The sequence below is a fragment of the Mycobacterium sp. pUA109 genome (genome assembly GCF_041287095.1).
Classification (GTDB): domain Bacteria; phylum Actinomycetota; class Actinomycetes; order Mycobacteriales; family Mycobacteriaceae; genus Mycobacterium.
The window spans coordinates 172,330-230,000 of the sequence record NZ_JBGGKS010000008.1 but is presented as its reverse complement, the minus strand read 5'-3'; the positions used below and the strand labels follow the sequence as shown (position 1 = coordinate 230,000).

Annotated in this window: 50 protein-coding genes and 2 tRNA genes (2 of these 52 only partly in view); 16 read left to right on the top strand and 36 right to left on the bottom strand. The window is 69.4% G+C overall.

Translation table 11 applies throughout. From position 1 onward, the window contains the following. The 3 genes in view from ACAG26_RS11915 to ACAG26_RS11905 are tightly spaced (at most 19 nt apart) and all read right to left on the bottom strand, a layout consistent with a single transcriptional unit that may run on beyond the window. On the bottom strand, positions 1–963 hold the 5' portion of the coding sequence (locus tag ACAG26_RS11915) for a VWA domain-containing protein (RefSeq protein ID WP_370482398.1). The gene continues 483 nt to the left of window position 1, outside the view; the window shows 963 of its 1,446 coding nt (coding positions 1–963); it begins with the start codon at positions 961–963; its stop codon lies beyond the left edge, outside the window. Then, positions 963–1,838: an AAA family ATPase gene (locus ACAG26_RS11910; RefSeq protein ID WP_370482396.1), complete on the bottom strand. Its 876-nt coding sequence runs from the start codon at positions 1,836–1,838 to the stop codon at positions 963–965. The genes ACAG26_RS11915 and ACAG26_RS11910 overlap by 1 nt, the downstream gene beginning before the upstream one ends. A 19-nt stretch (positions 1,839–1,857) precedes the next feature. After that, positions 1,858–3,129: a glutamate-5-semialdehyde dehydrogenase gene (locus ACAG26_RS11905; protein WP_370482395.1), complete on the bottom strand. Its 1,272-nt coding sequence runs from the start codon at positions 3,127–3,129 to the stop codon at positions 1,858–1,860. A gap of 89 nt (positions 3,130–3,218) precedes the next feature. Here ACAG26_RS11905 and ACAG26_RS11900 point away from each other — a divergent pair, with 89 nt between their 5' ends. Together ACAG26_RS11900 and ACAG26_RS11895 are read left to right on the top strand one after the other, a co-directional pair. Continuing rightward, the gene (locus ACAG26_RS11900; protein WP_370482394.1) at positions 3,219–3,440 is read left to right on the top strand and encodes a DUF2191 domain-containing protein; all 222 of its coding nucleotides are present in this window, start codon (positions 3,219–3,221) and stop codon (positions 3,438–3,440) included. Next, positions 3,431–3,859 (top strand): PIN domain-containing protein, encoded by a 429-nt coding sequence (locus ACAG26_RS11895; RefSeq protein ID WP_370482393.1) that lies wholly within the window; start codon positions 3,431–3,433, stop codon positions 3,857–3,859. The genes ACAG26_RS11900 and ACAG26_RS11895 overlap by 10 nt, the downstream gene beginning before the upstream one ends. Before the next feature lie 68 nt (positions 3,860–3,927). Here the strand turns inward: ACAG26_RS11895 and ACAG26_RS11890 are convergent, their stop codons facing one another. Next, positions 3,928–5,079, bottom strand: a complete 1,152-nt coding sequence (locus ACAG26_RS11890; RefSeq protein WP_370482392.1) for a YeiH family protein — start codon at positions 5,077–5,079, stop codon at positions 3,928–3,930. Continuing rightward, positions 5,054–5,209, bottom strand: a complete 156-nt coding sequence (locus ACAG26_RS11885; RefSeq protein ID WP_370482391.1) for a hypothetical protein — start codon at positions 5,207–5,209, stop codon at positions 5,054–5,056. Before ACAG26_RS11885 ends, ACAG26_RS11890 begins: the two co-directional genes overlap by 26 nt. A 160-nt stretch (positions 5,210–5,369) precedes the next feature. Between ACAG26_RS11885 and ACAG26_RS11880 the strand changes: the two genes are divergently transcribed. The 4 genes from ACAG26_RS11880 (at position 5,370) to ACAG26_RS11865 (ending at position 8,066) form a co-directional block, all read left to right on the top strand. Further along, positions 5,370–6,221: a PfkB family carbohydrate kinase gene (locus ACAG26_RS11880; protein WP_370482390.1), complete on the top strand. Its 852-nt coding sequence runs from the start codon at positions 5,370–5,372 to the stop codon at positions 6,219–6,221. A 35-nt stretch (positions 6,222–6,256) separates the two neighbouring features. After that, the gene (locus ACAG26_RS11875) at positions 6,257–6,409 is read left to right on the top strand and encodes an amidohydrolase family protein (protein WP_370482388.1); all 153 of its coding nucleotides are present in this window, start codon (positions 6,257–6,259) and stop codon (positions 6,407–6,409) included. Positions 6,410–6,430: 21 nt separating this feature from the next. Then, positions 6,431–7,306: an aldo/keto reductase family oxidoreductase gene (locus tag ACAG26_RS11870; RefSeq protein WP_370482386.1), complete on the top strand. Its 876-nt coding sequence runs from the start codon at positions 6,431–6,433 to the stop codon at positions 7,304–7,306. Between the two features lie 67 nt (positions 7,307–7,373). Then, the gene (locus tag ACAG26_RS11865; protein ID WP_370482385.1) at positions 7,374–8,066 is read left to right on the top strand and encodes a sensor domain-containing protein; all 693 of its coding nucleotides are present in this window, start codon (positions 7,374–7,376) and stop codon (positions 8,064–8,066) included. A gap of 10 nt (positions 8,067–8,076) precedes the next feature. Here ACAG26_RS11865 and ACAG26_RS11860 read toward each other — a convergent pair whose 3' ends face one another. Then, positions 8,077–8,901, bottom strand: coding sequence for a GntR family transcriptional regulator (locus ACAG26_RS11860; RefSeq protein WP_370482383.1), 825 nt, complete (start codon positions 8,899–8,901; stop codon positions 8,077–8,079). A 79-nt stretch (positions 8,902–8,980) separates the two neighbouring features. On the opposite strand from ACAG26_RS11860, the gene ACAG26_RS11855 reads away from it, so the two are divergent. The 5 genes from ACAG26_RS11855 to ACAG26_RS11835 are packed head-to-tail and all read left to right on the top strand — an operon-like array spanning position 8,981 to position 13,650. Further along, positions 8,981–10,414: an MmgE/PrpD family protein gene (locus tag ACAG26_RS11855; RefSeq protein WP_370482381.1), complete on the top strand. Its 1,434-nt coding sequence runs from the start codon at positions 8,981–8,983 to the stop codon at positions 10,412–10,414. Between the two features lie 11 nt (positions 10,415–10,425). Continuing rightward, entirely contained in the window at positions 10,426–11,313 is an 888-nt protein-coding gene (locus ACAG26_RS11850; RefSeq protein ID WP_370482379.1) for an oxaloacetate decarboxylase, read from the top strand. Next, the gene (locus ACAG26_RS11845) at positions 11,304–12,551 is read left to right on the top strand and encodes an aconitase/3-isopropylmalate dehydratase large subunit family protein (RefSeq protein ID WP_370482378.1); all 1,248 of its coding nucleotides are present in this window, start codon (positions 11,304–11,306) and stop codon (positions 12,549–12,551) included. Before ACAG26_RS11850 ends, ACAG26_RS11845 begins: the two co-directional genes overlap by 10 nt. 8 nt (positions 12,552–12,559) lie before the next feature. Then, on the top strand, positions 12,560–13,108 hold the full coding sequence (locus tag ACAG26_RS11840) for a 3-isopropylmalate dehydratase (RefSeq protein ID WP_370482415.1): 549 nt from the start codon (positions 12,560–12,562) through the stop codon (positions 13,106–13,108). Beyond that, complete coding sequence (locus tag ACAG26_RS11835; protein ID WP_370482376.1) at positions 13,105–13,650, top strand: YbhB/YbcL family Raf kinase inhibitor-like protein; 546 nt, start codon at positions 13,105–13,107, stop codon at positions 13,648–13,650. Before ACAG26_RS11840 ends, ACAG26_RS11835 begins: the two co-directional genes overlap by 4 nt. A 24-nt stretch (positions 13,651–13,674) precedes the next feature. Here the strand turns inward: ACAG26_RS11835 and ACAG26_RS11830 are convergent, their stop codons facing one another. Continuing rightward, entirely contained in the window at positions 13,675–15,729 is a 2,055-nt protein-coding gene (locus ACAG26_RS11830; protein WP_370482375.1) for an NAD(+) synthase, read from the bottom strand. A 58-nt stretch (positions 15,730–15,787) separates the two neighbouring features. Here ACAG26_RS11830 and ACAG26_RS11825 point away from each other — a divergent pair, with 58 nt between their 5' ends. Both ACAG26_RS11825 and ACAG26_RS11820 read left to right on the top strand, forming a co-directional pair. Then, complete coding sequence (locus ACAG26_RS11825) at positions 15,788–16,327, top strand: cysteine hydrolase family protein (protein WP_370482374.1); 540 nt, start codon at positions 15,788–15,790, stop codon at positions 16,325–16,327. Between the two features lie 118 nt (positions 16,328–16,445). Beyond that, a complete protein-coding gene (locus ACAG26_RS11820) occupies positions 16,446–17,276 on the top strand; it encodes an NAD-dependent protein deacetylase (RefSeq protein WP_370482372.1) in 831 nt (276 codons plus the stop codon). Here ACAG26_RS11820 and ACAG26_RS11815 read toward each other — a convergent pair whose 3' ends face one another. The 22 genes from ACAG26_RS11815 to clpX all read right to left on the bottom strand — a co-directional run bounded on the left by ACAG26_RS11815 (position 17,277) and on the right by clpX (position 50,635). After that, entirely contained in the window at positions 17,277–20,150 is a 2,874-nt protein-coding gene (locus ACAG26_RS11815; RefSeq protein ID WP_370482370.1) for an RND family transporter, read from the bottom strand. Beyond that, the gene (locus tag ACAG26_RS11810; RefSeq protein ID WP_370482368.1) at positions 20,147–20,587 is read right to left on the bottom strand and encodes an MmpS family transport accessory protein; all 441 of its coding nucleotides are present in this window, start codon (positions 20,585–20,587) and stop codon (positions 20,147–20,149) included. Before ACAG26_RS11810 ends, ACAG26_RS11815 begins: the two co-directional genes overlap by 4 nt. 10 nt (positions 20,588–20,597) lie before the next feature. Then, positions 20,598–22,307: a fatty acyl-AMP ligase gene (locus ACAG26_RS11805; RefSeq protein WP_370482367.1), complete on the bottom strand. Its 1,710-nt coding sequence runs from the start codon at positions 22,305–22,307 to the stop codon at positions 20,598–20,600. A 12-nt stretch (positions 22,308–22,319) separates the two neighbouring features. Beyond that, complete coding sequence (locus ACAG26_RS11800; protein WP_370482366.1) at positions 22,320–26,783, bottom strand: type I polyketide synthase; 4,464 nt, start codon at positions 26,781–26,783, stop codon at positions 22,320–22,322. Between the two features lie 18 nt (positions 26,784–26,801). After that, a complete protein-coding gene (locus tag ACAG26_RS11795; RefSeq protein ID WP_370482365.1) occupies positions 26,802–27,074 on the bottom strand; it encodes an acyl carrier protein in 273 nt (90 codons plus the stop codon). 1,141 nt (positions 27,075–28,215) lie between these two features. Further along, positions 28,216–29,316 carry a glutamate 5-kinase gene (gene proB, locus ACAG26_RS11790; RefSeq protein WP_370482364.1) on the bottom strand — a complete coding sequence of 367 codons (1,101 nt, stop codon included), beginning with the start codon at positions 29,314–29,316 and terminating at the stop codon, positions 28,216–28,218. Between the two features lie 45 nt (positions 29,317–29,361). Further along, the gene (gene obgE / locus ACAG26_RS11785) at positions 29,362–30,798 is read right to left on the bottom strand and encodes a GTPase ObgE (protein WP_370482362.1); all 1,437 of its coding nucleotides are present in this window, start codon (positions 30,796–30,798) and stop codon (positions 29,362–29,364) included. A gap of 94 nt (positions 30,799–30,892) precedes the next feature. After that, a complete protein-coding gene (rpmA, locus tag ACAG26_RS11780) occupies positions 30,893–31,147 on the bottom strand; it encodes a 50S ribosomal protein L27 (protein WP_370482360.1) in 255 nt (84 codons plus the stop codon). Between the two features lie 18 nt (positions 31,148–31,165). Further along, positions 31,166–31,477 (bottom strand): 50S ribosomal protein L21, encoded by a 312-nt coding sequence (gene rplU, locus ACAG26_RS11775; RefSeq protein WP_370482359.1) that lies wholly within the window; start codon positions 31,475–31,477, stop codon positions 31,166–31,168. Between the two features lie 173 nt (positions 31,478–31,650). Beyond that, positions 31,651–34,422 carry an Rne/Rng family ribonuclease gene (locus tag ACAG26_RS11770; RefSeq protein ID WP_370482357.1) on the bottom strand — a complete coding sequence of 924 codons (2,772 nt, stop codon included), beginning with the start codon at positions 34,420–34,422 and terminating at the stop codon, positions 31,651–31,653. Between the two features lie 374 nt (positions 34,423–34,796). Continuing rightward, complete coding sequence (ndk, locus tag ACAG26_RS11765; protein ID WP_370482355.1) at positions 34,797–35,210, bottom strand: nucleoside-diphosphate kinase; 414 nt, start codon at positions 35,208–35,210, stop codon at positions 34,797–34,799. A 90-nt stretch (positions 35,211–35,300) separates the two neighbouring features. Then, complete coding sequence (locus tag ACAG26_RS11760) at positions 35,301–35,687, bottom strand: DUF4233 domain-containing protein (RefSeq protein WP_370482353.1); 387 nt, start codon at positions 35,685–35,687, stop codon at positions 35,301–35,303. Further along, entirely contained in the window at positions 35,684–37,075 is a 1,392-nt protein-coding gene (locus ACAG26_RS11755; RefSeq protein ID WP_370482352.1) for a folylpolyglutamate synthase/dihydrofolate synthase family protein, read from the bottom strand. The genes ACAG26_RS11760 and ACAG26_RS11755 overlap by 4 nt, the downstream gene beginning before the upstream one ends. Next, positions 37,072–39,723, bottom strand: a complete 2,652-nt coding sequence (locus ACAG26_RS11750; RefSeq protein ID WP_370482351.1) for a valine--tRNA ligase — start codon at positions 39,721–39,723, stop codon at positions 37,072–37,074. The genes ACAG26_RS11755 and ACAG26_RS11750 overlap by 4 nt, the downstream gene beginning before the upstream one ends. A 164-nt stretch (positions 39,724–39,887) precedes the next feature. After that, positions 39,888–40,475 carry a DUF937 domain-containing protein gene (locus ACAG26_RS11745; protein ID WP_370482349.1) on the bottom strand — a complete coding sequence of 196 codons (588 nt, stop codon included), beginning with the start codon at positions 40,473–40,475 and terminating at the stop codon, positions 39,888–39,890. Between the two features lie 100 nt (positions 40,476–40,575). After that, on the bottom strand, positions 40,576–41,832 hold the full coding sequence (locus tag ACAG26_RS11740; RefSeq protein WP_370482348.1) for a trans-acting enoyl reductase family protein: 1,257 nt from the start codon (positions 41,830–41,832) through the stop codon (positions 40,576–40,578). 10 nt (positions 41,833–41,842) lie between these two features. After that, positions 41,843–43,819 (bottom strand): alpha/beta fold hydrolase, encoded by a 1,977-nt coding sequence (locus ACAG26_RS11735; RefSeq protein ID WP_370482347.1) that lies wholly within the window; start codon positions 43,817–43,819, stop codon positions 41,843–41,845. Positions 43,820–43,889: 70 nt separating this feature from the next. Next, the gene (locus ACAG26_RS11730) at positions 43,890–44,447 is read right to left on the bottom strand and encodes a transglycosylase family protein (protein WP_370482345.1); all 558 of its coding nucleotides are present in this window, start codon (positions 44,445–44,447) and stop codon (positions 43,890–43,892) included. Between the two features lie 958 nt (positions 44,448–45,405). Further along, positions 45,406–46,005 (bottom strand): molybdenum cofactor guanylyltransferase, encoded by a 600-nt coding sequence (gene mobA / locus ACAG26_RS11725; protein WP_370482344.1) that lies wholly within the window; start codon positions 46,003–46,005, stop codon positions 45,406–45,408. 1 nt (position 46,006) lies between these two features. Next, positions 46,007–47,098 carry a 2-oxoacid:ferredoxin oxidoreductase subunit beta gene (locus ACAG26_RS11720; RefSeq protein ID WP_370482343.1) on the bottom strand — a complete coding sequence of 364 codons (1,092 nt, stop codon included), beginning with the start codon at positions 47,096–47,098 and terminating at the stop codon, positions 46,007–46,009. Beyond that, complete coding sequence (locus ACAG26_RS11715; RefSeq protein WP_370482342.1) at positions 47,095–49,041, bottom strand: 2-oxoacid:acceptor oxidoreductase subunit alpha; 1,947 nt, start codon at positions 49,039–49,041, stop codon at positions 47,095–47,097. The genes ACAG26_RS11720 and ACAG26_RS11715 overlap by 4 nt, the downstream gene beginning before the upstream one ends. 310 nt (positions 49,042–49,351) lie before the next feature. Next, positions 49,352–50,635 carry an ATP-dependent Clp protease ATP-binding subunit ClpX gene (clpX, locus tag ACAG26_RS11710; protein ID WP_071029097.1) on the bottom strand — a complete coding sequence of 428 codons (1,284 nt, stop codon included), beginning with the start codon at positions 50,633–50,635 and terminating at the stop codon, positions 49,352–49,354. A 236-nt stretch (positions 50,636–50,871) separates the two neighbouring features. Here clpX and mmuM point away from each other — a divergent pair, with 236 nt between their 5' ends. Further along, positions 50,872–51,777: a homocysteine S-methyltransferase gene (gene mmuM / locus ACAG26_RS11705; RefSeq protein ID WP_370482340.1), complete on the top strand. Its 906-nt coding sequence runs from the start codon at positions 50,872–50,874 to the stop codon at positions 51,775–51,777. A gap of 21 nt (positions 51,778–51,798) precedes the next feature. Here the strand turns inward: mmuM and clpP2 are convergent, their stop codons facing one another. The 4 genes from clpP2 to ACAG26_RS11685 all read right to left on the bottom strand — a co-directional run bounded on the left by clpP2 (position 51,799) and on the right by ACAG26_RS11685 (position 54,619). Then, complete coding sequence (gene clpP2, locus ACAG26_RS11700) at positions 51,799–52,434, bottom strand: ATP-dependent CLP protease proteolytic subunit ClpP2 (protein WP_370482338.1); 636 nt, start codon at positions 52,432–52,434, stop codon at positions 51,799–51,801. Continuing rightward, positions 52,431–53,015 (bottom strand): ATP-dependent CLP protease proteolytic subunit ClpP1, encoded by a 585-nt coding sequence (clpP1, locus tag ACAG26_RS11695; RefSeq protein ID WP_370482336.1) that lies wholly within the window; start codon positions 53,013–53,015, stop codon positions 52,431–52,433. Before clpP1 ends, clpP2 begins: the two co-directional genes overlap by 4 nt. A 105-nt stretch (positions 53,016–53,120) precedes the next feature. Further along, positions 53,121–54,497 (bottom strand): trigger factor, encoded by a 1,377-nt coding sequence (gene tig, locus ACAG26_RS11690; protein WP_370482335.1) that lies wholly within the window; start codon positions 54,495–54,497, stop codon positions 53,121–53,123. 45 nt (positions 54,498–54,542) lie between these two features. Further along, positions 54,543–54,619: transfer RNA gene (locus ACAG26_RS11685), tRNA-Pro, on the bottom strand. 108 nt (positions 54,620–54,727) lie between these two features. Between ACAG26_RS11685 and ACAG26_RS11680 the strand changes: the two genes are divergently transcribed. Further along, positions 54,728–54,798: transfer RNA gene (locus ACAG26_RS11680), tRNA-Gly, on the top strand. A 35-nt stretch (positions 54,799–54,833) separates the two neighbouring features. Then, entirely contained in the window at positions 54,834–56,021 is a 1,188-nt protein-coding gene (locus ACAG26_RS11675; RefSeq protein ID WP_370482333.1) for a serine hydrolase domain-containing protein, read from the top strand. 63 nt (positions 56,022–56,084) lie between these two features. On the opposite strand, the gene ACAG26_RS11670 is transcribed toward ACAG26_RS11675, so the two are convergent. The 3 genes from ACAG26_RS11670 to ACAG26_RS11660 all read right to left on the bottom strand — a co-directional run. Continuing rightward, positions 56,085–56,480 carry a hypothetical protein gene (locus ACAG26_RS11670; RefSeq protein WP_370482331.1) on the bottom strand — a complete coding sequence of 132 codons (396 nt, stop codon included), beginning with the start codon at positions 56,478–56,480 and terminating at the stop codon, positions 56,085–56,087. A 99-nt stretch (positions 56,481–56,579) separates the two neighbouring features. Next, on the bottom strand, positions 56,580–57,374 hold the full coding sequence (locus ACAG26_RS11665) for an Fpg/Nei family DNA glycosylase (RefSeq protein ID WP_370482329.1): 795 nt from the start codon (positions 57,372–57,374) through the stop codon (positions 56,580–56,582). A gap of 2 nt (positions 57,375–57,376) precedes the next feature. Then, positions 57,377–57,671 carry the 3' portion of a ribose-5-phosphate isomerase gene (locus ACAG26_RS11660; RefSeq protein WP_370482328.1) on the bottom strand. The gene runs 185 nt beyond the window's last position, so 295 of the gene's 480 nt are visible here — the last part of the coding sequence; the start codon falls outside the window, past its right edge; its stop codon occupies positions 57,377–57,379.

Here is a 57,671-nt window from a genome sequence, read left to right as displayed (position 1 = left end):
CACCGATCCGGACACGTCGCACAGCACCACCAGCTCCGGGCGCGCCGGTCGCGGTTTGCGCAGCACCAGGTCGATCGGCACCCCGCCGGTGGACATCGAGCGACGCAACGTCTTGCGCAGGTCGATCGCCCCGGCCCGGGCGCGTCGGCGCCGCGCCGCCAGCCGGGTGGCCAGCGTGCGGGCCAGCGGGGCCACCACCCGGCGCATCGCCCGCAGCTGATCGGCGGAGGCCCGCAGGAATTCGACGTTCTCGCTCAGCTGCGGGATGCCGTACATCTGCACGTGCTCGCGGCCCAGCTGTTCGGCGGTGCGCCGCTTGGTTTCCCCCTCCACCAGTTTGCGTAGTTGAGTGATCCGCTGCGCGGCAAGGGCTTTGGCGATCTGCTCCTGGGTCGGGGTGGGCTCGTCGCCGTACGGCGCCAGCAGCCCGGCCAGCAGCCGGCCCTCCAGCTCGTCGAGACCCATCGCCTTGAGCGCCTGATACGACGAGTACGACGGACCGCGGCTGGAGTTGTAGCGACCGTAGGATTCGACGATCCGCGCGACCATCGCCGCCAGCCGTTCGTCCAGGTCGGCCAGGTCCGGGTTGTCGGTGAGCAACTCCAACAGCATCTCCCGCATCGCCTCGACGTCGTCGGGCGGCAGTTCGGATTCCGCCGGCGCGTCCTCATCGGGATCCGCCACCACGGTGCGCCCACCCAACGCCGCCGGCCACCACAGGTCGAACATGGCGTCGTAGGTGTCGCGGTGATCGGGCCGGCGCAGCACCGCGCAGGCCAGGCCTTCGCGCAGCACCTCCCGATCCCCCAGCCCCAGCGCGGCCAGCACCCGCCCGGCGTCCACCGTCTCCGAGGGCCCCACCGCGATGCCCTGGCCGCGCAGCGCTTCCACAAACTCCACCAAATGACCCGGGATGCCGTGCGGCGCCAGGGGTTGCGGCGGGCGGGTGCGACGGACGGCCATCAGTTCAGCCGTAGCTCTCCGGCCGCGCGGTGCTGGTCGGATTGGTGTTTGAGCACCACCCCGAGGGTGGCGGCGACGGTGGCGTCGTCCAGGGTGTCCAGGCCCAGCGCCAGCACGGTGCGGCCCCAGTCGATGGTTTCGGCGACCGAGGGCAGCTTCTTGAGCTGCATCCCGCGCAGCACCCCGATGATCCGCACCAACTCGACCGCCAGATGCTCGGGCAGGTCGGGCACCCGGGACAACAGGATGCGCCGCTCCAGGTCGGGGTCGGGGAAGTCGATGTGCAAAAACAGGCAGCGACGCTTGAGCGCCTCGGACAGTTCCCGGGTGGCGTTGGAGGTCAGCAGCACGAACGGCTTGCGCGACGCGGTGATGGTGCCCAATTCGGGGACCGTGACCGCGAAGTCGGAGAGCACCTCCAGCAGCAGGCCTTCGATTTCGATGTCGGCCTTATCGGTTTCGTCGATCAGCAGCACAGTGGGCTCGGTGCGCCGGATCGCGGTCAGCAGCGGCCGCGACAGCAAGAACTCCTCGCTGAACACGTCGGATTTGGTCTGATCCCAGTCCCCCGACCCGGCCTGGATGCGCAGGATCTGCTTGGCGTGGTTCCACTCGTAGAGCGCCCGGGCCTCGTCGACGCCCTCGTAGCACTGCAACCGCACCAGCCCCGATCCGGTGGCGGCCGCCACCGCCCGGGCCAACTCGGTTTTGCCGACCCCGGCCGGCCCCTCCACCAGCAGCGGTTTGCCCAGCCGGTCGGCCAGGTACACCGCGGTCGCGGTGGCGGTGTCGGGCAGGTAGCCGGTTTCGGCCAGCCGCTGCTTGACATCGTCGATGTCGGCGAACAGCGGGATCGACTGGGCGGGCACGCTCATGTGGGTGTCTCCTAGATCGTTAGGACGGTCGGGTGTGGCCGTCGCCCCAGACGATCCACTTGGTCGAGGTCAGTTCGGGCAGCCCCATCGGGCCGCGGGCGTGCAGTTTCTGGGTGGAGATGCCGATCTCGGCGCCGAACCCGAACTGCTCACCGTCGGTGAATGCCGTCGACGCGTTCACCATCACCGCGGCGGCATCCACTCGTTCGGTGAACCGTTGCGCGGCAGCCATATTCGTGGTGACGATGGCCTCGGTGTGCCCGGTGCCGTACTCGTTGACGTGCGCGATGGCGGCGTCGACGCCGTCGACCACGGCCACCGCGATATCCATCGCCAGAAACTCCGCGCGCAGCTCGTCCTCCGACGGCTGCTGGTGCACGGTCACCCCGGCGTCTTGCAGCGCGGTCACCAGCCGGGGCAGCGCGGTCTCGGCGATCGCCGCGTCCACCAGCAGGGTCTCGGCGGCGTTACACACGCTGGGCCGGCGGGTCTTGGAGTTCAGCAGCACCCGTTCGGCCACCTCCAGGTCGGCGGCCGCATGCACGTAGACGTGGCAGTTGCCGACGCCGGTCTCGATGGTGGGCACCTGGGCGTCGCGGACCACGGCGTCGATCAGCCCGGCGCCCCCGCGCGGGATCACCACGTCGACCAGGCCGCGGGCCTGGATCAGGTGGGTGACGCTAGCGCGATCCGAGCTGTCCAGCAGCTGCACCGCGTCGGCGGGGAGGTCCTCAGCCGCGAGTGCGGCGCGGAGCACCTCGACCAGCGCCTTATTGGATTGCGCGGCCGACGAGCTGCCGCGCAGCAACGCGGCGTTGCCGGATTTGAGCGCCAACCCGAACGCGTCGACGGTGACGTTGGGCCGACCCTCGTACACCATGCCCACCACGCCCAGCGGCACCCGCTGCTGACGCAGCTGCAGCCCGTTGGGCAGGGTGGACCCGCGCAGCACCTCGCCGACCGGGTCGGGCAGGCCGGCGACCTGCCGCAGCCCGGCGGCAATCCCCTCGATGCGCTGCGGGTTCAGCGCCAACCGGTCCAGCATGGCCTCGGCGGTGCCGGCGGCCCGCGCGATGTCCAGGTCAGCGGCGTTGGCGGCCAGGATCTGCTCGGCGTGGGCCAGCAGCGCATCCGCAGCGGCGTGCAGGGCGTGGTCTTTGGCCGCGGTCGGCAGCGTGGCCAGCACCCGGGCGGCGGCGCGGGCCCGGCGGGCGGCGTCGTGCACCTGCTGACGCAAATCGGGCGTCAACTCCGGGGACTCCTGGCGGTGGGATGGTGCTTGCACACTCATTAACCCAGGGTATCGGGCGTGTCCGGGTTCATTCGAGGTGGTGTCGCCCGCCCATCGATATATACTGCAACAACAAATAACATATATCGATGGAGCTATTGCTGATGACGAAGCGTTTGATTGACCTGGACGACGATCTGTTGGCCGCCGCACAGGCCGAACTGCACACCTCCGGGGTATCTGACACGGTGCGCACCGCCCTGCAGCAGGCCGCAGCGACCTCCGCTCGCGCCCGTCAGATCGCATGGTTACAAAGCGGCGGCCCGGCGGAAATGGCCGACACGGATCGGCAGGCTGACGTGTGGCGCTGATCGCCCGATATCTCATCGACACCAGCGCAGCCGCGCGCATGACCCATCCCGACGTTGCGTCGCGGCTCGCCCCCCTGATCGAGGGCGGCTTGGTCGCCACCACGGCTCAACTCGACGCCGAGGCGCTCTGCAGCGCCCGCAGTTCGGCGGAGTACGAACAGCTTTGGTCCGACCGCCGCCTGGCCTACGAGTATCTGCCGACCGACGACGAACACTGGCAGGCCGCATTGGGCGCGCAGCGCAAATTGGCCAGGACCGGGCGACACCGCGCCGTCGACATGAGCGACTTGTTGATCGCCACGCTGGCTGACGCCCATGCCGTGACACTGCTCCACTACGACTCCGACTTCGACATCGCCGCCGAGGTACTGCCGTTTCGGCATCGGTGGGTGGTGGAGCGCGGCACGCTCGGCGATTGACCGTTTCCGCATCGCAGCATCAAGGTGTCGGCCCGGGCCCGGCTGCTGAGCGCGCACCTGCCGACCCCCTAAGCCGCGGTGACGCCCCAGTGCCACACCCGCGACGTCAGCAGCACCAAGCCCAGTGAGACACTGGCCACCACCAACAGGCCGACGACGGCGACCACCAGCGGCCGCCAGCCGGTGCGCACCAACTCCCGGACATTGGTGTTGAGCCCGACGCCGGCGAAGGTGAGCAGGAAGGCCCAGCGGGAGACGTTGGCCAGGTTGGTGGTTTGACCTTTGGACAGCCAGCCCGCGGTGGCGATCGCCGACACCACCAGGAATCCCAGCACGAATTTCGGGAACTTCGCCCACACGAAGCCGGCTTTCGCTTTCAGCCCCGGGGTCAGTTCGTCGGCCTGGCCGCGGGATGCCCAGTACAGCGCGACGCCGAGTACCACGAAACCGATCAGCGCGTTGCGGGTGGATTTCACCAGCACCGCGATCTTGCCGGCCTGCTCGGAGTACAGGTAGCCGGTGGCGGTGGTTTCGGCGGTGTTGTCCACCGCCAGCCCGGCCCACAGGCCGAACTCGTGGTCGCTGAGCCCGAGGGCATGCCCGATCGCGGGCAGGGTGAACAAGGCGACGGCGCCCAGCGCCAGGACCGCCGCGATTGCGTACCCGACATCGGAATTGCGGGCTCGGATGGCGCCCTTGGCCGCCACGATGGCCGACACGCCGCAGATCGAGGTGCCGATCGCCAGCAATGACCCGAGCTTGCCGGACAGTCCGAACAGTCGGGCGGCCACCAGGATGATTGCGCCGGCGACGGCCATGTCGATGAGGATCTGCACCAAGCTCAACGCGCCGAGCCTGGCCACATCGCCGAGCACGAAACGTGCTCCCAGGGCCACGATCCCGATCTTCAACCAGAACTCGTAGGTCTGCACGCCGGGACGAAACACCCGGTGCAGACCGACGGTGTTGGTGATGAGCAGACCGAAAACGATTGCCCACAGTACATATTCGATGTCCGGGACGGTCCAGTGTTGGCGCTGCGCGAGGGCGTTCCACCCGCCCTGGGCGTACTTGCCGGCTAACCCGACGGCAAGCAGCAGCACCACCCCCGGCACATAGTCCAGCAGGGCGCGGCCAGCGGACGTCGCCTCGGCGGGGGCATGCCGGTCTTCGACGGGCAGTGCGCTCACGACATCACCACGGAATCCCGGGCAGCACATCGGCCACGGCGAGCAGCACGATCAGGCCGGCAACGATGGTGGCCCACCAATCGACACCGATCCGCCCTAACCGCTGCCGCCACGACGATGTTTCGTCGCCCCGGCGCGCCGTGCTGTTGGTGTTACTCACCGGCTCCTCCTGATCCTCGCCGCTATCCCACCTGCGCCAAGCCAGCGCGACAAGACATTGGCTCGCGCTGAGTGAATCGGCTGGCCACCCAATCCGTTTGCGACGGATGGGTCGACTGCGGTGTTTGTCAAAGCCGCCGCAAATCCATAACGTCGAAGCCATGAAGGCACGGGTGTGTGTAGTCGGCAGCGTGAACCTGGACACCGCGTACACCGTCGCGGCGCTGCCGCGGCCCGGTGAGACGGTGCTGGCGGCGGCGACCCGGTCGACACCGGGCGGTAAGGGCGCCAACCAGGCGGTGGCAGCGGCGCGGGCCGGCGCGCAGGTGCAGTTCGTCGGGGCACTCGGCGACGACCCGGCCGCCGCGCAGCTGCGCGCACATCTCCGTACCAACGGCGTGGGCATCGACGGGGTGGTCACCCTGCCCGGCGCCAGCGGCGCCGCGGTCATCCTGGTCGATGACGCCGGCGAGAACACCATCGTCGTGGCGCCGGGCGTCAACGCGCAGCTGGCGCTGGACACGCCCGAGGTGCGCGCCGTGGTCGCCGACTGCGAGGTGATGTTGGTGCAGTTGGAGATTCCGGTGGCCACCGCGGTGGCGGCCGCCCGGGTCGCGCGCGAGGCGGGAGCGACCGTGATGGTCAACGCTTCCCCGGCCGGCGGGGACCGGACGGAGCTGGCCGCCCTGACCGACGTGGTGGTGGTCAACGAATCCGAAGCCGAGCAGTGGGGGTGGCCGGTCCCCCACCGCGTCATCACCCGCGGCGCCCGTGGCGCGCGCTATCTGAGCGCCGGCGACGACCTCAGCGTGCCAACCCCGGCGGTGGACCCGGTCGACACCTCCGGTGCCGGTGATGTGTTCGCGGGCGTGTTGGCCGCCGGCTGGAGCGCCGGCCCGCACGACGCGCTGCGGCGGGCCTGCGCGGCCGGCGCCCTGGCCACCCTGGTGCCCGGGGCCGGCGACTGCGCGCCGCACGCCGCCGCCATCGACGACGCCGCCGGCCGCAGCTAGTCCGGTGCGGCCACGCGACGCTGCAGGGCGCGGTGTTGGAGGTCGGTGCCGACGCGGTGCTGTTTTCGGTGGACTATCCCTACGAGTCCTCCCGCGAAGCCGTCGCCGGATTCGAGCGCACCACCCTGTCGGCCGCCGATCGGAACAAAATCGCCCACGGCAACGCTGAACGCATCTTGCGCCTCTAACTTGTCCCCAACCCAGGAGGATTGCCCGTGCCCACCACGACACCCCCCGCCGGAACGTTCACCATGGCCGAGAACCTGACGGTCGGCCGGATGGGATACGGGGCCATGCAGTTGGCCGGCCCGCACGTCTTCGGCCCGCCCGCCGACCGTGACGCCGCGATCGCGGTGCTGCGCACCGCGATCGAGCTGGGGATCACCCACGTCGACACCAGCGATTTCTACGGCCCGTACATCACCAACCAGATCATCAGGGAAGCGCTGCACCCGTACCCGCAGGATCTGCGCATCGTGACCAAGGTCGGGGCGCTACGCGACGCCGGGGGCGGCTGGCCGACGGCGCTGGCACCCGAACAACTGCGCCAGGCCGTGCACAGCAATCTGGAAAACCTTGGCCTCGACGTGCTCGACGTGGTCAATCTGCGCGTCGGCGGCATCGATAGTCCGGAACCGGGCTCGATCGCCGCACCGTTTACCGTGCTGGCGCAGCTGCAGCAGGAAGGGTTGATCAGACACCTCGGGGTCAGCAATGTCACCGCCGAGCAGGTCGCCGAGGCCCAGTCGATCGCGCCGGTGGTCTGCGTACAAAACCATTACAACCTCGCCCATCGGGTCGACGACGGTCTGGTCGATTCGCTTGCCGCGCAAGGCATCGCCTATGTGCCGTATTTCCCGCTGGGCGGTTTCACCCCGCTGCAGTCCGACACGTTGCGCTCGGTGGCCGACCGGCTCGGCGCCACCCCGCTGGCCGTGGCGCTGGCGTGGCTACTGCACCGCTCCCCCAACATCTTGTTGATCCCGGGCACCTCATCGGTGGCGCACCTGCGCGACAACATCGCCGCCGCGGCACTAGCCCTGCCCGAAGACGCGGTGACCGAACTGAACGGCATCGCCTCGTGACGGGGAACTGAACACCACCCTCCTCGTCTTGCTAGGGTTCGATCAGCAGTCGGCAACGGAGGGGCGCATGCGCCGAATATTGGCCATCATGGCGCTATCGATGCTGGCAACGGGGTGCACGACGACCACCGGCGGCACCGTGGTTGCGGCAGCGAACCTGGGCCACGCCCCGGAGCCGTTGGCGGCGAGCGCACTGCGCGGGTTGCTGCTCACCGAGGGTGAACTCGACAACATCCTGGATACCAGTGGGCTGACGGTGGTCCAGTCCGCCGAGAAGATGTACGTCAATCACACCCCCGACGATGATTGCCTGGCCGCGTGGGTCAACACCGATGAGAAGGTGTACGCGGGGACGAACTGGAGCGCCGTGCGGCGCCAGGAACTGCATGAGGACCGCGAGGATTACCGGCACGCCGTGTTCGAGTCGGTGGTGTCGTTCGACGACTCGCTGGCCGCAGACAAGGCGTCCACCGACCAGGCGAAGAGCTGGCAGCGGTGCGACAACCGGCGCATCAACGAACGCGACGTCGACAACCCGGACGACCCGGACCACTACTGGTCGCTGGAGACCGCCGAGGAGCAGGACGGAATCCACACGATGATCCGGGTCGCCGAGGGCACCGGCGGCTGGTCATGCCAGCGCGGGCTGACGGCGCGCAACAACGTGGTCATCGACGTCGACGCGTGCGGCGAAAACATCACCGACGAGGGCTTGAAGATCGCCCAACAGATCGCGGACAAGGTGTCCGACAAACAGTGATCCGTCACCGCTACCGGCGGTGCCCGGTTTCCCGATGCACGTCGTGGGCGACCGCAAAAGCTTCCCCGGTTTCCAGTTCGGCACCCGACTGGCTCATCAGCACCCGACTGCGGTTCGGCGACAACAGGATCGACAGGGAGTGATGCGGCAACCCCGCGACGAAGGCGAGCCGGTTGATCCGCAGCAGCGGCGAACCGATCGCGGTGTCGAGCAGCTGCGCGGTGCGCGGCCCCGCGACCTCCGCGGTGATCTCGTGCTGCATTCGATCCACGGCGACACCGGCGGCCGATAACAACTCGTAGAGCGATTCTCGGCGCAGCGCTGCGGCGGTCAGCACGCCGGCGAGATCGGCCGGCAGCCAGGCCTCGGTGACCATCAGCGGCTCGCGGGTCCGGCGCTCCCGTCGCACCCGCAGCACGTGCAGCGTGTCACCGGGCTCGCCCAGTGCCGCGGCGACGGCGGACGGCGGGGTGCGGAGATCGCGCTCGAGCACCTCGACTTTGGTCTCGAACTGCACCTGCCGCAGACCGTCGAGGTAAGAGCCCCCGGCCGTCACCCCCGCCACCGGCACACGCGGACGCACGAACGATCCCACGCCGTGCCGGCGTTCGATGTAGCCCTGGTCGGCAAGATCGGCGAGCGCTCGTCGCACCGTGATCCGAGAGACGCCGAACTGATCGCACAGCGCCTGCTCGGTCGGCAGCGCGTCACCGGGAGACAGCGCCCCGCGGGCGATCTCGTCGTGCAGCACCAAGAACAGCTGGCGGTGCAGCGGTACGCCGGCGTCGGTCGACACCGGCGCGGACTTGTCGCCGACCTGCTGCATGGTGGCCATCGTCCCACACCTCCCTTGCCAACCCGACCAAGTTGTTATATGACTATAACAACAGTACAAGTTGGCGAGTGGAGGACCGATGACGGCGGGAGTAGCGCGACGGGCGGCCACCGATCCGGACGGCCCGACCGGGCGGCTGGCCACCTGGGTGGACGAGCTGACCCTGGACGACGTTCCCCGTGCGGTCACCGAACGGGCCAAACACCTGCTGCTCGACGGGCTGGGCTGCGCCCTGATCGGGGCGCAACTGCCCTGGTCACGGGTGGCGAGCGGCGCCGTGCTGGACCTGGAAGGCAAGGGTGACACCGTCGTGATCGGCACCGGGCTCCTCACCAGCGCACCCGCCGCCGCCGTGCTCAACAGCACGTTCATCCAGGGATTTGAACTCGACGACTTTCATCCGACCGCCCCGCTGCACAGCTGCGCGCTGCTCATTCCGGCGCTGATCTCGACCGCGTCGGCGCGGCCCGGAACCACCACCGGTGCGGAGCTGCTGCTGGCGGCGGTTGCCGGGTTCGAGGTCGGGCCCCGGGTCGGTTACACCTTGCACGGCACCCAGATGCTGGACCGGGGGTGGCATTCCGGGCCGGTGTTCGGCACGCACGCGGCGGCGATGGCGTCCGGCAAGCTGCGCGGCCTGACCCCGGCCGAATTGGAGGATGCGCTGGGGTTGGCCGGCACCCAGTCGGCGGGGCTGATGGCCGCCCAGTACGAGGCGATGAGCAAACGCATGCAGCACGGGTTCGCCGCCCGCAACGGCTTCTACGCGGCCGGCCTCGCCGCGGCCGGCTACACCGGAATCAAACGGGTCTTCGAACGCGAATACGGCGGATTCCTCAGCGTGTTCGGCGAGGGGCATGATCCCGAGGCGAGCCTGCTGATTGGCCAACTGGGCCAGCGCTGGGAGACCACGACCATCATGGTCAAGTCGTATGCGGCGATGGGCGGGCTGCACGGCGTCATCGACGCCGCCCGCCAGCTGCGCAAATCCGTGTCGCCCGCGGACATTGCGAAGATCGACATCACCGTCGGCGAAACCGTGTACAAACACGGCTGGTGGACGCCGCAGCGCCCGCTCACCGCGATCGGCGCGCAGATGAACATCGGGTATGCCGCCGCCGCGGCGCTACTGGACGGCAACGTGCTCCCCGAGCAGTTCACACCGGCACGCCTGGACGCCGACGACATCTGGGCGCTGATCGAAAAAACCGCGGTCCACCTCGATGACGCGCTCGCCGATGCCGTTATCACCGAGAAGTTCCGCACCGATCTGGCGGTGACGACCCGCGACGGCGCGGCGCACCGTGTCCGCATCGCCGCCCCGCACGGCGCACCGAACGACCCGGTCAGCAACGACGAACTCGTCGCGAAATTCCATGCGCTGGCCGACCGGGTCACCAGCCGACAACGGGCGACCGCGATCGAACGCGCCGTCATCGGCCTCGAGCACCTCGACGACGTGAACAAACTGGTTGACCTACTGGCCGCCCCGGTGACCGGCGCCCTGGACTGAAAGGACCGCCCATGACAACGACACCCGCCCGGCAGCGCCTGCGGGCCCTGTTGGACAGCCGTCAACTGATCATCGCGCCAGGGGTTTTCGACGGCATCTCCGCGCACCTGACCCGACGCACCGGCCACACCGCGGCGTATCTGACCGGCGCCGGGGTGGCGGCCTCCGGGTTCGGCCTACCCGATATCGGGCTGGTCACCGCGACCGAAATGGCCGAACGCGCGCGGATGATCGTCGACGCGCTGGGTGACCTTCCGCTGATCGCCGACGCCGACACCGGCTACGGTGCACCGGTCAACGTGGTGCGCACCGTCCGGATGTACGACGCGGCGGGCGTGGCCGCGATCCAGTTGGAGGACCAGATCTTCCCCAAACGCTGCGGTCACCTGCCGGACAAGCAGGTCGTCGACGCGGCGGTGTTCGAGCAGACGCTGGCCGCCGCCCTGGACGCCCGTCGCGACGACAACCTGCTGGTGATCGCGCGCACCGACGCGCGGGCCCCGCTCGGGCTGGAGGCCGCCATCGACCGCGCGAACCGCTACGCCCAGGCGGGCGCGGACATCATCTTTGTCGAGGCGCCGCAGGGCAGCGACGAGATCGAGCGCATCGCCCGCGACGTCGACGCGCCCCTGCTGATCAACCTGGTGCTCGGCGGGATGACGCCGCTGGAATCGGCGTCACGGCTGCAGGAACTGGGGTACGCCATCGCGATCCATCCTGGTGACCTGCTGTTCCGCGCCACCTTCGCCATGGTGGAAGCCCTGTGCGCCCTGGGCGGGCGCAACCCGGCCGAGTACCTGCCGACCACCCCCGCCGATTTCTTCAACCTCGTTGGCCTGGCGGAGTGGTCCGAGGCCGACACCAAATACGCACAGCGGCGGGACAGCTCATGGGCCTGACCATCATCGAGAAGATCCTCGCCCGCAAGGCCGGGCGCCCAACCGTGTCGGTCGGCGACACCGTCGTCGTGGACGTCGACATGACGGTGCTGATCGACCTGCAGTTCGCCACCATGTGGATTGCGCCCAACCGCATTCACGACCCGGACAAGCTCGCCGTCATCATGGATCACGCGGTGCCGGCCCCGACGATCAAGGACGCGGCCGGCGGCTCCCAGGCCCGGAAGTTCGTCGCACAGTTCGGCATCGACCGCTTTTACGATGTCGGCCGGCACGGCATTTGCCATCAGGTGATCGCCGAGAACGGGCTGGCGCGGCCCGGAGAAATCCTGGCCTGCACCGACTCCCACACCTGTGCGGCGGGCGCCTACAACACCGCCGCCCGCGGGCTGGGACCCGCCGAGGTGTATTCGATCATGTGCACCGGTGCCACCTGGTTTCAGGTCGCGCCGACCATCCGCTACCAGCTCGACGGCAACAAACCGGACACGGTGAGCGGCAAGGACATCTTCCTGCACATCGCCGACGCCTACGGCGACGCCGCCAACCTGAACCTGGAGTTCGGCGGCCCGGGCCTGGCCAGCATCCCGATGCACGACCGACGCACCATCGCCACCCAGGGCGCCGAGGTGTCGGCGGATTTCAGCACCTTCGAGGCCGACGACGTGTTGGGCGCGTTCCTCGACGACCGCGGGGTCACCGGATACCAGCCCGCCGCACCGGATCCCGATGCCGCCTACCGCGCCGTGCGGCACATCGACCTATCGGCGCTGGAACCCTACGTGGCGCGGCCGGGCACCGTCAGCCGCAACGGGCTGCCGGTCTCGCAGCTGGGCCGGCAAAAGATCGACCAGGCGTTCATCGGGTCGTGCGCCAACGGCCAGCTGGAAGACTTGCAGATCGCCGCGGACGTGGTGCGCGGCAAGACGATCGCCCCGGGGGTCCGGCTGCTGGTCACCCCGGCGTCGCAGGCGGTGTACCGGGAGGCGATGCGGCTGGGCTACCTGCAGGACCTCGCCGACGCCGGCGCCGTGGTCACCAACTCCACCTGCGGCGCCTGTTTCGGCTACCACATGGGTGTCCTGGGACCCGGTGAAGTGTGCATCACCTCCAGCACCCGCAACTTCACCGGCCGGATGGGCAGCCCGGAGGCGCAGATCTTCATGGCCTCCCCGGCGACGGTGGCCGCCTCGGCGGTCACCGGATACATCACCGATCCAAGGAGCGTGACCGTATGACGCTGGCCATCACCGGCCGGGTGTGGGTGTTCGGCGACGACCTGAACACCGACGCCATGTACCCGGCATTTGCGATGAAGATGGATCCGCCCGAAGCGGCCCGACACGTCTTCTACGAGGTGCGGCCCGGCTGGACCGAGCAGGTGGCCGCCGGTGACATCGTGGTGGCCGGACGCAACTTCGGGCTCGGCTCGTCGCGGCCGGTCGCGGCGCTGTTCGGCGAACTCGGCGTCGCGGGCCTGGTGGCCGAGGAGTTCAATTCGCTGTTCTTCCGCAACGCGGTCAACGCCGGGCTGCCCGCCATGACGGTGCCGGATGCCACCACGGTGTTTCGCGAAGGCGACGTCGGCAAGTTCGATCTGTCGACCGGCACCTGGCGCAACGACACCACCGAAGCGTCGGGGTCGGTACCCACCCTGCCGGATCTGATCCTCGACATCATCGCCAGCGGCGGGGTGCTGCCGCGGCTGGCGGCGCAGGGTTATCTACCGGCCGAACTCGGCGAGGTGCTGCGGTCCAGCACGGTGGCGATGCGCGGCGCCGGGAGCGGCGCGTGAGGCTACTGGGCAAGCTGCTCTACCGTGTTCGGGCCGGCGCACGGCGCAGTCCGCTGGCCGCCGCCGAGTTCGATGCACCCGACGCCATCACCGTGCGCAGTGCCGCTTTCACCGACGGCGGTCCACTGCCGCCCTCCAGCGCGGGAGAAGGCGTCGGCGACAATGTCTCACCGGCGCTGACCTGGACTGGGGTGCCGCCCGAAGCCGGGCAGGTGGTGCTCATCATCGACGATGTCGACGTCCCATTGCCCCGCCCGCTGCTGCACACCGTCGCCGTGATCGACCCAACCGTGGACGGTGTAGCACAGGGCGCGCTGCAGCCCGGAACCCCGGGGTTCCGTTTCATCGCCGGTAGTTTGGGCCACTGCGGCTACGCGGGCCCGCGTCCGATTCCCGGCCACGGCCCGCATCACTACCGATTTCAGGTGTTCGCGCTCGATCAGCCCATCCCGGACACCGTCACATCGGCCCACGCGCTGCTGGCCATGATGGCCGGCCACGTCCTGGCCCGCGGGGCTCTGACCGGCACTTATCAGCGCTGACCTGCCGGGCGATGACCGTGAGCCCTAGCGCTCGGGGATCTCCCGGTCGATCGCGTCGAGCCAGATCCGCGCCGACATGTCCGACGGCGCCCGCCAGTCCCCGCGCGGTGACAGCGCCCCACCGGCGGACACCTTGGGTCCGTTGGGCAGCGCCGAGCGCTTGAACTGGCTGAACGAATAGAAGCGCTGCGCAAAGACTTTCAGCCAACGCCGGATCTCCGATAACGGGTAGGCCGGCCGCTCATCGTCCGGGAAACCCGGGGGCCAGCTGCCCTGATCGGCATCTCGCCAGGCGTGCCAGGCCAAAAACGCGATCTTGGCCGGCCCGAATCCGCGCCGCAGCACCTGGAACAGCGAGAAATCCTGCAGCACATAGGGCCCAACGGTGTCCTCGCTGCGCTGGATTTCCTCATCCTCGCCGGCCGGCACCAGCTCCGGGGTGATTTCGGTGTCCAGCACCGACTGCAGCACCCGGCACACCTCGTCGTCGAACTGCCCGGAGCTGATCACCCACCGGATCAGGTGCTGGATCAGGGTTTTGGGCACCCCGCCGTTGACGTTGTAGTGCGACATCTGGTCGCCGACCCCGTACGTGGACCAGCCCAGCGCCAGTTCGGACAGGTCACCGGTGCCCAACACGATGCCGCCGCGCTGGTTGGCGATCCGGAACAGGTAGTCGGTGCGCAGCCCGGCCTGCACGTTTTCGAAGGTGACGTCGTACACCGGTTCACCGCGACCGAACGGGTGGTCCATGTTGGTCAGCATCAGTTTGGCGGTGTCACGGATGTCGATCTCTTCGAAGGTGACGCCTAATGCCTTACCCAGCGCGATCGCGTTGCCCTTGGTGCGCTCCCCGGTCGCAAAACCCGGCAGGGTGAACGCCAAGATATCGCTGCGCGGCCGGTTTTCCCGGTCCATCGCGCGGGCGGCGACGATCAACGCGTGCGTGGAGTCCAAACCACCCGAGACGCCGATCACCACCTTCGGGTAGTGCAGGGCCCGCAGCCGCTGCTCGAGCCCGGCCACCTGAATGTTGTAGGCCTCGTAGCAATCTTGTTGCAGCCGTTGCGGATCCGACGGCACGAACGGGAACCGCTCCACCTCGCGGCGCAGCCCGATGTCGCCGGTCGGTGGGCCCACTTCGAACTCCACCCGCCGAAACGACTCCGCCGACCCGCGATGGTGGCGCCGGTTGTCGTCAAAGGTGCCCATCCGCAGCCGTTCTGCGCGCAGCAGCCCGGTGTCGACGTCGGCGACGCTGCGCCGCTCCCCGCGCGGGAACCGCTCGCTTTCGGCCAGCAGCGCACCGTTTTCCCAGATCATGGTTTGGCCGTCCCAGGCCAGATCCGTCGTCGACTCGCCCTCCCCGGCGGCGGCGTACACGTAGGCGGCCAGGCACCGGGCCGAGGCCGAACGGGCCAGCAGGCACCGGTCCTCGGCGCGCCCGATGGTGATCGGGCTGCCGGACAGGTTGGCCAGCACCGTCGCGCCGGCCAGCGCGGCCTCCGCACTCGGCGGCACCGGCACGAACATGTCTTCGCAGATCTCGACGTGCAGCACAAAGTCGGGCAAATCGGTGGCGGCGAACAACAGATCCGGGCCGAACGGCACCGGGTGCCCCGCGAAGGGGCCGCCGAGCCCGATCACGCCGCGCTCGTCGTCGCCGGGCGCCAGCTGACGGCGCTCGTAGAACTCCCGGTTGGTGGGCAGATACGACTTCGGCACCACACCCAGCACCGACCCGCGGTGCACCACGACCGCGGTGTTGTACACCCGGTGCCGATGGCGCAGCGGCGCGCCGATCACCAGCACCGGCAACAGCTCCGTCGAGGCCGCCACCACGGTGTGCAGCGCCGTCTCGACGGCATCCAGCAGGGTGTCCTGCAGCAGGATGTCCTCGATCGAATAGCCCGACAGCGTCAGTTCCGGGAAGACCGCCAGCGCCGCACCCTCGTCGTGGCAGTCACGCGCCAGCCGCAGCACCGAGTCGGCGTTGGCCGCCGGGTCACCAATCGCCGCGTGGTGGGTGCACGCGGCGACCCGCACGAACCCGTGCCGGTAGGCGTTGTAGAAGTCCATCGTCCTCCCATTCTGGCCTGTCCGGTGTCAATACGTGGCCAGCGGGTATCAGAAGGTCATGAGCGATACCGCCGTGCTGGTCGTCGACATGCTGAATAACTACCGGCATCCCGACGCTGAGTTGCTGATACCCAATGTTGCCGAGATCGTCGAGCCGCTGGCCGGCCTGGTGGACCGCGCGGCCGACCGCGACGACGTTGACCTGGTGTATGTCAACGACAACTACGGTGATTTCACCGCCGACTTTGCCGACCTCATCGCCTCGGCGCTGGCCGGGGCGCGGCCGGACCTGGTGCGCCCGATCGTTCCGGCCGCCGGCAGCCGGACCATCACCAAGATGCGGCACAGCGTGTTCTACTCCACCCCGCTGGAGTATCTGCTCGGCCGGTTGGGCACCAAACGCCTGGTGCTGGCCGGGCAGGTCACCGAGCAGTGCATCCTCTACAGCGCGCTGGACGCCTATGTACGCCACGTCCCGGTGGTGGTGGCCACCGACGCTGTCGCGCATATCGACGCCGACCTGGGGGCGGCGGCGCTGCAGATGATGCAGCGCAATATGGCCGCCGAGCTGACCACGGCGGCGGCCTGCCTCGGTTGAGCTGGCTGCCCGGTTCCGCGAGCGTGCGCAGAATGCCAGCGTCCGCGGCGTGTCGCCGTACAACTGCGCACGCTCGCGCGGGAGGGGAGCCCGCCACGCGGCGGCTACCCTCGACCTCGTGGATGCCCCCGCATTGGTCGCGCTGCTGGCGGGTCGGCGCGTGGCGGTGCTCACCGGCGCCGGCATCTCCACCGACTCGGGGATCCCCGATTACCGCGGGCCGGATTCCCCGCGGAGTAACCCGATGACGATCGGCCAATTCACCGGGGACCCGGTGTTTCGGCAGCGCTACTGGGCCCGCAACCACGTGGGCTGGCGGCATATGGCGGCCACCGTGCCCAACGCCGGGCATCGGGCGCTGGCCGCCCTGGAACGGGCGGGGGTGGTGACCGGGGTGATCACCCAAAACGTTGACCTGCTGCACAGCAAGGCGGGCAGCCGCACCGTGGTCGACCTGCACGGCAGCTACGCGCGGGTGGTGTGTTTGGGCTGCGGCCGCACCCGCAGCCGCGCCGCCCTGGCCGAGCGGTTGGAGGCGCTCAACCCCGGGTTTCTCGACCGCGCCGAGGCCCTCGGCGGGATCGCGGTGGCCCCCGACGCCGACGCCGTGGTCGCCGACACCGCGTCGTTTCGGTATCTGGACTGCCCGGCCTGCGGCGGCATGCTCAAACCCGACATCGTCTACTTCGGTGAGAACGTCCCCAAAGACCGTGTCGCGCAGGCTGCGTCGCTGGTGGCGTCGGCCGACGCGCTGCTGGTGGCCGGATCGTCGCTGACGGTGTTCTCCGGGTACCGGTTCGTGCGCCAGGCCGCCGCGGCCGGCATCCCGGTCGCGATCATCAACCGGGGCCCCACCCGCGGCGACGCGCTGGCCACCGTCAAACTCGACGGTGGCTGCTCGCCGATCCTGGCGCTGCTGGCTGCCGAGCTGGCTCAATCCCGGGTGTAGCTAGACCACCGGGCGGGCGAATTCGGTGGTCACCGCGTCGTCCGGTACCGCCACCGCCGGCGCCGGGGTGGCGTACTTGCGGACCGGCATCGGCCACCAGAACCAGCGGCCCAACAGCGCCGCGATCGACGGCGTCATGAACGCGCGGACCACCAGGGTGTCGAACAGCAGCCCCAGGCAGATCGAGGTGCCCACCTGACCGATGGCTTTCAGGTCGCTGGAGATCATCGAACCCATGGTCAGCGCGAACACCACACCGGCCGCGGTGACCACCTTGCCGGAGCCGCCGACCCCCCGGATGATGGCGGTGTTCAACCCGGCGCGCAGTTCTTCTTGCAACCGCGACACCAACAGCAGGTTGTAATCCGAGCCCACCGCCAACAACGCAATGACGGTGAACGGCATCACCATCCAGTGCAGCGGCAGCCCGATGATGTGTTGCCAGATCAGCACCGACAGGCCAAAGGACGACCCCAGCGACACCGCGATGGTTCCGACGATCACACAGGAGGCGACGACGGCCCGGGTGATGATCAGCATGATGATCAAGATCAGGCTCAGCGACGCGATCGCCGCGATCATCAGGTCATAGCTCACCGCTTCGCCGATGTCGTGATACGTGGGCGCCGTACCGGCCAGATACATCAAGGATTCGTCGAGCGGGGTCCCCTTGACGGCGTCCTGGGCGGCTTCGAGCTCGGCGGTGGTGGTGGCCAACGCGGTGTTACTGGCCGGGTCCCCCCGGTGGGTGATGATCATTTGCGCCGCCTTGCCGTCGGGCGACAGCATCAGTTTGAGGCCCTTTTGGAAGTCTTCGTTGTCGAAGGCTTCCGGCGGCAGATAGAACAGGTCATCGTTTTTGGCCTCGTCGAAGGCCTGTCCCATCACGCTGGCGGTGTCGGCCATCCGCCCCATCTGGTCGACCAGGCTGGTGTAGCTGCTGTACATGGTCGACAGCGTCGCCTGGACCCCCTTGGCCGCCGTGATCAACGGCGGCAGCTCCTCGTTCACCGCCCGCAGCGCGGTGTCCAGCTGGCTGAAGTGGGTGTTCATCGTTTGCATGTTGTCGGTCAGGGTGTCCAGGCTGTCCAGCGAGTCAAAGATCGACCGCAGCCCCCAACACATCGGGATGTCGTAACAGTGCGGCTCCCAATGGAAGTAGTTGCGGATCGGCCGGAATTGGTCATCGAAGTCCGCGAATTCGTCGCGCATCTGCGCGGTCGTGTCCTGCATGACCTTGGTGTCGTCGAGGGCCAAGGTGTTGACGTCGGCGAGGTTGGACATCTTGGCGTGCATGCGCTCCAGGGTGGCGATCATGTCGCCGACGTTGCCGATCATCGTGTGCATATCGGCCATGCGTTCTTTCAGATACTCCAGGTTCTCGTTGATCGGCACCGCCTGCATGCTCACCTGAAAGGGCACCGAGCTGTGGGCGATCGGCGCGCCCAGCGGTCGGGTGATGCTTTGGACCTTGTTGATCCCCTTCAGCCGGAAGATGCTTTTCGCGACCTTGTCCAGCACCAGCATGTTCGCGGGGGTGCGCAGGTCCTGCTTGGCCTCGATCAAGAGGATGTCCGGGTTCATCCGCGCCTTGGAGAAATGCTGATCGGACACCTCAAGTCCCTTGATCGCCGCCAGCCGATCGGGCACGTAATACCGTTCGTTGTAGCTCACCGAATACGACGGCAGGATCGCCAGGCCGATCAGCGAAACAATGCCGGTCGCCGCCAGGATCGGGCCGGGCCAGCGGGCGATGGCGGTGCCGATCCGCCGCCACCGTCTGGTGCTGATCGCGCGATTGGCCTCCATCAACCCGAAGCGGGTGGCCACCAACAGCACCGCGGGGGTGATGGTGAGCGCGGCGGCCACCACCACCAGCATGCCGATAAAGCAGGGCACCCCCAGCGTTTGCAGATACGGCAGCCGGGTGAAGCTCAGACACAGCGTCGCCCCGGCGATCGTCAGACCGGAGGCCAGCACGACGTGCGAAACACTGCGGTAGGTCGTGGCATAGGCGGCCATCCGGTCTTGGCCCTGCGCGCGTGCTTCCTGATAGCGGCCCAGGAAAAAGATCACATAGTCGGTGCCCGCGGCGATCGCCAACGAGGTGATCAGGCTGACCGCAAACACCGAAAGGCCGAACAGGTGGTGCTGGCCCAGGATCGCGACCACCCCGCGCGAGGCGCCCAACTCGACGAACACCACCAACAGGATGAGCAGCACCGTGGTGATGGACCGGTAGATCATCAGCAGCACCAGGGCGATCACCGCAACGGTGATCAGCGTCATCTTGGTGAGGCTTTTATCGCCGGCGTTGTTCATGTCCGCGGTCAACGCCGCCTGGCCGGTCACGTACACCTTGAGGCCGGGCGGCGGCGGATCGTGAGCGACGATGTCGCGCACCGCCTGAACGGAATCCTTGCCGGTGGTGGTGCCCTGGTCCCCCACCAGGTTGATCTGCACGTACGCCGCTTTGCGGTCCGAGCTTTGCGCACCGCCGGCGGTGATCCGGTCGCCCCAAAAGTCCTGCACGTGCTCGACGTGGGCGGTGTCCTGGGCGAGCCGGCCGATCAGGTCCTGGTAGTACTCGCGGGCGCGCTCACCCAGCGGGGCGTCGCCCTCCAACAGCACCATGGCGATGCTGTCGGAGTCGAACTGCGCAAACAACGCCCCCTGGCGCTTGAGCGCCTGGTAGGACTGCGACGCCCGGGACGCCAGCGACACCGAGTTCTCTTTGCCGACCACTTCGAGTTGCGGGACAACGACGTTCAGCACCACCGTCAGGCCGAGCCAGACCACAATGATCGGCACCGGAAACCGGCGCACCAGGTTCGCCGCGCGGTCGGACCAGCTGGGGGCGCCGTGTCTGCTCATGCCGCCTTCACCAGGCAAAAGGTCTGGGCGTTTGCGGTGTGCACCGCATGCTCGTCGCGGACCGCGCCGTTGACGATGATGCGACAGCCCAGCGTCCCGCTATCCCCCTGCGCGACGACGCTGGCGAACACCGTCGGCAGCGTGGTGGTGATGGTGAACGACCACGGCAGGTCGGTGAAACTCGCCCGCTGCGGCTGCGTCTGCTCGTCCAGGTAGTGGACTTGGCCGGTGGTCCCGGCCGGCCCGAACACCTCGTACACCACATCCTTGGGGATGACGTTGGCCGAGTCGTCCTTGTCGCCGACGGCGGCATTGATGTTGTGCGAGCCGAAGATTCCGTGCAGGCGGAACACCGCATAGCCGGCCGAGGCGATGATCGCGAGCACCACCAGCGGGACCCAGGCCCGGGTCAACCACCGCCCCCGTTGTCGCTGCACGGTCGACACGTTAGACGCTCGCCGGATCGGCGTGGGCGTGGGTCCGGGTCGCCACGGTGCCCGACACCAGGTCGCCGCTGAGATACAGGTCGCGGGTGCGGGACCGCTGCACCTTGCCCGAGGAGGTCTTCGGCAGCTGACCGGGCTCGAGGAGCACCGCGTCGGCCACGGTCAACCGGGTGCGTTTCCACACGGCGCGCCGCACCAGTTGGTCGTGGTCGTCGCGGGCGGCATTGCGTTCGGCGACCACGATGATCTGTTCGGTGTCCTCGCCGGGCACCGCGAACGCCACCACGTTCCCTTTCCGGATGCCCGGCACGTCGGCGGCCGCCCATTCGACGTGCTGCGGATCGTAGTTGCGGCCGTTGACGATCAGGATGTCCTTTTTGCGCCCGGTGATGTACAGATCGCCGTCGACGATGAACCCGCGGTCGCCGGTGGCCAGCCACCCGTCCGGTAGGAACGCGGAGGCGGTCGCCTCCTCGTTGCGGTAGTACCCGGCGGCCAGCGACGGGCCGCGGAACTGCACGTCGCCGACGCGGCCGGCGGGGACCTCGCGTCCCTTTTCGTCGGTGATGCGCACCGCGTGCCCGTCGGCGAACACCCGGCCGCAGCTGACGAAGGTGAGCGCCTCCTCGCCGGTTGCCGGCGGCCTCACCGCACCGGTGCCGTGGTAGGCCTCCGCGGCGACCTCCAGTCGATGGAACGGGCGGTCCAACCGGTCCAGGGTGATCCCCAGTGTGGCCTCGGCCATGCCGTATCCGGGCACCACCGACTCGGGCGGAAGCCCGTGCGCGGCGAATTTCTCAATGAACGCATCCAGCGTGTCGGGGTGGATCGGCTCGGCGGCGCAACCGAATACCCGCATGCTCGACAGATCCCATCCGCCCTCCGGCGGGGTGGCCTTCTTGGTCGCCAAGGCGTAGGCGAAATTCGGGGCGAACGACATGGAGCCGCGTTGCCGGGAAATGGTGTCGAGCCAAATGCTGGGGTCCCGCAGGAAGGCAAGCGTCGGTAAAAACGTGGCGTTCAGCGAGAACAGCAGCGGCGCCAGCATTTTCCCGATCAAACCCATATCGTGGTACAGCGGCAACCAGCTCACAATGTGGTCGACCTCGTTGCAGCCCAGCGTCGACACGAACGATTCGGTGTTCACCCACAGCGACGCATCGGTGACCACCACCGCCTTGGGTTTGCCGGTGCTGCCGCTGGTGAACTGCAGGAACAGGGTGTGGTCGGGTCGGCGCGCGGCGGGCTCCAGCAGCTCCTCGGCGTCCAGCGCGTCGGCATGCGCCACCGCGGTGAGCTGCCCGGCGAATCGTTGGCTCAGCCCCAGCGCCTGGTCCACCCACTGCGGCGCAATGAGCCGGGTGACGCTGGCCGACTCCAGCAGGCCGCCGATGTAATCCAGGTAGGCGTCCTGTTTGCCCAGACCGACCGGCGGATACAGCGGGACCGGGATGGCGCCGGCCCACACCGCGGCTAAAAAACTGGTCACGAACTCCCGGGCGTCGGGCACGATCAGCGCCACCAGGTCGTCGCGGCCGATGCCGCGGGCGACCAACGCGCTGGCCGCGCGGGCGACCAATTCGCGCAACTCGGCGAACGAGACGAAGGTTTCGCTGCGGTCGTCACCGACGAAGGTGAAGCCCCGGTGACGTTGTGGCGCATGCAGGTTCAGGGCCTCGACCACCGACTTGGGGGCGCTCTGTTGGGGCATGTGTTTCTCCTTCTAGGCGATGGCGCGATCAGCCAGGTTCCGGTACTCGCGGGCCAGGCTGCCCACGGTCCGGTCGATTTGCTCGAAGCTGTGTTGGGCGGTGATGAAGAACCGCAGCCGCGCCTGGTCGTTGGGCACCGCGGGATACATGATCGGGTCCACGTTGACGCCGGCCTCGCGCAGCCGCGACGCCAACGACAGGCAGCGCATCGAATCACCGACGACGAACGGAATGATCGGGGTGTCCTTGCTGTCCCCGTACGGCAATCCGTACGCGGTGAACGCCGAGCGCATGTAGTCGGCGTTGGCGTGCAGCGCGGAGATCCGCTCGGGTTCGGCGCGCAGAATCTCGATCGACGCCAACGCGGCGGCGGTGGACGCCGGTGGCAGCCCGCAGCTGTAGATGAAGCCGGGCAGGCTGTATTTGAGGTACTCGATGAGCTCCCGCGAACCGCCGAGGTAGCCGCCGCAACTCGACAACGATTTCGACAGCGTTCCCATCCAAATGTCCACCTGGGAGCGGTCGACACCGAAGTACTCGCCGACTCCCCCACCGTGGGCGCCCAGCACCCCGATGGAGTGCGCCTCGTCGACCATCAGCATCGCGTCGTATTCCTTGGCGATCTCGATGAACGCCGGCAGGTCCGCGATGTCACCGTCCATGCTGTAGACGCCCTCGATCACCACCAGGGCGCGGCGGTACCGTCCGCGCACATTGCGCAGCAGCTCACGCAGATGGGCGGCGTCGTTGTGCCGGAACGGCCGCCGGGTCGCACCGGACAGATGGCAGCCCTGCATGATGCTGTCGTGGGCCAGCGCGTCCGGCAGCACGATGTCGTGCTCCCCGAGCAGATGCCCGATGGCGGTCACGTTGGTGGAGTGCCCGCCCACCAACGTCACGGCGTCCTCGACGTGCAGCAGCCCGGCGATCGCGGCTTCGAGTTCGCGGTGGACGGGTTTTTCCCCGGACAGCAACCGACTGGCCGACACCGAGGTGCCGTAGCGGGCGGTGGCGTCCTGGGCGCGGCGGGTGACCCGGGCGTCGCCGGACAGACCTAGGTAGTTGTAGCTGGAGTAGTTGATCAGCACCCGCTGGCCGATCTGGGTGGTGTCGTTGACGACGCGTTCGTGCACCGTGTAGTAGGGGTTTTCGATGCCGGCGTCGTGGAACGCGGTGAGCCGTTGCTGCAGCGCCTGCCATTCGGGAAAGTCGCGGATCCCGCGTTCGGGCGGCGGGGCGGCGGCGGGCACCGGTTCGGCCGGCGCCGCTGCGGGTGTCACGCCGTCGGGCCCGCCGACCCAGTCCAGCACCGCCTGCACCGTCAGGTCACCCGGGTTGATCTGCGGCACTTCGAAGTCCGGGTAGTACACGCGTAACCGGTTGATCAAGTGGGTGAGCATCAGCGAGTCGAACCCGAGGTCGCCGACCAGGGCGTGCTCGGGCTTGAGGTGGCTCACCTCATAGGAGCCGACGTGGGCGATCTCGGCGAGGACGACCTCCGGGCGTGCGGCGGCGCCGGCCGGCTGCGCCGGCGCCGGGCTCGGCGGCGCCGGCGCAGCGGGCAGCTGGTTGCCGGTGTCGTCGAGCCACTGCGCGACCACGGCGGTCTGTTCCCGCCACAACGCGACGATGTCTTGCATGACCATGACGGTGTCCTTGTCCTTCGTGTCGGTGCGGCGGTCGACGGCAACCGGGCCCGGCTCGGGCGCAGCCGCGGCCGGCGTGACCACGGTCGCCACCGACCGGTGCGGTGCACTCTTCAACGGCCACAAGGGTTTCGCCGGCGGGGCCGGGTCGGACAGCAAGGCGCCACCGCCGCTGCCGTACCGGGGCAGCGGCACCCGCAGGCCCAGGGCACGCAGCTGCCCGCGCAGCCGGTTGACCGCCCGCTGCGCGTCGGCACCGAAGTCGCCGGCCGAGATCAGCCGCTCGGGGGGCGCTCCGGCCGCCCGGGCCAGGTTCAGCAGCGTTGCGCCGCCGCCGATCTCGACGAAGACCGTGCCCTCGGTGCCCACCGTGGCCAGCGCCTCGGCGAACCGGACCGGCGCCAGCGCATGTTGACGCCAGGCCCGGCGCACGTCGTCGGCGTCGCGGTAGCGGTGCGCGAACAGGCAGGAGACGAATTCCAGCTGCGGGTCGGCCAGGGTGAGCGCGTCCACGTGCGCGGCGATCTGGGCGTTGGCGGGTTCCAGCAGCGGGCTGTGGAACGCATGCGACACGTCGAGTGTCTTGTACGCCACGTCGGCGTGGGCCAGCCGTTCCGCGGCCCGGGTCAGCCCGTCGCGGGTTCCGGCCACCACCGTTTGTTGGGGCGCGTTGAGGTTGGCGATCCACGCCGAAGATTCGTCGTCGAGCAGGGCCTGCACGGTCGGCTCGTCGGCTCGGCACGCCAGCATCCCGCCGGCGGGGATGTCGGCGTTGCCGATGGCCTCACCCCGCCGCGCGGCGAAATGCACGGCCTGCTCCGGGGTGAGCACACCGGCCAGCGCCGCCGCGCTGAACTCGCCGACGCTGTGCCCGAGGACGACGTCGGGATGCACCGCCGCCGCCTGCAGCAGCTGCGCGACCGCCAGCTGGGTCACCAGCAGGGCGGGCTGGCAGCGGTCGGTGGCGGCCAAGGCGGCCGCGGACTCCGCGCTGGGCTCGGCCGGGTACATGGTCGCCAGCAGCCCGGGGCTGTCGGCGGCGGCCGCCAGCCGTTCGATGGCCCGGGTCAGCGCCGGGTCCGCGGACCGCAATGTGGCGGCGTCGCTGACCTTTTGCGAGCCTTGGCCGGCGAACAGGAAACACAGCCGCGGCGCGTCGTCGCCGGGCGGGCGGTCCCGGTACCAGATGCCGTCGGCCACCACGACCGCAGCGGGCTCCTCGGATTCCAGGGCGGCCACCGCGGTGTGCAGCTGCTCACGCAGCTCGGCCGTCGACGCCGCCAGCAGCACCAGTTCGGCGCCCCGGTCCGCGCGCCGCGCCAACGTGGTGGCGACACCGCCCAGCTCGACGTCGGTGTCGAGGTCGTCAAGCAGGGCCCGGCACCGGAAGGCGACCTCGGCCGCGTTTCGGCCCCGCACCGGGATCAGCCAACTCGACGCCGGCGCGGTGGCGCGCTCGGCGTGCGCGGCTTCCAGCAGCACGTGCACGTTGGTGCCGCCGAAGCCGAAGGCGCTGACCCCGGCGATGTGCGCGCGGTCAACGGCGGGCAGCTGCTGGGGGTTTCGGGGCACCACCAGGCCGCGCTCGGCCAACCGCAGCTCGGGCCGCTCGTCACCAAGCTGGGGATGCGGGGGCACCACCCCGTGCCGCAACACCAGCGCGGCCTTGATCAGCCCGATCACCCCGGCGGCCGACATCGCGTGCCCGACATTGGCTTTCGCGCTGCCCAGGTAGCGCGGCGACCCGTCCCGGGGTGGCAGGCACCGGCTCAACGACTCGACTTCCACCGCATCGCCGACCACCGTGGCGGTGCCGTGCGCTTCGATGTAGTCGACGTCGGCCGCCGACAGCCCCGAGTCGGCGAGGGCCGACTCGATGGCGGCGCGTTGGCCGCCGACCTGGGGTTCCATCGCCCCGGCGCCGCCGCCGTCGCTGGTGCAGCCGATGCCGCGCAGCCAGGCATACACCTCGGCGTCGTCGGGGACCGCGTCTTCGCGGGTCAACACCACCACGCCCACGCCTTCGCCGAGCACGAAACCGTCGGCGTCGGCGTCGAACGGCCGGCACACCCCGGATTTGGACACCGCGCCGATCTTGGAGAACAGCACCAGGCCGTCGGGTACCAGGTTCAGGTGCACGCCCGCGACGACGGCGATTTCGCACTGCCCGGCCCGCAACGCCAGCACCGCGTTGTACAGCGCGACCAGCGACGACGCGCAGGCGGCGTCGATGGCCATCGACGGTCCGCGCAGGTTGAAGCTGCGGGTGATCGCGGCCGCCGCCATGTTCAACAGCGAGCCGGGCATGGTGAACGCCCGCACCGGGGGCACCGCGGCGGCCAACTCATCCAGGCCGGTTTCGCTGCGCGCCCCGAACGCGCCGGTGCTGAACTGGGTGGCCCGCAGTGGAGCCGTCATCAGCTCCCGGAAGTCGCTGGCCGAGATGCCCACGTACACGCCGACTTTCCGGCCGGACAGCGTCTGCTCGTCCAGTCCGGCGTTGTCCAGCGCCGCGCGGGTCGCGGTCAGCAGAATCCGGTGCTGCGGGTCCATCACTTCGGCTTGCCGCGGTGAAATACCGAAATCGAGCGGATCGAACCGATCGATGTCGGTCACCGTGGCCATCACATCGCTGTAGGCGGAGTTCGGCGCCCGGCCCTCCGGATCGAAGAACGGCCGGTGGTCCCACCGATCCGACGGCACCTGACCGAACGCCGAACGCCCGGACGCCAGCATCTGCCAAAACGACTTCACGTCCGCGGCGCCCGGGATATTGCACGCCATCCCCACCACAGCCAGCCGGGTGCCGGTCTGCGAGTCCCCAGTCATGTCAGCGTCTTTCGTGGCTCAGCGGGCGGCGACTGCGGCTTCGGAGACCGCCGACCGCACCACCTCGGCCAGATCGGCCAGTGTCTCCACGGTCATCAAGGACCGCGGCGAGAACGACACCCCGGTTTCTTCTTCGAGGTAGGTCAAAAACTCCATGGTCTGCACGGAGTTGTAGCCAAGATCCGCGATTTCGAGATCTGGCGTCAATTCGGGCAGTTCAATAGTGGCCACGGAAAGAAGGCCATCCTTGACGAGATCCAGCACATCGTGGTGTTGGGTCACAACCGTCATCTGTAATCTTCTCCAATCATCGCTATCCATTTTTTTGGCGTTTCGAAAAAGCCACTGCCCTGCACTGCTTAATCAATTGCCCAATTGCGGTCGACTTCGCGCTGGCCGAACGTGTCCCGGACCCTCGTCGAGGTCACCGGCTCGCCCTGCTGACGGCAGCCGGATGCACCGCGACACACCTCGGTGAAGTCGCTGGTAGAGGGGTTGATACGGCCGTACCGCCGATGCAGCGCCGTCCACGACCGGGTAGCTGTTGCCGCCTGGTCGAATTGAAGAGTAGTCTTTACACCGCTCGGAAATGTCCTTTCATGAGTCAAAACACGTAGTTTCGCGACCACGGTTACTCGTGGGTGGGCAGAGCACAGTCGACGAAGTTGCCGCTTCGTCGGCTGCGGACCCCCTACTGGTTTCAGCAACCATTAGGGGGTCCAAACCTATAAGGCTCGTCGAGCGTCGTGGTTTGCCCTGATTACACGGTTTCGCCCGAAGCGCGGGCACCGACCGTCTGTGATACACGGACCGGAAAGAGCAAGCAGCACAGTAGATGCAGGCTGATCAACGTCGGAAGCCTTACTGCGCGCTAGTCGGCATACTTACCTCCATTTCTGCCAATTCGCTTGCCCCGACCCTGTGGATTTAGAACCGCGTCGTTCATCCACGACGATGATGCAACACGGGTTACCGCGAACTCACGCCACGACCACGCTCTGGTTGGCACGTCCGAAGTTCACGTCGCCAGCATAGCGTAGCCGGATGCGCATATGTTTCCACGGATCGGCGCCCGACCTGAACGGGGTCGACGCTCTCAGCAGCAGCAACGTAATCGGGCGGTCACTTGACCAGCCCTTTGCAGCGCGCCTGCGAGTTACCTTACAGTTCACTGTGCGCGGCCGAGTCGGGTGAGGCCGACGCTGGCGTGCCCCGGTCGTCGATCGGCGCGAGTGGGTGTGCTATGTTGCTAGTTCAGTTGGTGGGCGGTTTTCGTTGGGCCGCTGGGCTTTTGCTGGGACTCCGCTTTCGGCCATACGTCGCGAACTGACCAGCCACGATGCCGAGCTGGCGACCACGCGGGCCGAGATCGTCTGGGGCGCGCTGTACCTCGAGCCCATCTCGACGGGCTCGCGGCGCGGCGAAGCAGCAGCTACACCGCGACCAGGTCGTCGGCGTGCACGGCCGGGCGACGCAGCTCGGCGGGCAGCTCGGCGGTGGAGCGGCCGATCATTCCTGCCAGTTCGGTGGCGTCGTAGGCGACCACGCCGCGCGCCACGACCGCGCCGTCCGGTCCGCACAGTTCGACGACGTCGCCGCCGGCGAACCGACCCGTCACCGCGGTGATCCCGGCCGACAGCAGCGAGCGGCGCCGGCCCAGCACCGCCTCGACCGCCCCGGCGTCCAGCGTCACCGACCCGGCGGCGTCCGCGGCGTAGCGCACCCAGAACTTCCGCGCCGACATCCGGTTCGCCCGGGCGGCGAACACGGTGCCCACCGAGGCGTCGCCCAGCGCGGCGGCGGCGTCGGCGGCCGCGGCCAGCAGCACCGGCACCCCGGCGTCGGCGGCCAGCAGCGCCGACGACAGCTTGGAGGCCATCCCGCCGGTGCCCAGGTGGCTGCTCTGCCCCGCCACTACCCCGTCCAGGTCGGCGGGCCCGGTGACCTCGGGGATGAACCGGGCCGTGCCCTTGCGGGGGTCGGCGTCGTAGAGGCCGTCGATATCGGACAGCAGCACCAGCGCGTCGGCGCCGACCAGATGCGCCACCAGCGCCGAGAGCCGGTCGTTGTCGCCGAACCGGATCTCGTTGGTGGCCACCGTGTCGTTTTCGTTGACGATGGCCACCGCGTGCAGCGCCCGTAGCCGATCCAGGGTGCGTTGGGCGTTGGTGTGCTGCACCCGCATCGCGATGTCGTGCGCGGTCAGCAGCACCTGCCCGACCGTGCGCCGATAGCGGGCGAACACCGCGCTCCACGAATTGACCAGGGCGACCTGGCCCACGCTGGCCGCGGCCTGTTTGGTGGCCAGGTCGGTGGGGCGCTTGGACAGCCCCAGCGGTTCGATGCCGGCCGCGATCGCCCCGGACGACACGATGACGACGTCGGAGCCGCCCGTCATGCGGGCCTCGATCGCCTCGGCCAGCGACGCCAGCCGCCCGGCATCGAACACCCCGGTCGGGGTGGTCAGTGCGGTGGTGCCGACCTTGACGACCAGGCTGCGCGCGCTGCGCACCGCCTCCCGGGCGCTACTCATCGGCGCCGCTCCTCCTCATCGCTGCGCTCTGCATCGTCGCCGGCGCTACTCATGCTCGCGGCGGGCCCGGCGCGCGGCTTTGCGTTCGGCGGCGCCGACCCGGTCGGTGCGGTCCAGCCGGGCGTCGGTGCCGCGCCCGGACAACGCGACGTCGACGCCAGCCGGGGTGGCCGGCTCCCAGTCGAAGGTCATCTCCCCGATGGTGACCGCGCAGCCGGGTTTGGCGCCCAGCCGCAGCAGTTCGTCCTCGACGCCCAGCCGCGCCAGCCGGTCCCCCAGGTAGCCGACCGCCTCGTCGTTGTCGAAATTGGTTTGGCTGATCCAGCGTTCGGGCCGCGCCCCGTGCACCACGAAGCCGCCCTGTCCGTCCGCCTCCACGGTGAAACCGGTGTCGTCGACGGGGACCGGGCGGATCACCGGCCGGCGTGCCACCGGCGGCGGCTGGGCTTCGCGGTACGCGGCGACCAGCTCCCACAACGCGAACGTCAACGGCCGCAATCCGTCCCGGGTGACCGTGGACACCTCGAACACCGGCCAGCCGCGGGCGGCGGTGATGTCGTCGCGGACGAACTCGGCGAGTTCCCGCGCGTCGGGCACGTCGACCTTGTTGAGCACCACCGCCCGGGGCCGTTCGGCGAGGTTACCCAGCGCCGAATCCCCCTGCAGCGTCGGCTGATAGGCGGCCAGTTCGGCTTCCAGCGCGTCGATGTCGGAGATCGGGTCGCGGCCCGGCTCGGCGGTGGCGCAGTCGATGACATGCACCAGCACCGCGCAGCGCTCGATGTGCCGCAGAAAGTCCAGCCCCAGGCCGCGCCCGGCCGAGGCACCCGGGATCAGGCCGGGCACGTCGGCGACGGTGAAGGTGTGCTCACCGGCCGACACCACCCCCAGGTTCGGCACCAGGGTGGTGAACGGGTAGTCGGCGATCTTGGGTTTGGCCGCCGAAATCGCGGACACCAGCGACGATTTCCCGGCCGACGGGAAACCGACCAGGCCGACGTCGGCGACGGTTTTCAGCTCCAGGGTCAGGTCGCGGGCCTGGCCCTTCTCGCCCAGCAGCGCGAAGCCGGGCGCTTTGCGGGCCCGCGACGCCAGCGCGGCGTTGCCCAGACCGCCGCGACCACCGGCCGCGGCCTCGAAACGGGTTCCGGCGCCGACCAAGTCGGCCAGCAGCCGGCCCTGCTCGTCGAGCACCACGGTGCCGTCGGGAACCTTGACTTCCAGGTCGGCACCGGCGGCCCCGTCGCGGTGAGCACCCATGCCCTGCTTGCCGTTCGGGGCGGTGATGTGCGGCCGGAAGTGGAAGTCCAGCAAGGTGTGGACCTGCGGGTCGACGACCAGCACCACACTGCCGCCGCGGCCGCCGTTGCCGCCGTCCGGACCGCCCAATGGTTTGAATTTCTCGCGGTGCACCGAAGCGCAGCCGTTCCCGCCGGAGCCCGCCCGCACATCGATCACGACGCGGTCGACAAACCGAGGCATCGGGGTTCCTCTCGCTCGCCGAACGTGCAGTCATGGCGAAATTTAGCCGTGATTCCCGCCCTGGGTGCACGTTCGCGAAGCCAAGGGCCAGCCGCTAGGCCACCGGGACGATGTTGACCGTCTTGCGGCCGCGTTTGAGGCCGAATTCGACGGCGCCGGCCTCCTTGGCGAACAGCGTGTCGTCGCCGCCGCGGCCGACGTTGACACCCGGGTGGAAGTGGGTACCCCGCTGCCGCACCAAAATCTCGCCGGCCTTGACGACCTGGCCCCCGAACCGCTTGACGCCGAGCCGCTGGGCGGCGGAATCCCGGCCGTTACGTGAGCTGGAAGCGCCCTTCTTGTGTGCCATCTCTGCTCGCTCCCTCGCCTACTTGATGCCGGTGACCTTGAGCACGGTCAACCGCTGACGGTGACCCTGCCGCTTGTGGTAGCCGGTCTTGTTCTTGAACTTGTGGATGCGGATCTTGGGGCCCTTGGTGTGCTCGAGCACCTCACCGGTCACCGCCACCTTGGCCAGCGCCTTGGCATCGGTGGTGACTTTGGCGCCGTCGACCACCAGGGCCACCGGCAGCGACACCGAGGCGCCGGGCTCGGAGTCCAGCTTCTCGACCTTGACCACGTCACCGACGGCAACCTTGTACTGTTTGCCGCCGGTCTTGACGATTGCGTACGTCGCCATCGCTTCCTCTGCTCTGCGGGCGCGCGCTACCGGTCGGCTGCGCGCACGGGTCGGGGGTGCGGGTTCGTTGGGTATCCCGCCGTCGCCGGCCAGCGATAGCCGGTCCTGGCGACAACTGCTCAAGGGTACTTGACCAGCGGGTAAGGGGTCAAACCGCCCCCGGTAAACCGCCGCTAGTCCTCGTGAATCGGCGGGCCGGCGGGGCGGGCCGCCGCGCGGCGCCGACGCGGGCGCGCGGGCGCCGACACGGCGACGCCCACCTCGGCGTCCTCTTCCTCGGAGTCCTCGGAGTCGTCGATGACGTCGAGATCCTCGTCGAAGTCCTCATCGTCCTCGTCATCGAGGTCGACCTCGTCCTCGTCGTCGGAGTCTTCGTCGGTGTCCTCGTCCTCGTCGGTGTCCTCGTCGAACGCGTCCTCGTCGGTGTCGACCAGGTCCTCCTCGGCGACCTCGCGGGCGACCTGCTTCTCGGTCTGCTCGTCGACGCGCTCCTCGGCGGCCTCGGCCGTCGGCGTTTCGTCCGCGGGACGCGGTTCACCGGACTCCGCGGACTCCTCGTCGTCGTGCTTGCCGTTGGCGGCCGCCATGGCTTTGAACATCGGGTGCTCGCCGGGGACGTGCGGCGGCACCTTGGCCACCGTCGGCTCCTCGGCCTTGCTCTTCTTGGTCCGCTTGCCGCGCCGACCGCCGCCGGACTCGGATTTGCGGCCCGGCGTGGTGGAGTCGACGGGGTCGGTGTGCAGCATGATGCCGCGGCCCGCGCAGTGCGGGCAGGACGTGGAGAACGCCTCGACCAGCCCGGTGCCCAACCGTTTCCGGGTCAGCTGCACCAGCCCCAGCGAGGTCACCTCCGACACCTGGTGGCGGGTGCGGTCGCGGGCCAGCGCCTCGGTCAGCCGGCGCAGCACCAGATCGCGGTTGGATTCCAGCACCATGTCGATGAAGTCGATGACCACGATGCCGCCGATGTCGCGCAGCCGCAGCTGGCGCACGATCTCCTCGGCGGCCTCCAGGTTGTTCTTGGTGACGGTCTGCTCCAGGTTGCCGCCGGAGCCGGTGAACTTGCCGGTGTTGACGTCGACGACGGTCATCGCCTCGGTCCGGTCGATCACCAGGGTGCCGCCCGAGGGCAGCCACACCTTGCGGTCCATCGCCTTGGCCAGCTGTTCGTCGATGCGGTGCACCGCGAACACGTCCGGCCCGGGCTGGCCGTCCGGACCGGCCGGCGGTTCGTACTTGGTCAGTTTGGACACCAGCTCCGGGGCCACCGCCTCCACGTAGTCGGTGATCGTCGTCCACGCGTCGGCCCCGGCGACGATCAGCTCGGAGAAGTCCTCGTTGAACAAGTCGCGGATGACCTTGACCAGCACGTCGGGTTCCTCGTAGAGCGCGACGGCGGCGCCGGCGGCCTTCTGTTTGGTCTCGGCGGCGGTGGCGTCGATCTGGCTCCAGCGCTCCTGCAGCCGGGTGACGTCGGCGCGGATGTCCTCCTCTTTGACGCCCTCGGACGCGGTGCGGATGATCACCCCGGCGTCGGACGGCACCACCTCGCGCAGGATCTCCTTGAGCCGCTGGCGTTCGGTGTCGGGCAGCTTGCGGCTGATCCCGGTCGACGACGCGCCCGGCACATAGACCAGGTAGCGCCCGGCCAGCGACACCTGGGTGGTCAACCGGGCGCCCTTGTGCCCGACCGGGTCCTTGCTGACCTGCACGACGACGTAGTCGCCGGGTTTGAGGGCCTGCTCGATCTTGCGGTTGGCCCCGCCCAGCCCGGCGGCCTCCCAGTTGACCTCGCCGGCGTACAACACCCCGTTGCGGCCGCGGCCGATGTCGACGAACGCGGCCTCCATCGACGGCAGCACGTTTTGCACGATGCCCAGGTAGATGTTGCCGACCAGCGACGTCGACGCCGCCGACGTCACGAAGTGCTCGACGACGACGCCGTCCTCGAGCACCGCGATCTGGGTGTAGCGCGCGCCCTGGTGCGGGGGCTCGGTGCGGACCTTGTCGCGCACCACCATCACCCGCTCGACGGCCTCGCGCCGCGCCAAGAACTCGGCCTCGCTCAGGATGGGCGGGCGGCGCCGGCCGGCGTCGCGGCCGTCGCGGCGGCGCTGCCGTTTGGCCTCCAGCCGGGTCGAGCCGTTGATGCCCTGGATCTCGTTGTTGTCGGAGTCCTTGTCGGCTTTGCGCGGGGTGCGCTCGTGCACGACGGTGTTCGGCGGATCGTCGGAGGACGGGGTGTCGTCGTCGCCCCCGGAGCCCGATTTGCGGCGCCGCCGACGGCGCCGCCGCCGGCTGCCGGCCTCGGCGGTGCCGGCTTCGTCCTCGTCGCCGTCGTCCTTGTCCTCGGTGTCCTCGTCGGAACTGTCGGCGTCGGTCGCGTCGACGTCGCCGGACTCCTCCGATCCGCCCTGGTCGCCGCGGCCGCGGCCACGGCCACGGCGCCCGCGCCGGCGCCGCTTGTTGGCCGGCCGCTCGTCGGAGTCCTCGCCCTCCTCGGCGCCCTCCTCCGCCTCGTCGTCGTCCTCGGTGTCCTCGGCGTCGGCCGGCACCGGTTGCGGGGCGACGAACAGCGGCATGTAGGCGGCGTGCACCGCGGTGGTCTCCAGCATCAGCCGGGACTCCGGCTCGGCCGGGGCGGGCTCGGCCACCTCGGCGGGGGCCGCCTCGGGCTCGGCCACGTCGATCGGCGCGGGCTCGACCGCGGGCAGCGGGGCGGGCTCCGCGGCGCCCAACAGGTCGCGGACCCGGACCGCGTCGACCCGGTCGACGCTGGAGTGCGCGCTGCGCACCCGCCCATCGAGTTCGGCGAGCGCGTCGAGCACCCGCCGGCTGGTGGTGCCCAGCACCCGCGCCAGGGAGTGGACCCTCAGCCGCTCGGGCAGGTCCTCCTGCGGTGCGGGCTGTGCTGATACTTCGTCAAATAGGGCATCGTCGGCCACGTAAGTCTCCTCGAGCCCCCGGGCGCGTCGTGGTGACGCGGCCACGCGAGGGCTTCCGCTATGTACCCGGAAAAACTGCTCCCCGGGCTTGTGGTGGTCTCGCCCCGAGCGGCTCGGTGGAACTCACTCGGTGCCTGGCTGAATGACGGCTGGACGGTCGGCGCCGCACCGCGGTCGGCGGTGGTCGCGCTCGTCTGAGTCTTCATTCGGATGTTCGCCACCGGTCCGGTGACGTTCACCCTCGGCCAGTATCCCACACCGGCCGGCCGATCCGGACCAAGTGCGACATCCCGGGGCCGGCCGCTGACCGCGAGCAGACCCAAAAGCCCCCTATCGCGGCAGGAAAAGGGGGCTTTTGCGTCTGGTCGGCGCGTTTACCGCCCGGGGAACCACAACGCGATCTCGCGCTGTGCGGACTCCGGTGAATCGGAGCCGTGGACCAGGTTGAACTGGGTTTCCAGGCCGAAGTCGCCACGGATGGTGCCGGGCGTGGCCTGCTCGACCGGGTTGGTGCCGCCCGCGATCTGCCGAAACGCCGCGATGGCGTGCGGTCCTTCCACCACCGCGGCCACCACCGATCCGGAGGTGATGAACTCCAGCAGCGAGCCGAAGAACGCCTTGCCCTCGTGTTCGGCGTAGTGCTGGCGGGCCAGCTCGTCGCCGACGTCCCGCAGCTCCAGCGCCGCGATCGACAGGCCCTTGTCTTCGATGCGTTTGAGGATCTCCCCCACCAGGCGCCGCTGCACGCCGTCGGGCTTGATCAACACCAGGGTCCGCTCGGTAGCCACGCGCCGCTCCTCTACGTCGTTTCGTCCCCTCACCGGGGTGCCCCCACTGCATCGTCGCTGGCGGCAACGGCGGACAGCGTACCTGGCGCGTCAGTCCCCCGGCGGCTGCTGCCCTGGTAACAGGCCACGGCGCTGCCGGCGCAGCACCTCGGCGCGGAAGTAGGCGATCAACGCCCACACCCCGGCAAACAGCACCCCGACGACGCCCACGCCCGGATAGATGAGGAAACCGGCGATCAGCACCAGTTGCACGGCCAGGTTCACCCAGATCGCCCACGGCCGGCCCTGCACGCCGGCCAACGCCAGCAACACCACCGCCAGCCCGATCAGGTACGCCGCCGACGCCGCGCTCAACCCGCCGCCGACCGCGCCGACCACCGGCAGCGCCAGCAGCACCACGATCGCCTCCAGGATCAAGGTGCCGGCCATCACCCCGCGGAAACTGCGCCACGGGTCCACCGGCGCGGGTTGCGTCATTGCGGATCCCGACCGAACAGGGTGCGCGCGGCGCCGGCGGTGACCACCGAGCCGGTGATGACGATCCCGGTCCCGGACGCACCCCCCTCCGCACCGGCGTCTTCCACCAGCGCGGTGGCCACCTCGATGGCGTCGGGCAAGGTGTCGGCGGTCTGCACCCGGTCCGGGCCGAACCGCTGCTGGGCGGCCAACGCCAACTCTTGGACGTCCAGCGCCCGCGGCGAGCCGTTGTGGGTGACGACAACCTGGTCGAAGGCCGGTTCCAGCGCAGCGAGGATGCCGTCGACGTCCTTGTCGGCCAGCACGCTGAGGACCCCCACCAGGTAGCGGAAGTCGAATTCGGCGGCCAGGGCCTGCGCCAACGCGGCCGCCCCGGCCGGATTGTGCGCGGCGTCGATGAACACCGTCGGCGCGCTGCGCATCCGTTCCAGCCGGCCCGGGCTGGTCACCGCGGCGAACCCGGCCCGCACGGCGTCGACGTCCAGTTGACGCTCGGCCCCGGCGCCGAAGAAGGCCTCCACCGCCGCCAGCGCCAGCGCCGCGTTGTGCGCCTGATGTTCCCCGTGCAGCGGCAGGAACAGCTCGGAGTACACCCCGCCGAGCCCCTGCAGGGTCAGCAGCTGCCCGCCGACGGCGACGCTGCGGTCCAGCACCGCGAACTCGGAGTTCTCCCGCGCCACGGCGGCGTCGGCGCGCACCGCATGGGTCAACAGCACCTCCATCACCTCCGGCACCTGCTGCCCGATGACCGCGACGGTGTCCACCTCGCCCTCGGATTTGGCGATGATCCCGGCCTTCTCCGCGGCGATCCCGGTGATGTCGGGGCCGAGGTATTCGACGTGGTCGATGCCGATCGGGGTGATCACCGCCACCGGCGCCTGGACCACGTTGGTGGCGTCCCAGCGCCCGCCCAGCCCGACCTCGATGACCGCGACCTCGACCGGGGCGTCGGCGAACGCGGCGAAGGCCATCCCGGTGAGCACCTCGAATTTGCTCATCGCCGGGCCGCCGTCGGCCTGCGACTGCGCATCGACCATCTGCACGAACGGCTCGATCTCGGTGTAGGTGGCCACATATCGGGCCGGCGTAATCGGCTGGCCGTCAATGGAGATGCGTTCCACCGCGGATTGCAGGTGCGGGCTGGTGGTGCGTCCGGTGCGCCGGTGCAGCGCGGTCAGCAGCGCGTCCACCATCCGCGCCACCGACGTTTTGCCGTTGGTGCCGGCGATGTGGATCGACGGGTAGGCCCGCTGCGGCGAGCCGAGCAGGTCCAACAGCGCGTTGATCCGGGTCAGGCTCGGCTCGATCTTGGTTTCGCCCCAGCGCTGGTCCAGCAGGTGTTCGACCTGCAGCAGCGCGGCGATCTCGTCCGGGGTGGGTTCGGTCATGCCAGATCCGCGAGCCGCGCCGTGATCCGCTGCACTTCGTCGCGGGCCAGTTGCTGGCGGCCGCGGATCTTGTCGACGACGTCGGCGGGCGCCTTGGACACGAACGCGTCGTTGCCGAGCTTGGCCGAGGTGGTGGTCAGCTCCTTGTTGGCGGCGGCCAGGTCCTTCTCCAGCCGGCGGCGTTCGGCGGCGACGTCGACGGTGCCCGACGTGTCGAGTTCGACGACGACGGTGCCGCCGGAAAGCCGCACCTCCACCGAGGCCGACGGCGCGAAATCGGGTCCCGCCTCGGTGAGCCAGGCCTGCGAGCTGACCGCGGCCACCTGGGTGGCCAGGTCGGCCTCGGCGACTCCGGCCAGCCGGGCCGGCACCTTCTGCCGGTCCCGCAGGCCCTGGTCGCTGCGGAACCGACGCACCTCGGTCACCAGTTTTTGCATATCGGTGATGCGTTGCGCGGCAACCGGATCCAGCGTGATCCCGGACGGCGCCGGCCAGTCGGCGACGACCACCGACTCGTGTCCGGTGACGGCCTGCCACAGGGTTTCGGTGACGAACGGGATCACCGGGTGCAGCAGCCGCAGCAGGGTGTCGAGCACGGCGGCCAGCACCGCCGTGGTGTGCTGATGCCCGTCGGCCAGCTGCGCCTTGGCCAGCTCCACATACCAGTCGCAGAACTCGTCCCAGGTGAAGTGGTACAGCGCCTCGCAGGCCCGGCTGAACTCGTAGCTGTCGAACGCCGAATCCACTTCGGCGCGAACCTGTTCCAGCCGTCCCAGGATCCACCGGTCGGCATCGGTGAGGTCGGCCACCGCCGGCACCGGCGCCAGCGCCGCGCCGTTGAGCAACGCGAACCGGGTGGCGTTGAACAGCTTGGTCACGAAGTTGCGGGAGGCGCGGGCATGGTCTTCGCCGATGCTCAAGTCGCTGCCCGGGCTGGCGCCCCGGGCCAGGGTGAACCGCAGCGCGTCGGCGCCGAACAACTCCACCCAGTCCAGCGGGTCGATGCCGTTGCCCCGCGACTTGCTCATCTTGCGGCCGAACTCGTCGCGGATCAGCCCGTGCAGGAACACGTTGGTGAACGGCACCTGCGGGCCGCGGGTGCCGCCCAGGGTGATGGCGTCGTCGTCGCCGACGAAGGTGCCGAACATCATCATCCGGGCCACCCAGAAGAACAGGATGTCGTACCCGGTGACCAAAACGCTGGTCGGATAAAACTTTTCCAGCTCCGGGGTGCGCTGGGGCCACCCCATGGTGGAAAACGGCCACAGCGCCGAGGAGAACCAGGTGTCCAGCACGTCGGGGTCCTGCTCGAAGCCCTCCGGCGGGGTGTCGTCGGGCCCCACACACACCTTCTCGCCGTCGGGGCCGTGCCAGATCGGGATGCGGTGCCCCCACCACAGCTGCCGGGAGATGCACCAGTCGTGCATGTCGTCGACCCAGGCGAACCAGCGCGGCTCCAGGCTTTTGGGGTGAATCACGGTGTCCCCGTTGCGCACCGCGTCGCCGGCGGCCCTGGCCAGTTTGGAGACGTTGACCCACCACTGCATCGACAGCCGCGGCTCGATGACCTCGCCGCTGCGTTCGGAATGCCCGACGCTGTGCAGATAGGGCCGCTTCTCGGCCACCACCCGGCCCTGCGCGGCGAGCTTCTCGCGCACCGCCACCCGGGCCTCGAAGCGGTCCATGCCGTCGAATTCGGTTCCGGTGTCGACGATGCGGGCCTTGGTGTCCAGGATCGAGGGCATCGGCAGGTTGTGCCGCAGCCCGATCTCGAAGTCGTTGGGGTCGTGGGCGGGCGTGACTTTGACTGCGCCGGTGCCGAATTCGGGGTCGACGTGCTCGTCGGCCACGATGCGCAGGTCCCGGTCCACGAACGGGTGCGGCAGCGTGCTGCCAACCAGGTGGCGGTAGCGGTCGTCGTCGGGGTGCACGGCGATGGCGGTGTCACCCAGCATGGTCTCGACGCGGGTGGTGGCCACCACGATGTGCGGGCCCGCATCGTCGAGCGAGCCGTACCGGAACGACACCAATTCGCCTTCGATGTCTTCGTATTTGACTTCGAGGTCGGAGATGGCGGTTTCCAGCACCGGCGACCAGTTGACCAGCCGCTCGGCCTGATAGATCAGTCCGGCGTCGTAGAGCCGTTTGAAGATGGTGCGCACCGCGCGGGACAGCCCGTCGTCCATGGTGAACCGGTCGCGGCTCCAGTCCACCCCGTCGCCGAGCCGGCGCATCTGGGCGCCGATGGTGCCGCCGGAGTCGCGTTTCCAGTCCCACACCTTGTCGATGAACAGCTCACGGCCGAAGTCTTCTTTGGTCTTGCCGTCCGCCGCGAGCTGGCGTTCCACCACGCTTTGGGTGGCGATGCCGGCGTGGTCCATGCCCGGTAGCCACAGCACTTCGTAGCCCTGCATCCGCTTGCGCCGGGTCAGCGCGTCCATCAGGGTGTGATCCAGCGCATGTCCCATGTGCAGGCTGCCGGTCACGTTCGGTGGCGGCAGCACAATCGAATACCCGGGTTTACCGCTGGTCGGGTCGGCGGTGAAGTAGCCGGCGTCCACCCAGCGCTGGTAGATGGTGTCCTCGACCGCGCCGGGATCCCACGACTTGGGTAGGGCGTCGGGGGCGGGGTTCGGGGTCGCGGTCACCGGTCAATTCTAAGAACCCCCGCCGAGCCGACGCCGCAGGGTGTTCGCCCACCCCCGCCCGACGGCCGGCCCGCCGGCCGACGAGATTGCCGGCAGGGCTGTGCGCGACGGCCCGACCGCAGCCCGCACCGCAATCTCGGCGCGGGCCGGGCCGGCTTAACCGGCTACTTTTTGCCGCCGAGCAGGCCGCCGAGGATGTCGCCGATCGCGCCGCCGGCTTTACCACCCAAGATGTTGCCCAGGATGCTGCCCGACGACTTGCTGCCGCCAGTGGCCCCGCCCAGGATGCTGCCCAGCACGTCGCCGAGCACCCCGCCGGACGACTGCTGCGCGGGCTCGGGCGCACTCTTTTGGCCCATCTGCTTGCCGATGTAGGCCAGCACGATCGGGGCCAGAATGGGCAGCAGCTGCTTGAGCAGATCGCTGTTGCCGGCGCCGCCGCCGGCCAGCGCCGCGGCGACCTGGTTGGTGTCGTTGCCGCCGAAGATCTTGGCGATCGCCTTCTGGCCGTCGCTTTCGTCGACCTGGTCTACCGTGGCACCGGTGTCGAGCAGGCCGCGGGCGGCGTGGCTGCTGGCCGCGGACTCGATCTGCGAGGCGTGGTCGGGGTCCTGCGCGTTCTCCTGCAGGCCACCGACCAGGACCGGCACCAGGGTGCGGATGGCGCTATCGACCTCGCCTTGGTCGGCGCCGAGCTTGTTGGCGATGTCCTGGGTGGGAATCGCGGCGAAGAGATCATCAAGTCCGGCCATCGGAGTATTCACCTTTTCTACTGGTTTACCGGGATATTGCGCACTTAGTGATGACACTAATCGAGATCGCGGTGACCGACAGGGTTTCCTGCCGGGCCGCTCACGACAGTCGGTCGGTCTGCAGCGTGACCCCCGCCGCGGGGAACCGGGCCAGCAGCGCATCGCCGATGGCCGCGGCCGGGGTCAGCACCCCGTGCCGGTCGGGCAGCTGGTCGCGGTCCAGCGCCAGCGCCAGCCCGCACTCGCCCAGCAGCACCGAGGTGGCCTTGTAGCCGGGGTCGCCTTGTTGCGCCATGCGCGCCATGTAGCGGGCGCCGGTGGTCGTGGTGGTGTACGTCTCGGCGCGGTAATAGCCCTGTTCGCGGCGCTTCTCGCTGGGGCCGGTGCCCGGTTGGGGGGCCAGCCGCTGCACCAGCCGGGGCGGCAACAGCCGGAAAAACCTGCTGCCCAACCCGAAAGCCGCGTTGCCGGCCCCGGTGACCAGCGCCGACGCCGCCGGCGCCACCGGCGAGGAGCCGACGCTCATGTGCTCGGAGTAACGGAACCGCCGGCCGTACGCCCAATCCTGTAAAGCGTTGCTGCGCCGCACAATTCGCGTGTTGTACGGCGCCATCACAAATCCGGCCGTCCATGCCCCGGCCAGCTCGGGGGCGATGTCGCGACCCCGCCGCCACGGCAGGTCCGGTTGCGGACCCAGCTCGGGTTCGGCCCCGCGGTCACCGCTGAGCGTGTACGGGTCGGCCAGCAGCGCGCGCGCTTCCGGGTCGCTGGACGCGGTGTGCATCACCTCCATCATCGAGGCGACGGTGCCGCCGGAGACCCCGCCGGAGAAGCTGCGCAGCACGAAGTTAGTGTCCAGCAGGTCGCCGGCGTCGTCGTCGCGCGCGGCCCGGTACAGCGCGTACACGCTCAGATCCGAGGGGATGGAGTCGAATCCGCAGGCGTGCACAATCCGGGCGCCGGTGTCGACGGCCTGCTTGTGGTGCAGGTCGATGCTGTTGCGGACGAACATCGCCTCCCCGGTCAGGTCGGCGTAATCGGTGCCGGCCGCCGCGCACGCGGCGACCAGCGGCAGCCCGTAGCGGGTGTAGGGCCCGACGGTGGTGACGACGACCTGGGTTTGGGCGGCCATCGCATCCAGGGTGGACGGGGCGGCGGTGTCGGCGACCAGCAGCGGCCAGTCCTGCGCGGACTCCCCCAGCGTGTCGCGGATCGCGCGCAGCCGGTCGGTGGACCGCCCGGCCAGCGCGATGCGGGCCCTGCCGCCGGCCCGGGCCAAATACTCGGCGGTCAGCTTCCCGACGAAGCCGGTGGCCCCGTACAACACGATGTCGAAGTCGCGGGTGTTCTGCGTCACGCCCCCGACGCTACCCGAGCAGCTCGGGCCGCTCGGCGGTGTCCCTGAGCACGTGTTCGGCCAAAAACCCGACCACCGTCTGGTACCAGATCTTGGCGTGCTGCGGGGCCAGCACCCAGTGGTGCTCCGACGGGAAGTACAAGAACCGGTGCGGGCTGGACCCGTCGTCACCGGCCGGCAGCCCCGAGGCGGCCAGCAGCTCGTACCACAGCCGCAGCGCCTCACCGATGGGCACCCGGTAGTCGTTGTCGCCGTGGATGACCAGCATCGGGGTGGTGATCGCGGCGACGAACCGGTGCGGGGAGTGCTCGGCGGCCATCTGCGGTGTCATCTCCCGGCGCCAGTAGTAGGCCAGGTCGGTGGTCGGGCCGAACTGGTCCAGCGCCCACAGGCTGGCGTGGGTGACGATCGCGGCGAACCGGTCGGTGTGGCCAGCCACCCAGTTGGCCATGTAGCCGCCGAACGAGCCGCCCATCGCGGCGGTCCGGGTGGCGTCGATGCGGGGGTGGGCGCAGGCCGCGTCGGTGGCGGCCATCAGGTCGGCGAACGGTGGGCCGCCCCACGCCCCCCAACCGCGCTGGATGAAGTCCTGGCCGTAGCCGGTGGACAGCGCCGGGTCGGGCAGCAGCACCGCGTAGCCGTGGGCGGCCAGCAGCCACGGATTCCACCGCCACGACCAACTGTTCCAGCTGCCCAGCGGTCCGCCGTGGATCCACAGCAGCAACGGTGCCGGGTCGGTGCCGTCGGGCAACACCAGCCAGGACCGCACGTCGGTGCCGTCGGTCGCGGTCGCCGACACCTCGGTCACGGTGCCGGGCAGCTCGGGTGCCGTCACGCAGGGCAGCACCGTGACCCGTCCATCGGGGTCGATGCGCACCGGGTGCGGCGGCGCCGCATACGAGCTGCGCAGGGCGTACAGCACCCCGTCCGGGGCGGCGACGACGTCGGTGTAGGCGAAATCGTCGCCGGTGAGTTGGGTGACCGCGGAGGTGGCGACCTCGACGGCGAACACCGGGGCGCGGCCGGCCTGGTCGGCGGTGACGATTACCGCCGCGCCGTCACGTGACCAGGTCACCGACGCCGGCCACCGGTCCCAGCCCTCGGCCAACGTCACCGGCCGCTCACCGAACCGCAGGTATCCCAGGGTGGTGCGGGGCGCCCGCTCGGGGGTGGCGATGGTTTCCCGGGTGTAGGCCACCGCGGACCCGTCCGGGGCGATGGCGGGGTGTTCGAGGTCGGCCGCCGGGTCGTCGGCGATCACCGTGCGCTCCCCGGAGTGCAGGTCCACCCGCACCAGCACCGAGCGTTCGGTCGGGCCCGGGCCGGCCACCCGCCAGGTGGTCACCAGGAATCGGCCGTCGGCGCTGACGTCGAACCCGGCCTCGCGCAGCGCGGCACCGGGTTGCGGGGTGAGGTCCCGCGGCCCGTCGACGGCGAGCAGGTGGGGGTGGTCCGGGCCGAGGTCGGCATCCCAGAACCGCACCGGGTAGCCGCGGTGCAGGATCGCCGACACCTTGGCGTCCTTGCGCAGCGCGCGCAGCCGCCGGTCGTCGTCGAGGTCGCGCGCCGAGGGCAGCAGCGGGGCGCCGACCACCGCGGCGTCGGCGGCGGCCGCGGTGCGAACCGTGGCGATGCCGCCCGGCATGGCCAGCACCTCGCTGGCCTCACCGCCGCCGGCGGGTAGCCGCCACAGCGCGGCGGGCGGCTTGTCGGTGTCCTCGGCACCAGAACCGCGGGCCGAGACGAACAGCAGGTCGCCGTCGTCGGTGAACGCCGGCGACGACTCGCCGTGCGCACCGCGGGTCAGCCGGCGGGCCGGTTGCACGCCGTGCGGGTCGACTTCCCAGATCGCGGCGATGTACTCGGTGCTGGTGTCGTTGAGTTCGGCGACCGTGGTGACCAGCCGGGTGCCGTCGGCCGAGACGGCCAGGCCGGACACCCGGGGCAGCGCCAGGTAGTCGTCGAGGTCGTGGAAGGCGGTGGTCACGCCTTTCTGACTAACACATGCAAAAGAGGTGCCGGGCCTAAGCCCGGCACCTCTTTTGTTGCCTTCTGGGTCAGCCGCGACGGCCGCAGACCGGCCAGGCGCCGATGCCCTGGGTGCGCAGCACGTTCTCGGCGACCCGGATCTGCTCCTCCCGGCTGGCGCCCGACGCCGAGCCGGAGCCGCCGTTGGCCCGCCAGGTGCTGGGGGTGAACTGCAGGCCGCCGTAGTAGCCGTTGCCGGTGGCGATGCCCCAGTTACCACCGGACTCGCACTGCGCGATGGCGTCCCAGTTCACGCTGTACGCCCGCTTCGGAGCCGGGGCCGGCGCCTCCTCGGGAGCCGGCGGCACGTCCTCGGGTGCCGGCGGCACGTCCTCGGGAGCCGGGGGAACGTCCTCGGGGGCCGGCGGCAGGTCCTCGGGGGCCGGGGGGATGTCCTCCGGCGCCGGCGGCAGGTCCTCGGGGGCCGGCGGCAGCTCGTCGGCGGCCGGTGCCTCAAACGCCACGTTCTCGGTGTTCACCGAGTCGCCCGGCACAGTGATGTCGATGTCATCGGCGGAAGCCGCCGGCGCGGTGGCCAGTGCCCCGGTGATCGCGGCAATGACGAGCGTCTTGCGGACGTGGTTCAAACTCGTTCCTTTCGCGGTGCGCGCGCCGAAGCAGGCCCAGCGCTGGGCCGGTGCCTATGCAGGCGAGGTGATGCTTCGGACGTGCCGTCTCGTTCCGGCACGACAGCGGGGGGCATGGGTCCCTACGGGCTGCTGCCCGACGGCTGCGGGCTGGCTAGCGCCGTCTGCAGCCCCACTCACGCGGGTCCGTGGATTCGATTTTGGGTTTGCCCCTCGCGGGGTCGACATGGACGGTACGAGACCAAATTGCCATTCGTCATCTTCGACACGAGCGATATCTCAGTTCGATAACGAGACGATCACGGCGACATCGGATAACCATTTACCCAGGTCACATGACGCTTTTCTGGCCAGGTCGGGAGCGCTCGGTATCGCCATTTCCGTGAGCCAAATCACGCCATTTTTGTGAGCTGGAACACTGGTTTTGCCCGTCCAGCCGCCGGCAGCGCGCCGGCGCGGCCCCGCACCGGCTCGACCGGCACGTCGCCAACCGCGGTGCGCCCGGTCCCCGGCGGGCTGGACCAGCGAACGGCGATACCAGGGAAAACTAGGGCCACAAGACCTTTCATAGCGGGGGCAAATTCGTAGCGCCGGCCGCGGGCGGCAAAAAGCCGGGCGACAACGGCGCGCGCACCCACCCCTTTCCGGGCCGCCCCACGGGCCACCCCGGCCGCGTAACCACCGCAATTCGGGCCGCATCACGGGCGCATCGCGGCGCCGTTGACACCGCTATTTCGGCTACCTGGCGCCCGGTCCGACGCTGGTGTCCGTCGCGCCGAAGAGGTCCAATCTCCCGCTGCCCCAACGCAATACACCGGGCCCGTCGGCGCCGGATAACACCCGGACCCGCGACCGCCAGCGATCCGCACCATATTTTGCCGAGAAATATAACGCCGCTATTACGCAGGCCCACGCACGCAATTATTTAATTTCGGCGCCGCAATTTGCCGGAGTGCTTTTACCGGGGCAGCAGGGCTTGCAGATCGGCGGGCGAGTTGACGTTGGCCAGCGTCGGGGCCTGGGGCACCACGATGCGTTGCGCGTCGACGGTGTTGACCAACGCGCCCATCCGGCGTTCGCCGGCGGCCACCAGGGCCGTGATGCCCGGGGCCAGCCGGGTCCGGTACACCGCGGCCAGGTAGTGGTCGCGGCCGTCCCACGGCAACACCACGTCGGCATCCACCCGGGCGGCCGCGTCGGCCAGGGTGTCGATCAGCTCGGCGGTCAACAACGGCATGTCGACCGCACAGACGAAGGCGTACTCGGCGCCGCCGGCCGCCGCGGTCTGCAGGCCGCGTCCCACCGCCGGCAGCGGGCCCAGGCCCGCGACCTCGTCGCGCAGCAGCTGCGCGGGCAGCTCGGGCAGGGTTTGTCCGCGGGCGGCCATCACCAACACCGGGGTGCAACGCTGCCCGACCACGTCGACCAGGTGCTCGACCAGCGTCCGACCGCCCAGGGCTTCCGGAACACTCAGCGTCGCCTTATCGCGACCCATCCGCCGCGACTGCCCTCCCACCAGCACGATCCCGGCGAGCGGGATCGGCGGCGGGACTGTCACGTCAGTCGACGGTCCAGGTGTCGCGGCCCCGCAGCAGCGATTGCAGGGCGGCCATGTCGTGCGGGGTGGATTCCCGCGCCGCCGCGACCTGGGCGCGGGCGGCGTCGTCGTAGGTGGGCCGGTCGACGTGCCGGAAAATGCCCATCACCGCGTGGTCGAGGTTCTGGTCGGACAGCCGCGACAACGCGAACGCGTAACCGGGGTCGGTGGAGTGCGCGTCGTGCACGACGATCTCGCTGGCGGCGACGTCGGCGGTCTTGGTCACCTCCAGCCCGAACCCGGAGCGCACCACGCAGTATTCGCCGCCTGAGCCGAAGGTGATCGGCTCGCCGTGGCGGACGTGGATCACCCGCTCCTCGGCGCCTTCCTTGCGCAGCGCGTCGAACGAGCCGTCGTTGAAGATCGGGCAGTCCTGCAGGATTTCGACCAGCGCCGAGCCGCGGTGCTCGGCCGCGGCGCGCAGCACCTCGGACAGCCCCTTGCGGTCGGAGTCCAGGGCGCGGCCGACGAACGTCGCCTCGGCGCCCAGCGCCAGCGACACCGGGTTGAACGGGTGGTCCAGCGAACCCATCGGCGTCGACTTGGTGACCTTGCCTTCCTCCGAGGTCGGCGAGTACTGCCCCTTGGTCAGCCCGTAGATCCGGTTGTTGAACAGCAGAATCGTCAGGTTGACGTTGCGGCGCAGCGCGTGGATCAGGTGGTTGCCGCCGATCGACAGGGCGTCGCCGTCACCGGTGACCACCCACACCGACAGGTCGGGGCGGGCCACCGCCAGGCCGGTCGCGATGGTGGGGGCACGGCCGTGGATGGAGTGCACCCCGTAGGTCTCCAGGTAGTACGGGAACCGGCTCGAGCACCCGATCCCGCTGACGAAGACGATGTTTTCCCGGCGCAGCCCGAGCTCGGGCAAAAAGTTGCGGATGGTGTTGAGGATGACGTAGTCGCCGCAGCCGGGGCACCAGCGGACTTCCTGGTCGGTGGTGAAGTCCTTGGCCTTCTGCGGCGCGTCGGTGGTGGGCACCAGACTCATCTTGGACGGTCCGGGGGTCAGACCGAGATCCACGCCGAGCCGGTTGCCGATCACTTCAGTCATTCGTCAGCTCCTACACCACTACCCACGGTAGCCGCCGCCAGCCGTGCGAATTTGGCTTTGTCCGTTTCCTTTTCCGCCAGCGTGCCGTCCAGCGCGGCGTCGATGATGCCTTCGACCTCGTCGGCGAGGAACGCCATGCCGGCCACCTTGGTCACCGACTGCACGTCGACCAGGTACTTGCCGCGCAGCAGCAGCGCCAACTGGCCCAGGTTCATCTCCGGCGCCACCACCTTCGGGTAGCGGCGCAGCACGTCACCGAGGTTGGCCGGCAACGGGTTGAGGTTGCGCAGCTGGGCGTGGGCGACCTTGATGCCCTTGCGGCGCGCGCGCCGGCACGCCTCCCCGATCGGGCCATAGGAGCTGCCCCAGCCGAGCAGCAGCAGCTCGGCGTCCCCGGTCGGGTCGTCGACCTGCAGGTCGGGCACCTCGATGCCGTCGATCTTGGCTTGGCGCAGCCGCACCATCAGGTCGTGGTTGGCCGGCTCGTAGGAGATGTTGCCCGACCCGTTGGCCGCCTCCAGCCCGCCGATGCGGTGCTCCAGGCCCGGGGTGCCCGGGATCGCGAACTGGCGGGCCAGGGTCTGCGGGTCCCGGTTGTACGGCTGGAACGGTTCCCCGGCCTTGGCGAACTCGTGCCGGATCGCCGGGTAGCCGCTGATGTCGGGGATGCGCCACGGCTCCGAGCCGTTGGCGATGGCGCCGTCGGACAGCAGGATCACCGGGGTGTGGTAGGTCACCGCGATCCGCACCGCCTCGATGGCGGCGTCGAAGCAGTCCGACGGTGACCGCGGCGCCAGCACCGCGACCGGGGACTCCCCGTTGCGGCCGTACATCGCCTGCAGCAGGTCGGCCTGCTCGGTTTTGGTGGGCAGCCCGGTGGACGGCCCGCCGCGCTGCACGTCGATGATCAGCAGCGGCAGCTCGGTCATCACGGCCAGCCCGACCGCTTCGGACTTCAGCGACAGCCCCGGACCCGAGGTGCTGGTGACCCCCAGCGCCCCGCCGTAGGAGGCGCCCAGCGCCGCGCCGATACCGGCGATCTCATCCTCGGCCTGCAGCGTGATCACGTTGAAGTTCTTGTGTTTGGACAGCTCGTGCAGGATGTCCGACGCCGGGGTGATCGGGTAGCTGCCCAACACCACCGGGATACCGGCCAGCTGGCCGGCGGCGACCACCCCGTAGGCCAGGGCGGTGTTGCCGGAGATCTGCCGGTATTCGCCAGCCGGCAGCTTGGCCGGGGACACCTCGTAGGTGGTGCCGAACGCCTCGGTGGTTTCGCCGTAGTTCCAGCCCGCCTTGAGCGCCAGCACGTTGGCCTCGGCGATATCGGGCTTGCGGGCGAACTTCTCCCGGATGAACGTCTCGCTGGTCTCGATCGGCCGGCCGTACATCCAGGACAGCAGCCCCAGCGCGAACATGTTCTTGGCGCGCTGACCGTCCTTCTTGGTCGCGCCGATGGACTCCACCGCGCCCAGCGTCAGCGTGGTCATCGCGACGGCCTGCACGACGTAGTCGGACAGGTCCCCGTTCTCCAGCGGGTTGGCCTGGTAGCCGACCTTGGCCAGGTTGCGCTTGGTGAACTCGTCGGAGTTGGCGATCACCAGCCCGCCGCGCGGCAGGTCGGCGATGTTGGCCTTGAGCGCGGCCGGGTTCATCGCGACCAGCACGTCGGGACGGTCGCCGGCGGTGAGGATGTCGTAGTCGGCGATCTGGATCTGGAACGAGGACACCCCGGGCAAGGTGCCCTGGGGCGCGCGGATCTCGGCGGGATAGTTGGGCTGGGTGGCCAGGTCGTTCCCGAACAGCGCCGCCTCGGAGGTGAACCGGTCGCCGGTGAGCTGCATCCCGTCACCGGAGTCACCCGCGAACCGGATGACCACCTTTTCGAGCTTGTGCCGCTCCGGTGCCGCCGCCGGCCCGGCCCCGTTGCCGTTCGGACCCACGTGCCCGCCTTCCATAACCGTTTTCTACGGGTACCCAGCCGCGCGTCGTCCCGCGCGCATGTGGAGTGGACCCCGCCAAAATTTTTATGTCACTGCCGGTACCGATTATTGCACTGCTCTTAGGGATGCCTCGACGCCGCGAGCGTCGGACACGCCGCCGATACGGCAAGAAAGATCGAGGTCACCGATGTTGCCGCGGGGCACGGGCGCGGTGATTGTGGTTTTCGTCACTGTTGCTGGCGCGTCAAGTCTAAGAACGCCGCCTACGCGCGAGTAACATTTGCTAGCGCGCCGCGCGGGCGGCCGCCGGTCAGGCGCTCTTGTCGCGGCGCTCCGAGCGGGACGGCTTGCGCGGCACGATGGTCGGCAGCACGTTGTCCTGCACGGTCTCCTTGGTGACCACGACCTTGGCGACGTCGTCGCGGCTGGGGATGTCGTACATCACCGGCAGCAGGACTTCCTCCATGATCGCGCGCAGCCCGCGGGCCCCGGTGCCGCGGTGAATCGCCTGATCGGCGATCGCCTCCAGCGCGTCCGGGGTGAACTCCAACTCCACCCCGTCCATCTCGAACAGCCGGGTGTACTGCTTGACCAGCGCGTTCTTCGGCTCGGAGAGGATCTTGACCAGGGCGTCCATGTCCAGGTTGGTCACCGACGCCACCACCGGCAGCCGGCCGATGAACTCCGGGATCAGCCCGAACTTGATCAGGTCTTCGGGCATCACCTCGGCGAAATGGTCGGTGGTGTCGATCTCGGCCTTGGACCGGACCTCGGCGCCGAATCCCAGCCCGCGCTTGCCGACCCGGTCGGAGACGATCTTTTCCAGCCCGGCGAACGCGCCCGCCACGATGAACAGCACATTGGTGGTGTCGATCTGGATGAACTCCTGGTGCGGGTGCTTGCGTCCGCCCTGCGGCGGCACCGACGCCTGGGTGCCCTCCAGGATCTTCAGCAGCGCCTGCTGCACGCCCTCCCCGGAGACGTCCCGGGTGATCGACGGGTTTTCGCTCTTGCGGGCGATCTTGTCGACCTCGTCGATGTAGATGATCCCGGTCTCGGCGCGTTTGACGTCGTAGTCGGCGGCTTGGATCAGTTTGAGCAGAATGTTCTCGACGTCCTCGCCGACGTAGCCGGCCTCGGTCAGCGCGGTGGCGTCGGCGATCGCGAACGGCACGTTGAGCATCTTGGCCAGCGTCTGCGCCAGGTAGGTCTTGCCGCAGCCGGTGGGCCCGAGCATCAAGATGTTGGACTTGGTCAGCTCGACGGGCTCCCCGGACCGCGAATCGCGGCTTTTCTCCCCGGCCTGGATGCGTTTGTAGTGGTTGTAGACCGCCACCGCCAGGGTGCGTTTGGCGGTGTCCTGGCCCACCACGTAGCCCTCCAGGAAGTCCCGGATCTCCGCGGGTTTGGGCAGCTCATCGAGTTTGACGTCGTCGGCGTCGGCGAGTTCCTCCTCGATGATCTCGTTGCACAAATCGATGCACTCGTCGCAGATGTATACGCCGGGGCCGGCGATGAGCTTCTTGACCTGCTTTTGACTCTTTCCGCAGAACGAGCACTTCAGGAGGTCACCGCCGTCTCCGATGCGCGCCATAGTGCTGAGGGCCTACTTCCTGTTCGCAGTCTTCGTGGGTGGTGCCGAGAGTGTATGTCCCGACGCTACCCGCTTGCTCCGGCGTGACGCGACCGATAGGAGCGAATCGCGTCGGTGGTATTTGTCCCTGTCGCTGAGAACATAACGCGTGAGTGCCCCGTGGGGCGGGTGGGACGCGCCGCCGTGTCGCGGCTGTTATCCGACCGAGCGGCCACCGCCGACCTACAGTGGCGACCGTGGCGTTCGCCGTGCCCAACGACACCGTCCTGGTCAGCGACGGCGGCCTGGCCAGCGAGTTGGAGGCCCGCGGCCACGACCTGTCCGACCCGTTGTGGTCGGCGCGGCTGCTCGTCGACGCGCCGGCCGAAATCGAGGCCGTGCACAGCGCGTTTCGCCGCGCCGGGGCCGCGATCGCCACCACCGCCAGCTATCAGGCCTCGTTCGACGGATTCGCCGCCCGCGGGTTCGACCGGGCCGCGACGACGCGGCTGCTGCACCGCAGCGTGGAGCTGGCCCGGGCCGCCGGGGCACGCTGGGTGGCCGCCTCGATCGGCCCCTACGGGGCGGCGCGGGCCGACGGCTCGGAGTACCGCGGGCGCTACGGCCTGCCGGTGGCCGCGCTGGCGGCCTGGCATCGGCCGCGGCTGGAGGTGCTGGCCGCCGCCGGTCCCGATGTGCTGGCCCTGGAGACCATCCCGGACCTCGACGAGGCCGCGGCGCTGGTCAAGCTGGTGGCCGACGTCGGGGTGCCGGCCTGGTTGAGCTACACCATTGACGGGGCGACGACCCGCGCCGGGCAGCCGCTGCGCGAGGCGTTCGCGGTGGCCGCCGGGGTGCCGCACCTGGTCGCGGTCGGGGTCAACTGCTGCTCCCCCGCCGATGTGCTGCCCGCGATCGCGGTGGCCGCCGAGGTCACCGGTAAGCCGGTGATCGTCTACCCCAACAGCGGTGAACGCTGGGAGCACGGTCGGTGGGCGGGCCGGCCACAGTTTTCCGCGGAGTTGGCCGCCGACTGGGCGGCCGCCGGCGCCCGGATCGTCGGGGGGTGTTGCCGGGTGCGTCCCGCCGACATCGCCGCGGTGGCGCGCGTCTTACGCCGAACGTGCAACCAGTGCGAAAATTCGGCCGAAAAGTCGCACTGAGTACACGCTCGGCGCGTGACCTTAGGCGCTCTGCGCCGACAGCTTGCGGTACTCCAGCACGGTGTCGATGATCCCGTACTCCTTGGCTTCCTCGGCCGTCAGGATCTTGTCGCGGTCGGTGTCCTTGCGGATCACCTCGGGCTCCTTGCCGGTGTGGCGGGCCAGCGTGGTCTCCATCAGGGTCCGCATCCGCTCGATCTCGGCGGCCTGGATCTCCAGGTCGGAGAACTGGCCCTGGATCACCCCGGACAGCGACGGCTGGTGGATCAGCACCCGGGCGTTGGGCAGCGCCAGCCGCTTACCGGGGGTGCCGGCGGCCAGCAGCACCGCCGCCGCCGACGCGGCCTGACCCAGGCACACCGTCTGAATGTCGGCCCGCACGTACTGCATGGTGTCGTAGATGGCCATCAGCGAGGTGAACGAGCCACCCGGGGAGTTGATGTACATGGTGATGTCGCGGTCGGGATCCAGCGACTCCAGCACCAGCAGCTGGGCCATGATGTCGTTGGCCGACGCGTCGTCGACCTGCACGCCGAGGAAGATGATGCGCTCCTCGAACAGCTTGTTGTACGGGTTGGATTCCTTGACGCCCCAGCTGGAGTGCTCGATGAACGACGGCAGGATGTAACGCGCCTGCGGCGCGATTTCGGGATTCATGACGTGGCTCCGTTGGTCTGGGCGCGGGTGATGATGTGGTCGACGAAGCCGTATTCGAGGGCTTCGGCGGCGGTGAACCAGCGGTCGCGGTCCGAGTCGGCCTCGATGCGCTCGATCGGCTGGCCGGTGAACTCGGCGTTGAGCCGGAACATCTCCTTTTTAATGACCGTGAACTGTTCGGCCTGGATGGCGATGTCGGCGGCGCTACCGGTCACCCCGCCCAGCGGCTGGTGCATCAGGATGCGGGCGTGCGGCAGCGCATACCGTTTGCCCTTGGTGCCCGCCGCCAGCAGGAACTCACCCATCGAGGCGGCCATGCCCATCGCGTAGGTGGCGATATCGCAGGGCGCCAGCACCATGGTGTCGTAGATCGCCATCCCGGCGCTGATCGACCCGCCCGGCGAGTTGATGTACAGCGAGATGTCCTTGGTCGGGTCTTCGGCGGCCAGCAGCAGAATCTGCGCGCACAGCCGGTTGGCGATGTCGTCGTCGACCTGCGACCCGAGGAAGATGATCCGCTCGGAGAGCAAGCGCTCATACACCGAGTCGACGAGGTTGAGCCCCTGCCCGTTCGAACGCATGTCGCTCACAGTGGGTTACCTGCTTTCGTTGTGTTCCGTCTGCATCGACACTAACCAACCCGCGCCGCCGCGCACTCCCTGAACTGCCGGCGTTCGCTCACAGCGTCACTCGCCGTCGTCGGCGGTCTCCTCGGCTTCCGTCTCCCCGGCCTCGTCAGCCTCCGGGCTGCCGAAGAACTCGGTGGTGTCGATCACGGTGCCGTCGGTGTCGGTGACGGTGGCGGCCTGCACCACCGCGGCGATCGTGCGGCCCCGCCGCACGTCGGCGAACACCGCCGGCAGCTGGTTTTGCTGCGAGAGCACCTGCAGCAGCTGCTGGGGTTCGATGCCGTACTGGCGCGACATCAGCACCAGGTGCTCGGTGAGGTCGTTCTGCCCGACCTCGACCTCGAGGTCGTCGGCCAGCGCATCGAGCAGCAGCTGGGTTTTGACCGACTTCTCGGCGGCCGAGCGGGCGTCGGCGTCGAACTCCTCGCGGGAGGAACCCTGCTCGGCGAGCTGCGCGGCGAACTTGTCTTCGTCGTGGTCCAGGCCGTGCAACGCGTTGTGCACGGTGTTGTCGACCTGGGCCTGCACCACCGCCTCGGGCAGCGGGATGTCGACCTGCTCGAGCAGGGTGTCCAACGCCGCCTCGCGGATCTTTTCGGCCTGCTGCACCCGCTTGGTCTGCCGGACCTGGTCGGCCAGGTTGGTCCGCAGCTCCTCGATGGTGTCGAATTCGCTGGCCAGTTGGGCGAATTCGTCGTCGGGCTCGGGCAGCTCCCGCTCCTTGACCGAGCCGACGGTGACGGTCACCTGGGCTTGGCTCCCGGCGTGCGGGCCGGCGGCCAGCGTGGTGGTGAACACCTTGCTCTCCCCGGCCGCCAAGCCGACGATCGCCTCATCCAGGCCGTCGATCAGCCGGCCCGAGCCCACCTCGTGGGACAGCCCCTCGGTGGCCGCCTCCGGCAGCTCCTCGCCGTCGACGGTCGCGGACAGGTCGATCGAGACGAAGTCGCCGTCGGCGGCGGGCCGCTCGACCCCGGTCAGGGTGCCGAACCGGGCCCGCAGCGACTGCAGCTCGGCCTCGACCTCGTCGTCGCTGACCTCGATCGGGTCCACGCTGAGCTTGAGCGCGCTCAGCTCCGGCAGCGTGATGTCGGGGCGGACGTCGACCTCGGCGGTGAACACCAGGTCCTGGCCGTACTCCTTGCTGGTCACCTCGATGTCGGGCTGGCCCAGCGGCTTGACGTCGGATTCGGTGACCGCCTGGCCGTACCGGCCGGGCAGCGCCTCGTTGACGACCTGGTCGAGCATCGCCTCTTTGCCGATGCGGGCCTCCAGCAGCTTGGCGGGCGCCTTGCCGGGCCGGAACCCGGGCAGCCGCACCTGCTTGGCCAGCTCCTTGTAGGCGCGGTCGAAGTCGGGTTGCAGCTCAGTGAAGGGCACCTCCACATTGATGCGAACCCGGGTGGGGCTCAACTGCTCGACGGTGCTCTTCACGGCTGTACTCCTCGGTGTCGGTATCGACGGTCGGCGTGGTCGTGGTGGTCGGGGTGACAGGATTTGAACCTGCGGCCTTCCGCTCCCAAAGCGGATGCGCTACCAAGCTGCGCTACACCCCGCGCTGACCTCGACGATCCTAAAGCCCCGCGACACCGCGGTGACAGCGACGTCACGTCAATTGGATTTGGCATCGACCGCGCCGGTAAAGTCTGGCGATAGTCAGTCATGCGGGCGTAGCTCAATGGTAGAGCCCTAGTCTTCCAAACTAGCTACGCGGGTTCGATTCCCGTCGCCCGCTCAAAAGTGGGGGGTATCTCCTCGACAGGAGGCGACGTGAGCGACGTCGAAATTCACGGCTCGTGCGCGTCGGGTTTCCAGCGGGTGCGGGACGCCTTCGAGGCGAATTTCGCGGTGCGCGACGAGGTCGGCGCCGCCGTCGCCGCGTTTGTCGACGGGGAGCTGGTCGTCAACCTGTGGGGCGGGTGGGCCGACGCCGCCGGGCAGCGGCCGTGGCGGGAAGACACCCTGGCCACCGTGCTGTCCGGCACCAAGGGCATCACCAGCACCTGCGTGCACCAGCTCGTCGAGCGCGGCGACCTGGAGCTGGACGCGCCGGTGGCCCGCTACTGGCCGGAGTTCGGCCGGGCCGGTAAGGGCGACATCACCATCGCGATGGTGCTCAGCCACCGGTCCGGGGCGATCGGGCCGCGCACCCCGATGCCCTGGCAAGACGTCGCCGACTGGGATCTGGTCTGCGACCGGTTGATCGCGGCCGAGCCGTGGTGGGCGCCGGGGACCGCGCAGGGCTACCACATGACCACCTACGGGTTCATCCTCGGTGAGGTGGTCCGGCGGGTCACCGGCGGCACCGTCGGGCAGTACCTGCGCCGCGAGCTCGCCGAGCCGTTGGGCGCCGAAATCCACATCGGGGTGCCGGTCGCCGAACAACGCCGCCGCTGCGCCGACCTGGTCGCCAAACCGACCATCCGCGAGATGATGGCCTCCGCCGGCGCCCCGGCCGCCCCCACCACCCTGGCCGAGCACCCGAAGGCCGGGCTGTCGGTGGCGATGGGCTTTGCCCCCGACGACGAACTGGGCTCCAACAACCTGGAACTGTGGCGGCAGCTGGAGTTCCCGGGCACCAACGCGCAGGTGTCGGCGTTGGGGTTGGCCACCGTCTATAACGGGCTGGCCCAGGAGAAGCTGCTCAGCCGCGCGCAGATGGACTTGATCCGGGTGTCGCAGGGCGGCTTCGACACCGATCTGGTGCTGGGGCCGCGGGTGGCCGACCACGGCTGGGGGCTGGGCTACATGCTCAACCAGCGCGGGGTCAACGGCCCCAACCCGCGGATCTTCGGGCACGGCGGGCTGGGCGGCTCGTTCGGATTCGTCGACCTCGAGCACCGCATCGGCTACGCCTACGTGATGAACCGCTTCGACGCCACCAAGGCCAACGCCGACCCGCGCAGCGTGGCGCTGTCCAGCGAGGTTTACGCCGCGCTCGGGGTCGCGGTGTCCTGACCGGCCGATAAAAAAGCGGCGGCCGCGGACTCGCCGCGACCGCCGCCGGTACTAGTGGTCAGCTCACCGGTGGCCGGGTCCCCCCGGTCCGCCCGGTCCACCCGGCCCCTCGTGGGGTCCACCCGGCCCACCGGGACCACCCGGAGGACCACCGGGTCCGCCCGGACCCCAGCCCGGACCACCCGGCGGCGGGGGTGGCGGACCACCCGGTCCGCCCGGGCCCCAGCCCGGTTCCCGGTGGTCGGGTCCCCAGCCGGGACCGCCCGGGCCGCGGAAGTTGTCGTGGCAGCCGTTCCAGTCCCAGTTCTCGCCCCAGCCCGGGTCCCAGAATTCGCCCGGGCACCAGGTCGGCAGCGGTGCGGGTTGGGCCTGCGCGGCGACGGCCGCGCCCAAGCCGGCCAGCCCCACCCCGGCGCTGACGGCAAGGGCCCCTATCGAGATACGTCCAATCGTTTTCACCGCTCCGTTATAGGCAGCAACCGCGCCCAGACGCCAACCGAATCAGCTTTGAATACTTAAGCATCTGCTGAAAGGTTCCTGTCAAAGTGCACACCCGCTTCAGTTCTGGCAGGTCGGGCACCAGAACACGTTGCGGCCCTCCAGCACGGCGGTGCGCACCGGCGTGCCGCACACCCGGCACGGTTCCCCCGCCCGCCGGTAGACGTAGGTGCGGGGTTTGCCCGGCGCGTACGCCCGCGGCCCGTGGTCGTGCTCGGGGCGCACGACCACAATCTTGCCGCGCCGCAAGCCGATTCGCATCAAGCCCACCAGATCGGCCCAGGCGGCGTCGAATTCGGATGCGTCCAGGGTCTTACCCGGCCGAAACGGGTCGATGCCGTGGCGGAACAGCAGCTCGCTGCGGTACACGTTGCCGACCCCGGCGATCACCGCCTGATCCATGATCAGCGCGCCGATCGCGCGCTGCGACTTGGTGATTCGCTTCCAGGCCAGCGTCGGATCGGCGTCGCGGCGCAGCGGATCCGGGCCGAGCCGGGCCAGCACCTCGGCGGCGGCCAGCTCGTCGATCACCTCGCAGGCCGTCGGGCCGCGCAGGTCGGTGCCGTAGTCGGCGCCGACCATCCGCATCCGGACCAGCCCCACCGCCGCCGGCATCGGCACCGGGTGTTCGGTGAAGGTGCCGTACAACCCGAGGTGGACGTGCACGATCGCCCCGTGGGCGTAGTGGTGGAACAGGTGCTTGCCCCACACACTGGTGCGGGTCAGCAGCTGCCCGCTCACCTGGGCCGCACCGGCGGCGAACCGGCCTTGCGGGCTGGTGACCGCCACCGGGGCGCCGGCGAACCGGCGCTGGTGCAGCCGGGCCAGCCGGTGCAGGGTGTGCCCCTCGGGCATGGTTAGCCGGCCGGGTCGGGCACCGCCGGCGGCTGGCCGGTGCGCTCGTAGTCGGCCAGGATGTCGATGCGCCGCTGGTGGCGCGGCGCCTGCGACCACGCGGTGCCCAGGAACGCGTCGACGATGGCCAGCGCCTCGGCCACCGAGTGCATCCGCGCACCGATGCCGATGACCTGGGCGTTGTTGTGCTCCCGGGCCAGCGACGCGGTCTCGGTGCTCCACGCCAGCGCGCAGCGGATCCCGGGCACCTTGTTGGCCGCGATCTGTTCGCCGTTGCCCGAGCCGCCGATCACGATG

Bases quoted from the DNA above. Each gene is read 5' to 3' on its own strand.
- ACAG26_RS11910 (WP_370482396.1), bottom strand. From the start codon at position 1,838: ATGAGCGTGCCCGCCCAGTCGATCCCGCTGTTCGCCGACATCGACGAT.
- ACAG26_RS11905 (WP_370482395.1), bottom strand. From the start codon at position 3,129: ATGAGTGTGCAAGCACCATCCCACCGCCAGGAGTCCCCGGAGTTGACG.
- ACAG26_RS11900 (WP_370482394.1), top strand. From the start codon at position 3,219: ATGGAGCTATTGCTGATGACGAAGCGTTTGATTGACCTGGACGACGAT.
- ACAG26_RS11890 (WP_370482392.1), bottom strand. From the start codon at position 5,079: ATGTGCTGCCCGGGATTCCGTGGTGATGTCGTGAGCGCACTGCCCGTC.
- ACAG26_RS11880 (WP_370482390.1), top strand. From the start codon at position 5,370: ATGAAGGCACGGGTGTGTGTAGTCGGCAGCGTGAACCTGGACACCGCG.
- ACAG26_RS11865 (WP_370482385.1), top strand. From the start codon at position 7,374: ATGCGCCGAATATTGGCCATCATGGCGCTATCGATGCTGGCAACGGGG.
- ACAG26_RS11860 (WP_370482383.1), bottom strand. From the start codon at position 8,901: ATGGCCACCATGCAGCAGGTCGGCGACAAGTCCGCGCCGGTGTCGACC.
- ACAG26_RS11855 (WP_370482381.1), top strand. From the start codon at position 8,981: ATGACGGCGGGAGTAGCGCGACGGGCGGCCACCGATCCGGACGGCCCG.
- ACAG26_RS11850 (WP_370482379.1), top strand. From the start codon at position 10,426: ATGACAACGACACCCGCCCGGCAGCGCCTGCGGGCCCTGTTGGACAGC.
- ACAG26_RS11845 (WP_370482378.1), top strand. From the start codon at position 11,304: ATGGGCCTGACCATCATCGAGAAGATCCTCGCCCGCAAGGCCGGGCGC.
- ACAG26_RS11830 (WP_370482375.1), bottom strand. From the start codon at position 15,729: ATGGACTTCTACAACGCCTACCGGCACGGGTTCGTGCGGGTCGCCGCG.
- ACAG26_RS11825 (WP_370482374.1), top strand. From the start codon at position 15,788: ATGAGCGATACCGCCGTGCTGGTCGTCGACATGCTGAATAACTACCGG.
- ACAG26_RS11815 (WP_370482370.1), bottom strand. From the start codon at position 20,150: ATGAGCAGACACGGCGCCCCCAGCTGGTCCGACCGCGCGGCGAACCTG.
- ACAG26_RS11805 (WP_370482367.1), bottom strand. From the start codon at position 22,307: ATGCCCCAACAGAGCGCCCCCAAGTCGGTGGTCGAGGCCCTGAACCTG.
- ACAG26_RS11800 (WP_370482366.1), bottom strand. From the start codon at position 26,783: ATGACTGGGGACTCGCAGACCGGCACCCGGCTGGCTGTGGTGGGGATG.
- ACAG26_RS11795 (WP_370482365.1), bottom strand. From the start codon at position 27,074: ATGACGGTTGTGACCCAACACCACGATGTGCTGGATCTCGTCAAGGAT.
- proB (WP_370482364.1), bottom strand. From the start codon at position 29,316: ATGAGTAGCGCCCGGGAGGCGGTGCGCAGCGCGCGCAGCCTGGTCGTC.
- obgE (WP_370482362.1), bottom strand. From the start codon at position 30,798: ATGCCTCGGTTTGTCGACCGCGTCGTGATCGATGTGCGGGCGGGCTCC.
- rpmA (WP_370482360.1), bottom strand. From the start codon at position 31,147: ATGGCACACAAGAAGGGCGCTTCCAGCTCACGTAACGGCCGGGATTCC.
- rplU (WP_370482359.1), bottom strand. From the start codon at position 31,477: ATGGCGACGTACGCAATCGTCAAGACCGGCGGCAAACAGTACAAGGTT.
- ACAG26_RS11760 (WP_370482353.1), bottom strand. From the start codon at position 35,687: ATGACGCAACCCGCGCCGGTGGACCCGTGGCGCAGTTTCCGCGGGGTG.
- ACAG26_RS11755 (WP_370482352.1), bottom strand. From the start codon at position 37,075: ATGACCGAACCCACCCCGGACGAGATCGCCGCGCTGCTGCAGGTCGAA.
- ACAG26_RS11745 (WP_370482349.1), bottom strand. From the start codon at position 40,475: ATGGCCGGACTTGATGATCTCTTCGCCGCGATTCCCACCCAGGACATC.
- ACAG26_RS11720 (WP_370482343.1), bottom strand. From the start codon at position 47,098: ATGACTGAAGTGATCGGCAACCGGCTCGGCGTGGATCTCGGTCTGACC.
- clpX (WP_071029097.1), bottom strand. From the start codon at position 50,635: ATGGCGCGCATCGGAGACGGCGGTGACCTCCTGAAGTGCTCGTTCTGC.
- clpP2 (WP_370482338.1), bottom strand. From the start codon at position 52,434: ATGAATCCCGAAATCGCGCCGCAGGCGCGTTACATCCTGCCGTCGTTC.
- clpP1 (WP_370482336.1), bottom strand. From the start codon at position 53,015: ATGCGTTCGAACGGGCAGGGGCTCAACCTCGTCGACTCGGTGTATGAG.
- ACAG26_RS11665 (WP_370482329.1), bottom strand. From the start codon at position 57,374: ATGCCCGAGGGGCACACCCTGCACCGGCTGGCCCGGCTGCACCAGCGC.